The 53,183-nt window shown below is 67.7% G+C and carries 60 protein-coding genes, 1 other RNA gene and 1 pseudogene (1 of these 62 running past the window's edge); 28 read left to right on the plus strand and 34 right to left on the minus strand.

Annotation, left to right across the window (positions count from 1 at the left end; all coding sequences use genetic code 11):
- Positions 1-437: 437 nt before the first annotated feature.
- Positions 438-1,181, minus strand: coding sequence for a tRNA1(Val) (adenine(37)-N6)-methyltransferase (locus AC1RRR_RS24825; protein ID WP_492817156.1), 744 nt, complete (start codon positions 1,179-1,181; stop codon positions 438-440).
- A 98-nt stretch (positions 1,182-1,279) separates the two neighbouring features.
- On the opposite strand from AC1RRR_RS24825, the gene AC1RRR_RS24830 reads away from it, so the two are divergent.
- The 3 genes from AC1RRR_RS24830 to AC1RRR_RS24840 all read left to right on the plus strand — a co-directional run bounded on the left by AC1RRR_RS24830 (position 1,280) and on the right by AC1RRR_RS24840 (position 3,353).
- Entirely contained in the window at positions 1,280-2,290 is a 1,011-nt protein-coding gene (locus AC1RRR_RS24830) for a polyprenyl synthetase family protein (RefSeq protein WP_492817158.1), read from the plus strand.
- A complete protein-coding gene (locus tag AC1RRR_RS24835; RefSeq protein WP_492817160.1) occupies positions 2,291-2,881 on the plus strand; it encodes a hypothetical protein in 591 nt (196 codons plus the stop codon). It begins immediately after the preceding gene.
- A gap of 85 nt (positions 2,882-2,966) precedes the next feature.
- Positions 2,967-3,353 carry a YccF domain-containing protein gene (locus tag AC1RRR_RS24840; RefSeq protein WP_492817162.1) on the plus strand — a complete coding sequence of 129 codons (387 nt, stop codon included), beginning with the start codon at positions 2,967-2,969 and terminating at the stop codon, positions 3,351-3,353.
- On the opposite strand, the gene AC1RRR_RS24845 is transcribed toward AC1RRR_RS24840, so the two are convergent.
- Genes AC1RRR_RS24845 through fumC form a run of 3 tightly spaced genes read right to left on the minus strand, consistent with a single transcriptional unit; the run spans position 3,350 to position 5,593 of the window.
- Positions 3,350-3,754 carry a DoxX family protein gene (locus AC1RRR_RS24845; protein WP_492817164.1) on the minus strand — a complete coding sequence of 135 codons (405 nt, stop codon included), beginning with the start codon at positions 3,752-3,754 and terminating at the stop codon, positions 3,350-3,352. The two genes, AC1RRR_RS24840 and AC1RRR_RS24845, sit on opposite strands and share 4 nt — an antisense overlap.
- Positions 3,738-4,202, minus strand: a complete 465-nt coding sequence (locus tag AC1RRR_RS24850) for a GNAT family N-acetyltransferase (RefSeq protein ID WP_492817166.1) — start codon at positions 4,200-4,202, stop codon at positions 3,738-3,740. The genes AC1RRR_RS24845 and AC1RRR_RS24850 overlap by 17 nt, the downstream gene beginning before the upstream one ends.
- Positions 4,202-5,593, minus strand: a complete 1,392-nt coding sequence (gene fumC, locus AC1RRR_RS24855; protein ID WP_492817168.1) for a class II fumarate hydratase — start codon at positions 5,591-5,593, stop codon at positions 4,202-4,204. The genes AC1RRR_RS24850 and fumC overlap by 1 nt, the downstream gene beginning before the upstream one ends.
- A 95-nt stretch (positions 5,594-5,688) precedes the next feature.
- On the opposite strand from fumC, the gene AC1RRR_RS24860 reads away from it, so the two are divergent.
- The 4 genes from AC1RRR_RS24860 to AC1RRR_RS24875 are packed head-to-tail and all read left to right on the plus strand — an operon-like array spanning position 5,689 to position 8,142.
- Positions 5,689-6,009 (plus strand): YbjQ family protein, encoded by a 321-nt coding sequence (locus AC1RRR_RS24860; RefSeq protein WP_492817170.1) that lies wholly within the window; start codon positions 5,689-5,691, stop codon positions 6,007-6,009.
- The gene (locus AC1RRR_RS24865; protein ID WP_492817172.1) at positions 6,010-6,549 is read left to right on the plus strand and encodes a DUF1697 domain-containing protein; all 540 of its coding nucleotides are present in this window, start codon (positions 6,010-6,012) and stop codon (positions 6,547-6,549) included. It abuts the gene before it with no gap.
- A gap of 20 nt (positions 6,550-6,569) precedes the next feature.
- Positions 6,570-7,751: an acyltransferase family protein gene (locus AC1RRR_RS24870; RefSeq protein WP_492817174.1), complete on the plus strand. Its 1,182-nt coding sequence runs from the start codon at positions 6,570-6,572 to the stop codon at positions 7,749-7,751.
- Between the two features lies 1 nt (position 7,752).
- Positions 7,753-8,142, plus strand: a complete 390-nt coding sequence (locus AC1RRR_RS24875; RefSeq protein ID WP_492817176.1) for a RusA family crossover junction endodeoxyribonuclease — start codon at positions 7,753-7,755, stop codon at positions 8,140-8,142.
- Here AC1RRR_RS24875 and AC1RRR_RS24880 read toward each other — a convergent pair.
- From AC1RRR_RS24880 to AC1RRR_RS24915, 8 genes are all read right to left on the minus strand, one after another.
- Positions 8,110-8,496, minus strand: coding sequence for a hypothetical protein (locus AC1RRR_RS24880; protein WP_291870179.1), 387 nt, complete (start codon positions 8,494-8,496; stop codon positions 8,110-8,112). The genes AC1RRR_RS24875 and AC1RRR_RS24880 overlap by 33 nt on opposite strands.
- Positions 8,497-8,589: 93 nt before the next feature.
- A complete protein-coding gene (locus tag AC1RRR_RS24885; RefSeq protein WP_492817179.1) occupies positions 8,590-10,758 on the minus strand; it encodes a serine hydrolase domain-containing protein in 2,169 nt (722 codons plus the stop codon).
- Between the two features lie 79 nt (positions 10,759-10,837).
- Entirely contained in the window at positions 10,838-11,611 is a 774-nt protein-coding gene (locus AC1RRR_RS24890; protein ID WP_492817181.1) for a C13 family peptidase, read from the minus strand.
- A 12-nt stretch (positions 11,612-11,623) separates the two neighbouring features.
- Positions 11,624-12,097 (minus strand): PaaI family thioesterase, encoded by a 474-nt coding sequence (locus AC1RRR_RS24895; protein WP_492817183.1) that lies wholly within the window; start codon positions 12,095-12,097, stop codon positions 11,624-11,626.
- A 13-nt stretch (positions 12,098-12,110) separates the two neighbouring features.
- Positions 12,111-12,590, minus strand: a complete 480-nt coding sequence (locus tag AC1RRR_RS24900) for an SspB family protein (RefSeq protein ID WP_454715019.1) — start codon at positions 12,588-12,590, stop codon at positions 12,111-12,113.
- Between the two features lie 199 nt (positions 12,591-12,789).
- Positions 12,790-13,154: a transfer-messenger RNA gene (gene ssrA / locus AC1RRR_RS24905) on the minus strand.
- A 5-nt stretch (positions 13,155-13,159) separates the two neighbouring features.
- Entirely contained in the window at positions 13,160-13,402 is a 243-nt protein-coding gene (locus AC1RRR_RS24910) for an Atu4866 domain-containing protein (RefSeq protein ID WP_492817186.1), read from the minus strand.
- The gene (locus AC1RRR_RS24915) at positions 13,399-13,551 is read right to left on the minus strand and encodes a hypothetical protein (protein ID WP_492817188.1); all 153 of its coding nucleotides are present in this window, start codon (positions 13,549-13,551) and stop codon (positions 13,399-13,401) included. Before AC1RRR_RS24915 ends, AC1RRR_RS24910 begins: the two co-directional genes overlap by 4 nt.
- A gap of 187 nt (positions 13,552-13,738) precedes the next feature.
- Here AC1RRR_RS24915 and AC1RRR_RS24920 point away from each other — a divergent pair, with 187 nt between their 5' ends.
- Complete coding sequence (locus tag AC1RRR_RS24920) at positions 13,739-14,647, plus strand: AraC family transcriptional regulator (RefSeq protein WP_492817190.1); 909 nt, start codon at positions 13,739-13,741, stop codon at positions 14,645-14,647.
- A gap of 3 nt (positions 14,648-14,650) precedes the next feature.
- Here AC1RRR_RS24920 and AC1RRR_RS24925 read toward each other — a convergent pair whose 3' ends face one another.
- From AC1RRR_RS24925 to AC1RRR_RS24950, 6 genes are all read right to left on the minus strand, one after another.
- A complete protein-coding gene (locus AC1RRR_RS24925; RefSeq protein WP_492817192.1) occupies positions 14,651-15,400 on the minus strand; it encodes a hypothetical protein in 750 nt (249 codons plus the stop codon).
- A 77-nt stretch (positions 15,401-15,477) separates the two neighbouring features.
- A complete protein-coding gene (locus tag AC1RRR_RS24930) occupies positions 15,478-16,317 on the minus strand; it encodes a hypothetical protein (RefSeq protein WP_492817194.1) in 840 nt (279 codons plus the stop codon).
- A 3-nt stretch (positions 16,318-16,320) separates the two neighbouring features.
- Positions 16,321-16,878, minus strand: a complete 558-nt coding sequence (gene ilvN, locus AC1RRR_RS24935) for an acetolactate synthase small subunit (RefSeq protein ID WP_454759230.1) — start codon at positions 16,876-16,878, stop codon at positions 16,321-16,323.
- Positions 16,875-17,219: a GIY-YIG nuclease family protein gene (locus AC1RRR_RS24940; protein WP_492817197.1), complete on the minus strand. Its 345-nt coding sequence runs from the start codon at positions 17,217-17,219 to the stop codon at positions 16,875-16,877. Before AC1RRR_RS24940 ends, ilvN begins: the two co-directional genes overlap by 4 nt.
- Positions 17,220-17,365: 146 nt before the next feature.
- Complete coding sequence (locus AC1RRR_RS24945; protein ID WP_492817199.1) at positions 17,366-19,171, minus strand: acetolactate synthase 3 large subunit; 1,806 nt, start codon at positions 19,169-19,171, stop codon at positions 17,366-17,368.
- A 113-nt stretch (positions 19,172-19,284) separates the two neighbouring features.
- Entirely contained in the window at positions 19,285-19,332 is a 48-nt protein-coding gene (locus AC1RRR_RS24950) for a hypothetical protein (protein ID WP_024265762.1), read from the minus strand.
- 173 nt (positions 19,333-19,505) lie between these two features.
- On the opposite strand from AC1RRR_RS24950, the gene AC1RRR_RS24955 reads away from it, so the two are divergent.
- Complete coding sequence (locus AC1RRR_RS24955; RefSeq protein ID WP_492817201.1) at positions 19,506-20,573, plus strand: serine hydrolase domain-containing protein; 1,068 nt, start codon at positions 19,506-19,508, stop codon at positions 20,571-20,573.
- Here the strand turns inward: AC1RRR_RS24955 and AC1RRR_RS24960 are convergent.
- Complete coding sequence (locus AC1RRR_RS24960; RefSeq protein ID WP_492817203.1) at positions 20,570-21,070, minus strand: CinA family protein; 501 nt, start codon at positions 21,068-21,070, stop codon at positions 20,570-20,572. The genes AC1RRR_RS24955 and AC1RRR_RS24960 overlap by 4 nt on opposite strands.
- Positions 21,071-21,187: 117 nt before the next feature.
- Here AC1RRR_RS24960 and AC1RRR_RS24965 point away from each other — a divergent pair, with 117 nt between their 5' ends.
- Positions 21,188-21,709 carry a hypothetical protein gene (locus AC1RRR_RS24965; protein ID WP_492817205.1) on the plus strand — a complete coding sequence of 174 codons (522 nt, stop codon included), beginning with the start codon at positions 21,188-21,190 and terminating at the stop codon, positions 21,707-21,709.
- Here AC1RRR_RS24965 and miaA read toward each other — a convergent pair.
- A complete protein-coding gene (miaA, locus tag AC1RRR_RS24970) occupies positions 21,696-22,589 on the minus strand; it encodes a tRNA (adenosine(37)-N6)-dimethylallyltransferase MiaA (RefSeq protein ID WP_492817207.1) in 894 nt (297 codons plus the stop codon). The genes AC1RRR_RS24965 and miaA overlap by 14 nt on opposite strands.
- Here miaA and serB point away from each other — a divergent pair.
- The 3 genes from serB to AC1RRR_RS24985 are packed head-to-tail and all read left to right on the plus strand — an operon-like array spanning position 22,570 to position 24,814.
- The gene (serB, locus tag AC1RRR_RS24975; protein WP_492817209.1) at positions 22,570-23,448 is read left to right on the plus strand and encodes a phosphoserine phosphatase SerB; all 879 of its coding nucleotides are present in this window, start codon (positions 22,570-22,572) and stop codon (positions 23,446-23,448) included. The genes miaA and serB overlap by 20 nt on opposite strands.
- Positions 23,445-24,110, plus strand: a complete 666-nt coding sequence (locus AC1RRR_RS24980; RefSeq protein WP_492817211.1) for an HAD family hydrolase — start codon at positions 23,445-23,447, stop codon at positions 24,108-24,110. The genes serB and AC1RRR_RS24980 overlap by 4 nt, the downstream gene beginning before the upstream one ends.
- Before the next feature lie 44 nt (positions 24,111-24,154).
- Positions 24,155-24,814 (plus strand): hypothetical protein, encoded by a 660-nt coding sequence (locus AC1RRR_RS24985; RefSeq protein ID WP_492817213.1) that lies wholly within the window; start codon positions 24,155-24,157, stop codon positions 24,812-24,814.
- Here AC1RRR_RS24985 and AC1RRR_RS24990 read toward each other — a convergent pair.
- Together AC1RRR_RS24990 and AC1RRR_RS24995 are read right to left on the minus strand one after the other, a co-directional pair.
- Positions 24,811-27,153 (minus strand): putative bifunctional diguanylate cyclase/phosphodiesterase, encoded by a 2,343-nt coding sequence (locus AC1RRR_RS24990; RefSeq protein WP_492817215.1) that lies wholly within the window; start codon positions 27,151-27,153, stop codon positions 24,811-24,813. The genes AC1RRR_RS24985 and AC1RRR_RS24990 overlap by 4 nt on opposite strands.
- Before the next feature lie 7 nt (positions 27,154-27,160).
- Positions 27,161-27,778 (minus strand): cupredoxin domain-containing protein, encoded by a 618-nt coding sequence (locus AC1RRR_RS24995; protein WP_492817217.1) that lies wholly within the window; start codon positions 27,776-27,778, stop codon positions 27,161-27,163.
- A 177-nt stretch (positions 27,779-27,955) separates the two neighbouring features.
- Between AC1RRR_RS24995 and AC1RRR_RS25000 the strand changes: the two genes are divergently transcribed.
- From AC1RRR_RS25000 to AC1RRR_RS25010, 3 genes are read left to right on the plus strand one after another with little or no spacing between them, the layout of a single operon-like run.
- The gene (locus tag AC1RRR_RS25000; protein ID WP_492817219.1) at positions 27,956-28,834 is read left to right on the plus strand and encodes a DUF3034 family protein; all 879 of its coding nucleotides are present in this window, start codon (positions 27,956-27,958) and stop codon (positions 28,832-28,834) included.
- Positions 28,835-28,847: 13 nt separating this feature from the next.
- Positions 28,848-29,348, plus strand: a complete 501-nt coding sequence (locus tag AC1RRR_RS25005) for a group I truncated hemoglobin (RefSeq protein ID WP_492817221.1) — start codon at positions 28,848-28,850, stop codon at positions 29,346-29,348.
- Positions 29,349-29,408: 60 nt separating this feature from the next.
- The gene (locus tag AC1RRR_RS25010) at positions 29,409-30,509 is read left to right on the plus strand and encodes an Mrp/NBP35 family ATP-binding protein (protein WP_492817223.1); all 1,101 of its coding nucleotides are present in this window, start codon (positions 29,409-29,411) and stop codon (positions 30,507-30,509) included.
- A gap of 58 nt (positions 30,510-30,567) precedes the next feature.
- On the opposite strand, the gene AC1RRR_RS25015 is transcribed toward AC1RRR_RS25010, so the two are convergent.
- The 6 genes from AC1RRR_RS25015 to AC1RRR_RS25040 all read right to left on the minus strand — a co-directional run bounded on the left by AC1RRR_RS25015 (position 30,568) and on the right by AC1RRR_RS25040 (position 37,538).
- Positions 30,568-31,866, minus strand: a complete 1,299-nt coding sequence (locus tag AC1RRR_RS25015) for an outer membrane protein transport protein (protein ID WP_492817225.1) — start codon at positions 31,864-31,866, stop codon at positions 30,568-30,570.
- 211 nt (positions 31,867-32,077) lie between these two features.
- Positions 32,078-32,983 carry an SDR family NAD(P)-dependent oxidoreductase gene (locus tag AC1RRR_RS25020; protein WP_295110298.1) on the minus strand — a complete coding sequence of 302 codons (906 nt, stop codon included), beginning with the start codon at positions 32,981-32,983 and terminating at the stop codon, positions 32,078-32,080.
- Positions 32,984-33,652: 669 nt separating this feature from the next.
- A complete protein-coding gene (locus AC1RRR_RS25025; RefSeq protein ID WP_492817227.1) occupies positions 33,653-34,330 on the minus strand; it encodes a hypothetical protein in 678 nt (225 codons plus the stop codon).
- A 233-nt stretch (positions 34,331-34,563) separates the two neighbouring features.
- Positions 34,564-35,571 (minus strand): HlyD family secretion protein, encoded by a 1,008-nt coding sequence (locus AC1RRR_RS25030; RefSeq protein ID WP_492817229.1) that lies wholly within the window; start codon positions 35,569-35,571, stop codon positions 34,564-34,566.
- A 21-nt stretch (positions 35,572-35,592) separates the two neighbouring features.
- A complete protein-coding gene (locus tag AC1RRR_RS25035) occupies positions 35,593-36,345 on the minus strand; it encodes an ABC transporter ATP-binding protein (protein ID WP_492817231.1) in 753 nt (250 codons plus the stop codon).
- Positions 36,342-37,538, minus strand: a complete 1,197-nt coding sequence (locus AC1RRR_RS25040; RefSeq protein WP_492817233.1) for an ABC transporter permease — start codon at positions 37,536-37,538, stop codon at positions 36,342-36,344. Before AC1RRR_RS25040 ends, AC1RRR_RS25035 begins: the two co-directional genes overlap by 4 nt.
- Before the next feature lie 159 nt (positions 37,539-37,697).
- Between AC1RRR_RS25040 and AC1RRR_RS25045 the strand changes: the two genes are divergently transcribed.
- The 5 genes and pseudogenes from AC1RRR_RS25045 to AC1RRR_RS25065 all read left to right on the plus strand — a co-directional run bounded on the left by AC1RRR_RS25045 (position 37,698) and on the right by AC1RRR_RS25065 (position 43,053).
- The gene (locus AC1RRR_RS25045) at positions 37,698-39,797 is read left to right on the plus strand and encodes a S46 family peptidase (RefSeq protein ID WP_492817235.1); all 2,100 of its coding nucleotides are present in this window, start codon (positions 37,698-37,700) and stop codon (positions 39,795-39,797) included.
- 99 nt (positions 39,798-39,896) lie between these two features.
- A complete protein-coding gene (locus AC1RRR_RS25050; protein ID WP_492817237.1) occupies positions 39,897-40,793 on the plus strand; it encodes an EF-hand domain-containing protein in 897 nt (298 codons plus the stop codon).
- Between the two features lie 37 nt (positions 40,794-40,830).
- Positions 40,831-40,917, plus strand: a pseudogene (locus AC1RRR_RS25055) (hypothetical protein); the annotation flags it as partial.
- Positions 40,918-41,084: 167 nt separating this feature from the next.
- A complete protein-coding gene (locus tag AC1RRR_RS25060) occupies positions 41,085-42,365 on the plus strand; it encodes a NupC/NupG family nucleoside CNT transporter (protein ID WP_492817239.1) in 1,281 nt (426 codons plus the stop codon).
- Between the two features lie 64 nt (positions 42,366-42,429).
- Positions 42,430-43,053, plus strand: coding sequence for a glutathione S-transferase family protein (locus AC1RRR_RS25065; protein WP_492817241.1), 624 nt, complete (start codon positions 42,430-42,432; stop codon positions 43,051-43,053).
- A gap of 111 nt (positions 43,054-43,164) precedes the next feature.
- Here the strand turns inward: AC1RRR_RS25065 and AC1RRR_RS25070 are convergent, their stop codons facing one another.
- On the minus strand, positions 43,165-43,617 hold the full coding sequence (locus AC1RRR_RS25070) for a PaaI family thioesterase (RefSeq protein WP_492817243.1): 453 nt from the start codon (positions 43,615-43,617) through the stop codon (positions 43,165-43,167).
- Positions 43,618-43,724: 107 nt separating this feature from the next.
- Here AC1RRR_RS25070 and AC1RRR_RS25075 point away from each other — a divergent pair, with 107 nt between their 5' ends.
- The 5 genes from AC1RRR_RS25075 (at position 43,725) to AC1RRR_RS25095 (ending at position 47,082) form a co-directional block, all read left to right on the plus strand.
- Positions 43,725-44,027: a DUF3253 domain-containing protein gene (locus AC1RRR_RS25075; RefSeq protein ID WP_492817245.1), complete on the plus strand. Its 303-nt coding sequence runs from the start codon at positions 43,725-43,727 to the stop codon at positions 44,025-44,027.
- A 41-nt stretch (positions 44,028-44,068) separates the two neighbouring features.
- Positions 44,069-44,653 carry a uracil-DNA glycosylase family protein gene (locus AC1RRR_RS25080; protein WP_492817247.1) on the plus strand — a complete coding sequence of 195 codons (585 nt, stop codon included), beginning with the start codon at positions 44,069-44,071 and terminating at the stop codon, positions 44,651-44,653.
- Positions 44,650-45,708, plus strand: coding sequence for an alpha/beta hydrolase (locus tag AC1RRR_RS25085; protein WP_492817249.1), 1,059 nt, complete (start codon positions 44,650-44,652; stop codon positions 45,706-45,708). The genes AC1RRR_RS25080 and AC1RRR_RS25085 overlap by 4 nt, the downstream gene beginning before the upstream one ends.
- 61 nt (positions 45,709-45,769) lie before the next feature.
- Entirely contained in the window at positions 45,770-46,831 is a 1,062-nt protein-coding gene (locus AC1RRR_RS25090) for a Leu/Phe/Val dehydrogenase (RefSeq protein WP_492817251.1), read from the plus strand.
- Between the two features lie 47 nt (positions 46,832-46,878).
- Complete coding sequence (locus AC1RRR_RS25095; protein WP_492817253.1) at positions 46,879-47,082, plus strand: UvrB/UvrC motif-containing protein; 204 nt, start codon at positions 46,879-46,881, stop codon at positions 47,080-47,082.
- Here the strand turns inward: AC1RRR_RS25095 and AC1RRR_RS25100 are convergent.
- Complete coding sequence (locus AC1RRR_RS25100; protein ID WP_492817255.1) at positions 47,054-48,466, minus strand: MFS transporter; 1,413 nt, start codon at positions 48,464-48,466, stop codon at positions 47,054-47,056. The genes AC1RRR_RS25095 and AC1RRR_RS25100 overlap by 29 nt on opposite strands.
- Before the next feature lie 97 nt (positions 48,467-48,563).
- Here AC1RRR_RS25100 and AC1RRR_RS25105 point away from each other — a divergent pair, with 97 nt between their 5' ends.
- On the plus strand, positions 48,564-49,718 hold the full coding sequence (locus tag AC1RRR_RS25105; RefSeq protein ID WP_492817257.1) for a hypothetical protein: 1,155 nt from the start codon (positions 48,564-48,566) through the stop codon (positions 49,716-49,718).
- A 146-nt stretch (positions 49,719-49,864) separates the two neighbouring features.
- Here AC1RRR_RS25105 and AC1RRR_RS25110 read toward each other — a convergent pair whose 3' ends face one another.
- The 4 genes from AC1RRR_RS25110 to AC1RRR_RS25125 all read right to left on the minus strand — a co-directional run bounded on the left by AC1RRR_RS25110 (position 49,865) and on the right by AC1RRR_RS25125 (position 52,596).
- A complete protein-coding gene (locus AC1RRR_RS25110; protein ID WP_492817259.1) occupies positions 49,865-50,722 on the minus strand; it encodes a hypothetical protein in 858 nt (285 codons plus the stop codon).
- A 115-nt stretch (positions 50,723-50,837) separates the two neighbouring features.
- Positions 50,838-50,984, minus strand: coding sequence for a hypothetical protein (locus AC1RRR_RS25115; protein WP_492817261.1), 147 nt, complete (start codon positions 50,982-50,984; stop codon positions 50,838-50,840).
- A 31-nt stretch (positions 50,985-51,015) separates the two neighbouring features.
- Complete coding sequence (locus AC1RRR_RS25120; RefSeq protein WP_492817263.1) at positions 51,016-51,891, minus strand: transglutaminase family protein; 876 nt, start codon at positions 51,889-51,891, stop codon at positions 51,016-51,018.
- A gap of 36 nt (positions 51,892-51,927) precedes the next feature.
- The gene (locus AC1RRR_RS25125) at positions 51,928-52,596 is read right to left on the minus strand and encodes a TetR/AcrR family transcriptional regulator (RefSeq protein ID WP_492817265.1); all 669 of its coding nucleotides are present in this window, start codon (positions 52,594-52,596) and stop codon (positions 51,928-51,930) included.
- Between the two features lie 132 nt (positions 52,597-52,728).
- Here AC1RRR_RS25125 and AC1RRR_RS25130 point away from each other — a divergent pair, with 132 nt between their 5' ends.
- Positions 52,729-53,183 carry the 5' portion of a surface-adhesin E family protein gene (locus AC1RRR_RS25130; protein ID WP_492817267.1) on the plus strand. It continues 49 nt past the right edge of the window, so only the first 455 of its 504 coding nucleotides appear in the window; the start codon lies at positions 52,729-52,731; its stop codon lies beyond the right edge, outside the window.

The following is a 53,183-nucleotide window of genomic DNA, read 5'->3' on the forward strand; positions in this document are numbered from 1 at the left end:
ATACTCTTCCTCACCCGATGGCGCGGAAGGGACGTCCGGCCGGCGATCGTGACGGCTGTCGGGGGTGGTCGAGCGGGAAGCGCTCGCCGGGCTTCTTTCGGGAAGTCCCTTCGTGACGGATCCAGGCGCAGGTTCCCTGAAACATCGGGACGAAGCCCTGGCGGCGAAGGTTCGGCGCGGCGCGGCAGGCATGGGCTGAAATCGCCCATGCGGTCCGGACGGGACAGCCAGTCCCTCCGCCCGTCGAAGGCGCGTTCGGGAGCGGGTTAAAACCCCGCGCCTCGGAGGCTTTCGGATAACGGCTACGCGGAGCGTTCTGGCTTCGTCGAAACGGTACTTCCAAACTCACACTCCGGGCGACGCCCGGCGCTCCGCAGTCCCTTTCATACCTTCAGCGGCCACGCCGCATGAAGCAGCGCCCACATGTCCGGCGTGCATTACCAGTCCAGCGCTGCTTCCCCGCGCAGAATCGCTTCGGCCGCCGCCGAATGCTTGCCGCCCTCGCGATCGTGCAGGACCAGCGGCGGCAGCAGGACGAGCGGCGCCTTGCCGGTCTTGATCGCCCGCACGATCACCCGCTTGGCCGGCGCGTCGGCGAACGGCGCCACGGGGCGGATGCGGAACGAGCCAGCCTTGGGCGAGAGCGCGGCCAGAATGTCGGCCAGGCGGTCGGCGCGGTGGATGATGGTGATCGTCCCGCCCTCGCGCACGGCCTTCAGGCAGAAGCCGGTCCAGGCGACCAGGCCGCCGTCGGCCATCCAGGCGCCGCTCTTGGCCGGGGCGGGCGCGCGCAGGGCCTGCGGATCGTCGAAGAACGGAGGATTGGTCATCACCGCATCGAACACCGGCAGGCCCAAGGCCCGGAAACCGGCTTCGATATCGCCCTCCACGGCGGCGACTCGGTCCTGGAGCCCGTTCAGCGTGGCGTTCTCGGCGGCCAGGCTCGCGGCCACGGAATCACGCTCCACGCCCTGGAAGATCGCCCCCGGCCGGCGAGTCGCGGCGGCCAGCAGGGCGCCGCCGACGCCGCAGCCGGCCTCGATCACACGCTGGCCGGGCAGGGCGTCGCAGGCCGCCGCCAGCAGGGCCGCGTCCATGCCGGCCCTGTAGCCGTCCAGCCTCTGGCGCAGCCGTACACGACCTCCCAGAACCCGATCCTCGGTAACGCCCGTATCGTCCAATGCTTTCTAGGCCTTGTGCTCGCCTTGACCGTGACCTATCCCGCCACCATTGTCCCTCGCAATGGTTCGTGGGGGGCCGACCGAAGGAGACGAAGGTTTTGGACGCAGCGACAGCGACCCTCCCCCGGAAGTCGGGCTCGGTGGATCGTCTCGTGCGCCTCGCCGAGGCCGACATGAAGGGCGTCAACGCCCTGATCACCGACCGCATGCAAAGCGACGTGCCGATCATCCCGGCCCTGGCCGAGCACCTGATCGCCGCCGGCGGCAAGCGCCTGCGTCCGCTGCTGACCGTGGCCGCCGCCCGCCTGGCCGGCTCGGACAACGACCACTGCCTGAAGCTGGCCTCGGCGGTCGAGTTCATCCACACCGCCACGCTGCTGCATGACGACGTGGTCGACGGCAGCCAGCTGCGCCGCGGCAAGGTCGCCGCGCACCTGATCTGGGGCGCGGCGCAAAGCGTGCTGGTCGGCGACTTCCTGTTTGCCCGCGCCTTTGAGCTGATGGTCGAGACCAACTCGATGAAGGCGCTGGAGATCCTGGCCCGCGCCAGCCGCGTCATCGCCGAGGGCGAGGTGCTGCAGCTGATGCGCAGCCACGACCTGAACCTGTCGCAGGCCGTCTATCTGGAGATCATCCAGGCCAAGACCGCCGAGCTGTTCGCCGCGGCCTCGGAGGCCGGCGCGGTCTCGGCCGGCGTTGACGCCGACAAGACCGAAGCGCTCAAGGCCTATGGCCTGAACCTGGGCCTGGCCTTCCAGCTGGTCGACGACGCCCTGGACTATGGCGGCACGACCGAGGCCCTCGGCAAGAACGCCGGCGACGACTTCCGCGAAGGCAAGGCCACCTTGCCGCTGCTGCTGGCCATCGCCCGTTCGGGTCCGCGCGAGGCCGAGTTCTGGGAGCGCGCGATCGGTCGCCGCGAACAGACCGAGGCCGACTTCCGCCGGGCCCGCGAGCTGATCGTCGGCTCGGGCGCCCTGGACGCCACGCTCGATCTGGCCGCCGACTATGCCGACAAGGCCAAGGCGGCGCTGAGCATCTTCCCGGCGGGCGACTGGCGCGAGGCGCTGGAAGACCTGGCCGACTTCGCCGTCAGCCGCAGGACCTAGATGTTCAAGCGGAAGTCTTCTCCCAAGGGGCTTCCCCCCGTCGCCCCAGGCGAGCGCCTGCCGCGGCTGCAGACGATCATCGCCACCTCGCCGGAGAACCCCGGCGGCGATCCCAACATCCGCCCGCACGAGGCTGGCGAAGCCGCCGGCAAGGTGATCGGCGGCGGCGTCGGCGTGCTGGTCGGCGGGCTGCTGGTCATCCTGATGCTGGGGCCGATCCTCTGGGCGCCGCTGTGGGCCGGCCTGCGGGCCGCGCGCTTCGTGCCCGGTCCTTGGTGGACGTGGGCGGCGGGCCTGGCGGCCGGGAGCGCGGCGGCCCTCGCCCAGACCGTGCTGCTGGTCCAGCGTAGCCCGATCCTGCGGTATCCGGTCGTGGCCTTGTTCGCCCTGATCTGGGTCGGCGGCCTGTGGCTGGAGTTCACCTCGCCCCGCCACGACTGGATCACCACGGCGCCGGCGCTGCACATGCCGGGCCCCTGGTCCTGGACCCTGATCGGCCTGGGCACGGTGATCTATGCCGGGATCTATCTCCTGGCCTTGGCGCCGATCGGCAAGAGCCGCTGGGCCAAGCGGTGGCAGCTGATCAAGTAGATCGGTGAATTCGACGTAACGTCCTTCACAACGCGGGAGGGCGGGGCCACGTCTAGGGTCTGATATTCTTGGGGCTTAGGGACATATGATCCGCTTTATCCTGAACGTTCTGTGGTTCATCTGCGGCGGCCTGCCTCTGGCCATCGGCTGGTTCATTGCGGGCCTGCTGCTGGCGATCACCGTCGTCGGCCTGCCCTATACGGGCGCGGCCTGGCGCATCGCCGGCTTCGCGCTCTGGCCGTTCGGCAAGGAGATCGTCCGCCGCGAGACCGGCCTCGCCTCGGGTCCGCTGGGCGCGGTGCTGAACGTGATCTGGTTCATCCTGGCCGGCTGGTGGCTGGCCCTGGGCCACCTGATCGTCGCCGTCGGCGAAGCCATCAGCATCATCGGCATCCCGTTCGCCATCAAGGACCTGCAACTGGCCCAGATCGCCCTGGCCCCGATCGGCCGCGACGTGCGGCGGGTCGACTAGGTCGCTCTTCGCGATAAAGGCCAGTCGATCACCCCCGCTGCCCACAGCGGCGCCCAGATGAACAGCGGTTGCAGGAGCAGCAGACGCGGGCCGTGGTACCACCACGAATTGGGCAGGGGCGGGACGGCGACGCCGCTGAAGGCGTGCCAGATGTTCGCGGGCCAGACGCAGACGGCGTAGAGCGCCAGCATGATCCCAGCCAGCCGACGGGTTTGTGGGATCAGCAATCCGATCGCGCCGGCGATCTCGCAGAGCCCGGTGAAGATCACCACCTCGCGCGGGAACGGCACGCCCGGCGGCATGATCGCCAGGAAGCCGTGCGGCGCCGCCACGTGCACCACGCCAAACGGCGCGTAGATCACGGCAAGCAGCAAACGGGCGAGGCTACGAGGGTTCGGCATCGCCGGAGCCAACGTTCCGGCGCATCACATGGGTCCACGGCCCGCTGGTATCCGCCACGAACCCCTGTGTCTCCCAGAACGGCGAGGCAGCCTCGGAGGCCCTGGCATTGACCGTGATCAGCCCCACGCTGTCGAAGCCCTCATGGATCAGGGCTGAGGCCAACGCTGTGGCCACACCGCGGCGGCGCATGCTGGGGCGAACATAGAAGCGGCGCAGGCGGCGCGCGGGCTCGGACGCGGCGGGCTCGACGCTCATGGCGCCGATCCCCGCCAACTCTCCGACCAGGAACGCGGCGAGGATCGCCTCGCCGTCGTCCTGGAAGCGTGCGCCCTTCGCCCAGTCCTCGGCGAGGAGGGCCATGTTGCGCACGCCTTCGCCGGAGGCCTCGGCGACCAGGTCGTCGAAGCCGTCCGGCAGTTCGTCGAACAGACGAACCAGTTGGAGCATCAGCCCGGCGAGACCATCTTTTCCGGGCGGACGTACTGGTCGAACTCTTCGTTCGTCAGATAGCCGCCGCCGACGGTTTCCTCGCGCAGCGTGGTGCCGTTCTTGTGGGCCGTCTTGGCGATCTTGGCGCAGATGTCGTAGCCGAGGCGGCCGTTCAGGGCCGTGACCAGCATCAGGCTGTTCTCGACGCCCTTGCGGATGTTGTCGATGCGCGGCTCGATGCCGACCACGCAGTTGTCGGTGAAGCTGATCGCCGCATCGGCCAGCAGGCGGACCGACTGCAGGAAGTTATAGGCCATCACCGGGTTGAAGACGTTCAGCTCGAAGTGGCCTTGGCTGCCGGCGAAGGTCAGGGCGGCGTGGTTGCCGAACACCTGGACGCAGACCTGGGTGAGGGCCTCGCACTGGGTCGGGTTGACCTTGCCCGGCATGATCGACGAGCCGGGCTCGTTCTCCGGCAGCGCCAGTTCGCCGAGGCCCGCGCGGGGGCCCGAGCCCAGGAAGCGGATGTCGTTGGCGATCTTGAACAAGGACGCGGCGACCGTGTTGATGGCGCCGTGCGAGAAGACCATGGCGTCGTGAGCGGCCAGGGCCTCGAACTTGTTCGGGGCGGTGGTGAACTCCAGGCCGGTGATCGCGGCGATGGCCTCGGCCACGCCTTCGGCGAAGCCGATGGGGGCGTTCAGGCCGGTGCCGACGGCGGTGCCGCCCTGGGCCAGCTGCATCAGCTTGGGCAGGGTGCTTTCGATGCGCTCGATGCCGTTGGCGACTTGTTGCGTGTAGCCGCCGAACTCCTGACCGAGGGTCAGGGGCGTGGCGTCCTGGGTATGGGTGCGGCCGATCTTGATGATGTCGGCCCAGGCCGCCGTCTTGGCTTCCAGGGCGGCGTGCAGGTGCTTGAGGGCCGGCAGCAGGTCGTGGACGATCTGTTCCGCGCAAGCCACGTGCATGGCCGTCGGATAGGTGTCGTTCGACGACTGGGACATGTTGACGTGGTCGTTCGGGTGGACGGGCTTCTTCGTGCCCATCTCGCCGCCCAGGATTTCGATCGCGCGGTTCGAGATCACCTCGTTGGCGTTCATGTTCGACTGGGTGCCCGAGCCGGTCTGCCAGACGACCAGCGGGAAGTGCTCGTTCAGCTTGCCGTCGATGACTTCGTTAGCGGCCTGGACGATGGCGTCCTTCAGGCCCGCGTCCAGCTTGCCCAGCTTGAAGTTGGTCTCGGCGGCGGCGCGCTTGACGATGCCCAGGGCGCGGACGACCGGCAGGGGCTGCTTCTCCCAGCCGATCTTGAAGTTGCCCAGGCTGCGCTGGGCTTGCGCGCCCCAGTAGCGGTCGGCGGCGACTTCGATGGGGCCGAAAGTATCGGTCTCGGTGCGCGTGGCGGTCATGCGGCGGTCTCCGGAAAAACGGTCGAGCGCGGTCTAGACCTTGGGGGCGCGAAGGGCAATGTTCGCAAGCGCGAAGACGCGCGAGGAGACGCCCCATGATCGTGACGACGACCAACGACCTGACCGGTTATCGCATCGTCCAGCACCTGGGGATGGTGCGGGGTGTCACAGTCCGCTCGCGCAGCGTGATCGGCAATATCGGCGGCGCGGTGCAGTCGATCTTCGGCGGCAACATCACGATCTACACTAAGCTGGCCGAGACGGCCCGGCAGGAGGCCTATGACCTCTTGGTGCAGCACGCCCAGGAGGTCGGCGCCAACGCCATCCTGGCCATGCGCTACGACGCCAACGAGATCATGGAAGGCATCACCGAGGTGCTGGCCTACGGCACGGCCGTGCGGGTCGAGGCGGCGTAGGTGGCGGCTTTCGTCGCGCTGCCGCGCTCGATCAACACCGGCAAGCGCAAGGTTCTCAAGGACGACCTGCTGGGCATCGCCGCGGACCTGCGTTTCAAGACGGCCAAGACCTATCTGGCCAGCGGCAACCTGCTGCTGTGGGGCGACCACAAGGGCGGCGAGGCGCTGGAGGCGCAGCTCGAGGACGCGCTCGAAAAGCGCATAGGGCTGCGCACCGACTTCATGGTCCGCTCGCCAGCGGACCTGCGGCGGATCGTCGACGGCAATCCGTTCAAGGCCGAAGCGCAGGACCATCCCAGCCACGTGATCGTCAACTTCCTGAAGCGCCCGCTGCCCGACGGCGACGAGGAGATCCTGCGGGCGGCCAACACCGGGCCGGAGCGCTTCGTGGTCGCGGCGCGCGAGCTCTATCTGGATTTTCCGATCAGCATGGCCGACTCGCTGTTGGATCGGGACTGGAAGAAGACGAAGCGCAATCCGGTCGGCACCACGCGCAACTGGAGCACCGTGCTGAAGCTTGCCGAGATGCTGGAAGCCTGAGGACCCTCGGGGGAGGAACGATGTCGAACACTAAGTCCACGGGCGGCCAGCGCATCGTGTCGCTGGATCTGCTTCGCGGCCTGGCCGTGGCCGGCATGATCCTGGTCGACAGCCCCGGCTCGTGGTCCAAGGTCTATCCGCCGCTGGAGCACGCCGCGTGGCACGGCTTCACGGCCGCCGACCTGGTGTTCCCGACCTTCCTGTTCTGCGCCGGCATGGCCGTGGGGCTGATGGTCCCGCGCATGACGATCGAGGATCGCGGCGGCTCGGCCTTCTGGCTGAAGGTCGCCAAACGGACCGGGCTGCTGATCCTGCTGGGCCTGGCGATCAACCTGCTAGGCGGACACTTCGACCTGCCGAACCTGCGCCTTCCGGGCATCCTGCAGCGGATCGGCGTCTGCTATGCGCTGGGCACGGCGATCTGCGTGCTGGCGGCCAAGCGCGGGGAGGGCGGCAAGCTGGTCTTCAACATGGCCGCCACGTTTGGCGCAAGCGTCGTTCTGCTGGCGATCTATTGGCTGCTGGTGGCGTTCGTGCGGGTTCCGGGCTTCGGCGCCGGTCACCTGGATTCCTACAAGTCTCTGCCGGCCTTCCTGGATCGGTTGGTGTTCACGATCCCGCACCTGTGGCGGGGCGCGACGACCGAGGGCCTGGGCGTCACCTACGACCCCGAGGGCTTGCTCTCAACCCTGCCGGCCGTCGTCAACGTGCTGATGGGCGCTGTGGCGGCGCGGGTGATGATGCGCGGCTTGGCGCAGGGCCAGCGCGGCCTCATGCCGGTGCTGATCCTGGGCGTCGCCCTGGTCGTCATCGGCCTGGCGCTGAACCCGGTCATGCCGATCAACAAGAAGATCTGGACGCCCAGCTTCGCGATCTTCACCAGCGGCCTCTCAACCGTGATCCTGGCCGGCTTCGAGATGGTGGCGCGGTCGCGAAGCCGTCTGGGCTTTGACTTCGTGCTGAAGGTGCTGGGCGGCAACGCGATCCTGGCCTTCATCCTGTGCCAGCTGCTGGGCATCTTCAGCGACCTGAAGATCGTGCCGGGCGCCAACCCCTCGCCGCAGGGCTTCGGCAACGCCCTGGCGCTGAGCGTGCTGTCCGATCCTTATCAGGCTTCCCTTGCCTGCGCGGTTCTGGTTCTTGCCTTCATCACCGCGATCCTGATCCCGCTGCACAAGCGCGGGATCCACCTGAGGCTCTGATTTGCTCGAAGGCGACTGGACCCACCACGGCAAGGTCCGCGCCCGCGAGGCCGGGGGCGAGCTGACCATCGTGGTCGACGGCCTGACCACCCAGGGCAAGTACTACAAGCCGCTGATCTACGAGTTCTTCCGCAAGTCGTGGCGCGGCTCGCGCCCGGCCTGGGGAGAGTTCAGCGTCGAGATCGGCATGGAATATGTCGGCGAGCCGCCCTGGATGGACCTGGACAACCTGGCCAAGGCCCTGCTGGACGCCATCAAGGGTTATGCCTTCCACGACGACGCCCAGGTCGCCCGGCTGCTGGTCGAGCGACGGCCGGGCGAGCGCGAGCGGATCGTCATCCAGGTGCGGAAGCTGACCTCAAACCTTATGCGGCGCACGCTCGAAGAGTGAGGCGGCGACGGCCACGTAGGTCACCGCCAGGAACGCGCCGTAGCGGCCGATGCTGGCCGGATCGCTGGTGGGCATGATCTCGGCGTAGCGCGCGATCAGCAACGCGCCGGCGACCAGGCCGGGCGTCGAGAACAGCAGCATCGGGAACAACCGGCGGCGGCGCGGCGTGTGCGTCAGCCGCGCCACTGCCTGGAAGGCGAACGTGACCGTTGCAGCGGCCGCGAACGCGTTGAGTGCGTAAAACCAGAAGGCGCTCTCCAGGAGGCCCCCTCCGAAAGCGGCGTAAAACAGGGTGGCCGCCGACCAGGCCGCCAGTCCCGTTCCCCCAAACGCCAAACCGTCCAGTTTTGACACGTCGCGTCTCCCTCGCTCGTCTCCCAGAACGGAGTTCTGCAAGGCGGGCGCCGCGAACGGAGACTAGCGATGGATCGTGACGGGACGCGTCTCTTAGCGGCCCCAGGGCACCAAATAGCCCCAGGCGCCCAGCAGCACGCCCAGCAGCACGAACAGCAGGGCGGTGAAGGTGAAGGCCACCTTGCGGCCGCTGCTCCAGCTGTCGACGCGACGGCCGCCGCGCCAGACCATCGGCAGGACGCCCAGGGTCAGCAGGCTGAGCACCGAGGCCACCAGGGCGCAGGCCGAGCCGCTGAGCAGCCAGCCCGAGGGCCAGCCGAAGAAGACATTGGTCTGGTCGGCGGCCTTGACCGAGAACACGCCCATGCAGCCGGCCGAGATCAGCCACAGCACCGCCTGCATGGTCTGCATCTGGCTGGCGCGCGCCTGCACCGGGGTCTGGCGGGCCTCGCGGCGGTTGCGGAACGTCACGCCCAGGATTGTTGCGATGGAGGCGAAGCCGGCGATCACGGCGGTCCAGCCCAGCAGGCCGGCCGAGCGGAAGAAGCCGACCCGCTCATAGGTCGACCAGCCGCGTGCGGCGTAGAAGCGCGAGGGGCGGTCGCCATTGGCGTCGAACACCAGGGTCAAGGCGCTGTCGACGGCCTTGAACACGCCGGGCTTGTCGGTGCCGTTGAACAGGGTGCTGACGCCGCCGTCGGTGATGGCCAGGCGGCCCTCGGGCGTGGCGCGGACGCTGGCGCGGCCGACGATGCGGTTGGTGAAGCCCTCCAGCCCGCCATAGGCGCGGCGGGTGGTCAGGTAGTCACCCTCATAGGCGCGGGCCTGGTCGTAACTGATGGCGCTGTCCGCCGGCACGGCCGGGGCGGGGGCGTAGAAGTGCTCGATGATGGTCGAGGGCAGGCTGGCGGGCAGGTTCACGCCGCTGTCGGTGTTGACCGAGACGAAGATGCCCAGGCCCAGGTCGGGCACGATCACCAGGTTCGAGTGGAAATACAGCGTCGCGCCAGCGTGGCCGTAGCCGCGACGATTACCTGGCAGAGCCATGTCCTGGAAGCCGGCGTTCCAGCCGGCCGCTTCCGGCGCGGGGCGGTACATCGGCGTGCGGAAGGCCAGGGCCGTCTTGGGCGAGAACACGGTCTTGCCGTCGATCGTCCCGCCGTTCAGCAGCAGGGTCATGTAGCGCGCCATGTCGCCGGCGGTGCTGGAGGCCGAGGCGGCCGGGGCGACCTGGCCCATGAACTCGCGGGGCTGAGTCTTCCAGCCCATCTGGGTCCACGAGAAGCCGTCCGACAACTCGGCCGCCAGGGCCTCGTTCATCGGGGCGGGCAGGCGGTCGTTCCACGGGCGGGCCTCGCGGAAGGTCGTGTGGCTCATGCCGGCCGGCAGGATGATCTCTTCGCTGACCAGCTGCTCGAAGGGCTTGCCGGTCACGTTGACCAGGGCGGCGCCAGCCAGGGCCGCGCCATAGTTGGAATAGCTGGGCAGCAGGCCCGGCTCGCGCACCCGGTTCGGACGCTCCTGGCGAAGATAGTCGTTCAGCGGGCGCACCCGGTTGGGATCACGCTCGAACAGCTGGCCCAGCGAGCGGTCTTCGAAGCCCGCCGTATGGGTCATCAGGTCCTTCAGGCGCACGGGCGTCTTCTTGCCCTGGTCCTTCACCTGCAGCGGTTGGGGCAGGTAGACATTGACCGGGCCGTCCAGGCGCATGCGGCCGGCCTCGATCTCGTTCATCAGGGCGATCCAAGTGAACGTCTTCGAGATCGAGGCGACGCGGAACAGGGTCTTGTCCGGATCAACCGCGCGGCGCTGGCCGAGGTTGGCGAAGCCGTAGCCCTTCTTCAGCACCACCTGGCCGTTCTGGACCACCGAGATGGTCGCGCCGGCGATGTGGTCGCGACTCATGGCGCGGCGGACGACGCCGTCGACGAAGGCTTCCAGTTCGGGGCCGGGCAGGGGGGCGTGAGCCGTTTGGACCGGCGGCGGGACGGCGGCCGGCGTAGCCGCCGGCGCTGCCGGAGCAGCGGCGGGACGCGCGGCGGTGACAGCAGCGGCGGTGGCAGCTGCGGCCGCCACGGGACGCGGGCGCACGCGGCGCGGACGCAGGCTGTTATAGGGGCGCGGCGCGGCATTCAGGACGGGTTCGGACGGCGCGGCAGGCGGCGGCGAAGCGTCCTGCGCCAGCGCCTCCGATCCGGACAAGGACCAAAGGGCAATGAAGGCCGCCGAAAAGGCGGCCGCGAGCGAAACGCGCGACGTCAACGATGTCCCCTAGGTCGAAGCAGAAACTTCCAAGACTTGGTGTAACGCGCTGATCGCTGGGGTCAAACCCGATCACCGGTCACGGTGTCTTCGATTTGCTTCGGTTGAAGGCGTAGAGCGGCAGCATCGGGCGCAGGGCGGGACCGATCCACATCTGAGGCTCGGAGGCGGGCTCGGCGCCGGTCTCCTTCTCGCGGCGGGCGACGCAGGCCTGCACGCCCGCGCCCAGGGCCGCGAAGTCGCGGGCGCCGGGGGCGCTGGCGAGGAAACAGTCGTCGAAGTATGGGTACTTGTCGTCCTCGCCGCAGCCGAATGAGGCGCGGTCGGGGCGGGCGGCGGTCAGGATCAGCCGGTCGCCCTTCTGCAGCGGCGGGATGAACACGCCCGAAAAACAGGCGGAGATCACCACCACACTGGGACGTCCGGGGCAGGCGTCGTCCAGCATGGCCGCCAGCAGATGCGGGCGCAGCATCTGCTCGCCCAGAATCACGCCCTCGGGACTGCCGTGCGTGCTGATGTAGAACAGGCACCCAGCCTTGGCGGTCTCGGCCTTGAACCGCAGGGCGTCGTAGATCGTCCGCGCGTCCGACTTGCCTGGCGAGTCGGCGGGGTAACGTTGCGGGCGCACCGAGAACTGCTGGACGGCGTCCTTCTCGAAACCCAGCTCGACCAGGGCCTTGGAGACGTCGCGGCGGGCGTTGTCGAAGGCCTCGGTCGGGCCGCCGGAATGGGCGTGGAAATCGCCGGCCACCACCACGGCCGTCCAGTTCGAGAACGGGCCCGCGGCCCGTGCGGGCTGCATCGGCGCGAAGAGCAAAGCCAGAAGTCCGATGACCGCCGCCGCTCTCCGCATGAGCCCGCCCCCTTACTTCTTCTTGAAGTTGGCGAAGGGCGTCGGAATCGCCGTGCCGGTCGACTTGGCCAACAGCCGGCCCTCGGCGTCGTAGAGCTCGCCCTCCATGAAGCAGACCGTGCGGCCCCACTTCACCACGCGGCCGACGCCGCGCAGGGCGCCGGGCATGGCCGGGCGCAGGAAGCTGGTCTTCATCTCGAGGGTTGGCACGACATGGGTCATGCCTGAGGTGATCATGCCGGCCACCGACATGCACTCGTCCAGCATGGCGCAGACGAAACCGCCCTGGATCTGCCCCATCGGGTTGCACAAGAGATCGGCGCGCGCCGTGAAACCGACCTCGACCTCACGATCGGCCTGGCGCACGGCCAGGAGCTCGAAGCCCAGGGTCTGGGATCCGGTCGGCTGGCTCTTGGATGCGCGGAAGCGCGCGAGGATCGCCTCGTCCGTCAGGGTCTGCGGAGCGTCCGAGGCGACATCGCTCATGGCTTACGGGCGCTCACTTCTTCCGGAACTGGTCCAGGGAGACGATCTTGGGGCCCTCTTCGCCGGTCGGGACGGGCGCTTCGGCCTCGGGTTCCGGCTCGGGCTCGTCCTCGATGACCTCGGGGGCGGTGAACTGCAGGGCGAATTGCACCGACGGGTCATAGAAGCGCGTCAGGGCCGCATAGGGCACCGACAGGCGCTTGGGCTGGCCGCCGAACTTCAGCGTGACCGAGAAGAAGGTCTCGCCGGGCGCCAGGTCCCAATACTGGTGCTGCAGGACGATGGTCATCTCGTCCGGGTACTTGCCCAGCAGGTCCTGCGGACCCGAGACGCCGGCCGCCTTGGTCTTGAAGGTGATGTACAGATGGTGCGGCTCGGGCAGGCCGCCGGGGGCGGCGGCCTTCTTCAGGGCCGCCTTGACCACGCCGCGCAGGGCGTCCTGGGCCATGGCCTCGTACTGCATGAGGTCTTCGGGCGGTTCGGTCTGGGACATGCGCTGGGTGGTACTTCGAACTGGAAACGAGATTCCGAACGTAACCTGTCGGCGGCCTCGCGCAAAGCGGGTGGCTATCGATTCCGGCGGAGCGCAATCGATGTCATTCACAGCGATGTGAGGAAAGTGGAGGGATTCTGTTGGCAGGCTCCCGCATCCCCTCTTGAAGAAAGAGGAGGGAGCCTCGGCAATGCAGTGAAGTGGAGGGATTCTGTTGGCAGGCTCCCTCCGGGCCCCGCCTAGGGATCTGAACCCCTAGGACTTAAGAGGCGAATTCACCTGCACCGCATTACGCGGCGACGGCGAACTCTTCAGCGAAGTTATCGTTCGCATTTAGAAAAATGACCCGGAACGGTGGATCAAGCCGAGAGAAAGCATACACCTTTACACGTCTGTCGATGCTGATCGGCCCCATGCAGTCCCATGATAACTTGGGAGAGATTGGTGGAGCCGCCGGGAATCGCACCCGGGTCCAGTCCGCTTATTACGTGCGCGTTTATCCCCATAGTCCGACCGAGGTCGGACAGTTCCAATATAGGGGGTTCGTCCCCCCAAGGGAAGGGCGCGGCCTAAGCTGTCCCCAGGCTTAGGCGGCCATCCACCAGCGTGCCGCTTATGACGGCGCCGCGATCCTCGAACAGTTTCAGGGTCTCGCCGACCAGGACATAGACCCCGGTGAAGACGTCGGCGAAGTCGTCGCGGGTCTCGATGAAGCGGCCGTCGGCGCGCAGCTCCAGCGAGATGTGGCCGTCGGGCGAGGTCCAGACGCCGGCGACCGGGATGTGGGGAACGATGGCGGACATCATGGTCATGGGGCGATCCTCCAGGCGGTGGCGGCAGGGGCGGGCGTAGCAGTGGGGAGCGCGGCGGTGGCGGCCGTCAGCGCGGCCGTCCCACCCAGCAGGGCGGCGACGAACCAGCGCGGAGCCGTCACGCCGCGTCGGGGCGTGTAGCGTCTCATCGCAGAGCTCTGATTTTGGGGTTGGCCGCATCGGGAAGCGGAACGAGGCCAATATGCAGCACGGGTCCGTCCAGTCGGTAGACCGATGCTCCGGCATGATTGCACATTTCTCCGGAAGCGAACGGCGTCGCGTGACGGAGGATCGTGCAAGGCTTACAAATAGCCTCGTTCCAACAAGAGAAAAGCCATGAGCACCCGCGAGGCGCTGGCCGCCCTGATTGAACGATTCGCGCCGGACGAAGGCCCGGTCGAAACCTGCTGCCCCAGGGTCAACCTGTACCGGCTGCACGCGCCCAGCGAGCCGTCGCACGCCCTGCATGACCCGTCCTTCTGCGTGCTGGCCCAGGGCCGCAAGCAGGTGCTGGTCGGCGATGTCGCCCACGAATATGACGAGCGGAACTTCTTCCTGTCGTCGATCGACGTACCGGTGACCGGCCGGGTGATCGAGGCCTCGCCAGAGCAGCCCTATCTCAGCTTCCGCATCGTGCTGGACGCCAACCTGATCAGCGAGATGATCATGGAGGCGGGCCTGGCCGCACGGCTGGACGCCGCCGCGCCGCTGGTCGGCGGCATGTCGGCGGGGGCGATGACGCCGCAGCTGTTCGACGCCGTCTGCCGGATGGTGCGCCTGCTGGACACGCCCGACGACGTGGCGATCATGGCCCCGCTGATCGAGCGCGAGATCCTCTATCGCCTGCTGACCGGCCCGCAGGGCCCGCGCCTGGCCCAGATCGCCCGCCGCGACGGCCGCCTGCGTCAGGTCAATCGCGCCATCGGCTGGATCAAGCGCAACTTCGACCAGCCGTTCAGCATCGACGCCGTGGCCGACGAGGCCCGGATGAGCGCCTCGGCCCTGCACCAGCACTTCAAGGCGGTGACCTCGCTGTCGCCGCTGCAGTATCAGAAGCAGATCCGCCTGCAGGAGGCGCGGCGGCTGATCCTGATCCAGCGCCTGGATGCGGCCACCGCCGGCCATACGGTTGGCTATGACAGTCCCTCGCAGTTCAGCCGCGAATACGCCCGGCTGTTCGGCGCGCCGCCGTTGCGAGACGTGGCGCGCCTGCGTGAACAGCCCGAGCAGATGGCCGGGGCCTGAGGCCTAGGGCAGATCCGCCCAGGGCATGTTGAGCTTCTTATTGTATTGGCCCCACACGCCGATCGTCCTGGCCTTGGTGTCGACGTCGATCTTGTAGACGTAGCGATCGCCGGAAAGGATGGTGCTCTTCAGAACATGGGCTTTCCCGTCATAGGTGACGACGCCATAGGCGTTGCGGTTGTCCAGGAAGCTGAACACCCAAGTCTGGTAGCCGTGATAGTTGATGACCGGGCAGGTCGTGCTGTCGGGACCGCCAGCGCTTTTGGTGCAAGTGACCTTCATGCCTTCCGGCGGCTTTGGCGCGAAGTGGACCGGCACGCTTTCGATCCACGGCTGCGGCGTTTCCGGCAGGTCGGACCAGGCGATGTCGATCCGCCTGTCGTATTGGCCCCATACGCCGACCGTCTTGGCGTTGCGATCGACTTCCATCTTGTAGACGTAGCGGTCACCGTTGCGCGTGACGTTCTTCACCACCTTGCCGGAAGCGTCATAGGTGACGAAGCCATAGGCCTCGCGGTTGTCCAGGAAGCTGAAGGCCCACGTGGTGAAGCCTTCATACTTGATCACCGGACAGGTCGTGGTTTCGGGGCCGCCGCCTCTTCCGCAAGTGACCTTCAGACCCTCCGGCACGGCCGGCGGTTTATTGGCCGGCACGAGGGCGATTTGTGGTGTCGCCTGGGCCAGGGCGGCCGTGGTCGCTCCGAGGGCGGCGATCAAGGCGATCGTGAACACGTAAGCGGTGCGAGTTGTCATGGCGTCCCTCCCAGGATCGTTGTGGGGAGAAGCGATAACAGAGTTATCGAAATAAAGCTGTGAGTTGTGTCACATCGCTATTCTAGCGATGGCTGTTCCGCTCCGGTGTCCGGCGCGATCGGCACGGCGGGCGGCTGCGGACGATTGGACTCGCCAGCCTTCAGGACACCGCCGGCGGCGATCAGGTCGTCATAGGCGCGTTGTTGCCGCGAGAAGTCCGCGCCTCGGGGCAGGACGGCGTCGAAGCGCGGGTCGCGGCCTGCGGCGGCGCCCAGGGCGGCGGATAGGATCGCGGCGATCGAGCCGACCTCGGCGTCGTCGCAGGCGCGGCGCAGATGGCGGGCCTGGCCGGGGACCAGCAAGGTGACGTCCCACGAGACACCGTCGACGCACAGGGCCGACACCGCCCCGCCGCCATAGTCGACGATGACCGAGCGCGGCTGGCCCCAGGCCGGATCGCCGGGCAGGGCCTTCAGCGGCGCGATCTGGGGTTCGGCGAGCTCGGCGTTGACGTCGACGCGGCGGCCGATCTCGGGCGTGCAGCAGCCCAGGCCCGCGCGAGCCTGGACGAAGGCGCGGCCGTCGCGGCGCAGGGTGACGCGGACCACGGCCTGGCGCACGCCGCGCGCGGGCCGGGCCCAGACCTCCAGGATCAGCTCGCCGCGCTTGAGCACCTGGCTCTGCAACGGTGGCAGGCCCCACAGGCGGTAGAGCAGGGGCTCAACGCCATTGTCGATCGGGATGGGGCGCTCGTCGCGGCCGAGACGGCGGTTGTAGAGCGGCTCGAGCTCGGACGGCGGACGCGGAACCTCCGGCGACCACCAGGCCGCCGGATCGGGGAAAGGTGCGGGCGGCGGCGCGGCCTGCTGGACGGTGGCGAGGGCCAGCCCCGCGATCAGTCCTGCCAAGCCGCTCATCGCCTACATCCCTTCGACGCCCCGCTCGATGGAAAGGACGCCGGTGCGGGAAAGTTCCACCAGGCCCAGCGGGCGCATCAGGTCCAGGAACTTGTCGATCTTGGACGGCGCGCCCGAGATCTCGAACACGAAGCTTTCCAGCGTGGTGTCGACCGGCTTGGCGCGGAAGATCTCGGCGATGCGCAGGGCCTCGACGCGGTCCGGACCCGAGCCGCGCACCTTGACCAGGGCCAGCTCACGCTCGACGCCGTTCGGATCGCGGGTCACATCGTGCACGCGGCGGACGTTGACCACCTTGTTCAGCTGGGCCTCGATCTGCTCCAGCACCTGGCGTGTGCCGCGGGTCACCACGGTGATGCGGCTGGTGTGGGCCTTGCGATCGGTCTCGGCGACCGTGAGGCTCTCGATATTGTAGCCCCGCGCGGCGAACAGGCCGACGACGCGGTGCAGGACGCCGGGCTCGTTATCGACGAGCAGCGCGAACGTGGCGGTCTGCTCGACCTGGCCCGTGGGGCTAAGGTCGTAGGCCGAGGCGGGAGCGGGTTGGACGTTGGCGGTCATGTCTGAGCTCTGACTTCTGGTTCGTTTTCTGGCTTGGGCTTACCGCCCCGACGGCGTGACAGCGAGGGGAGCTTGTCCCATTCGCCGCATATCATCGCTTCCTTCTTGGCGCGGGACCAACCCTTGATGCGGCGTTCGGCGGCGATAGCATCGGTGATGAACTGAAAGGCTTCGCACCAAACCAGTTCTACCGGAAGGCGGGCGGCAGTGTAGTCGCTGCCCAAGCCTTGCTGATGCATCGACACCCTGGCCGCTACGTCTGGTCCGCGATGGGAGCCGATGTAGTAGGAGCCATCTCGGCACCGCAGCATGTAAACCCATGCGCTTTGAACGTCGTACATCGGTCCTGCGTCCTTCGAGGCCCGCTGCGCGGGCGCCTCAGGATGAGGGAGTTGGTGGATGACAAAAGCGGAAAAACCGAGCCTTCACCCACATTCCTCATCCTGAGGCGCCCTCCGCAGGAGGGCCTCGAAGGACGCACGGCGGATCAGACCAGACCCGCGCCATCCTCCCCGATCACGTTCCCGATGTCCTCGACCTCGCCCATGATCATCTCGTTGTGGGCCTTGCCCGAGGGGATCATCGGCAGGCAGTTCTCGTGCTTCTCGACGCGGCAGTCGAAGATCACAGGCTTGTCGCTGTTGATCATCTCCAGGATCTTGCCGTCCAGCTCGGCCGGGTCCGAGCAGCGGATGCCGTGGGCGCCATAGGCCTCGGCCAGCTTCACGAAGTCGGGCAGGCTGTCCGAATACGAGTGGCTGTAGCGCTCGCCGTGCAGCAGTTGCTGCCACTGGCGGACCATGCCCATCCATTCGTTGTTCAGGATGAAGATCTTGACCGGCAGGTCGAACTGGATCGCGGTCGACAGCTCCTGGATGCACATCTGGATCGAGGCTTCGCCGGCGATGTCGACGACCAGCGAACCAGGATGGGCCAGCTGCACGCCCAGGGCGGCGGGCAGGCCGTAGCCCATGGTGCCCAGGCCGCCTGAGGTCATCCAGCGGTTCGGCTCCTCGAAGCGGAAGAACTGCGCGGCCCACATCTGGTGCTGGCCGACTTCGGTCGTGATGTAGACGTCCTTGTCCTTGGTCAGCTCATACAGGCGCTCGATGGCGTACTGCGGCTTGATGACCGTCTCCGAGCGCCGGTAGTTCAGGCACTGGCGGGCGCGCCACTGGTCGATCTGGGCCCACCAGTCGGTCAGGGCGGCCTTGTTCGGCTGATGGCCGCCGGCCTTCCAGGCGGCGATTAGGTCTTCCAGAACCGAGCCAGCGTCGCCGACGATCGGCAGGTCGACGCGGACGTTCTTGTTGATCGACGAGGCGTCGATATCGATGTGGATCTTCTTGCTGCCCGGCGAGAAGGCGTCCAGGCGGCCGGTGACGCGGTCGTCGAAGCGGGCCCCGACGCAGATCATCACGTCGCAGTCGTGCATGGCGTTGTTGGCCTCGAACGTGCCGTGCATGCCCAGCATGCCCAGCCACGCCGGATCGGCCGCCGGGAAGGCGCCCAGGCCCATCAGGGTCGAGGTCACCGGCGCGCCGGTCAGGGCCTGGAACTCGCGCAGCGCTTCGCTGGCCTTGGGACCCGCGTTGATGACGCCGCCGCCGGTGTAGAAGATCGGGCGGCGGGCGCCGGCAATCAGCTTGGCCGCGTCGGCGATGCGGTTGGCGTCGCCCTTGGTCTTGGGCGCATAGGCGTGGGTCGAGGCGACCTCGGTGGGGCCGTAGTACTCGCCCTTGGCGAACTGGACGTCCTTGGGGATGTCGATCAGCACCGGGCCAGGACGACCGGTGGTGGCGATCTTGAAGGCCTCGTGGATGATCTGCGGCAGGTCGCGGACGTCTTTGACCAGGTAGTTGTGCTTGGTGCACGAGCGGGTCATGCCGACCGTATCTGCTTCCTGGAAGGCGTCTGTGCCGATCAGGTGCGTGGGGACCTGGCCGGTGATGACGACCATCGGGATCGAGTCCATCAGGGCGTCCATGATGCCGGTGATGGCGTTGGTCGCGCCCGGGCCCGAGGTGACCAGGACGACACCAGGCTTGCCCGAGCTGCGGGCGTAGCCTTCGGCGGCGTGGGTCGCGCCCTGCTCGTGGCGCACCAGGATGTGCTGCAGGCGCGGCTCGTGGAACAGCGCGTCATAGATCGGCAGGACCGCGCCGCCCGGATAGCCGAACAGGACTTCAACGCCCTGGTCCACGAGGCCGCGAACCACGATCTCGGCGCCGGTCATGGCGCGATCTGCGGTGTCTGCGGGAGCCTTGCTCTCGATGGTCTGGTGGGCGGTCATGGGAGGGGTCCGGTGAGGGAGGGGGCGGAAAGCTGGACTGGTGGTAGGCGGAAAAGAAAAAAGGTCCCGAAGGACCTTTGCGCGCGCGACCGAGCTACGACGTGACTTCTAGGTCACCCCGCGAACGGCCGCTCCATAAGTACGATCATGGTTTTGCGCACGAGTCTTGCTCCAAAGCTACGAAAGGGGTCATGACATGCGCCAGTCGGAGCGTCAAGGCGCGGTTTGCCGCAAGGTTGTGCCTTTCCCGGGCGGTGGGTCTTACCGAAACTTCACGTGACAGGGGCAGGTTTTCCCCGCCACGGTCGCGCTCCTGAAATCGAGGAGCGTTTGAGTGTTCGGACGGCGTGAATTCTTGGCCGGAGCGGCTGCTCTGGGTCTGGTCGAAAACGCATCGGCGACGGTGCTGTCAGGGGGCGCGGCGGACAAGGCGGTCGACGCTTTCCTCCGTATCCAGCCGTTCCAGGGCGTGGTGCTGATCGGCAAGGCCGGCAAGCCGATCTACTCGCGGACCATCGGCTTCGCCGACATTGAGGCCAAGAAGCCCGCCGCGCTGGGCACGCCCTATGCGATCGCCTCGATCTCCAAATGGCTGACCTCGACGGCGCTGCTGAAGCTGGTCGAGGCGGGGAAGCTGGACCTGGACGCGCCGATCTCGACCTATTTGCCCGACTACCGCGCCGACACGGGCGCCAAGGTCAAGGTGCGCCACCTGCTGACCAACATCAGCGGTATCCCAAACGGCTTTGCGACCTGGACCAAGGCCAACCCCGATCCGGACCTATTCAAGAAGAGCTTCACGACGGCCCAGGCCGTGAAGCTGTGGTGCTCGGGCGACCTGGCCTTCGAGCCGGGGACCAAGTTCGACTACGTCCTGACCAACTGGGTCCTGATCACCGCGATCGTCGAGGCGGTGACCGGCAAGGCCTATGCGCAGGCGATGGCCGAGCTGCTGACCGGGCCGTTGGGCCTGACCCACACCATGCCGGTCGATCCGGCGGACGTCGCCATCTCATACCGGACGCTGGAGCCGCTGGTCCGCCAGGCCAACGACCGCTTCCCGTTCTTCGCGGCCAGCGGCGGTTATGTCAGCACGGCGGGCGACCTGCTGAAGGCTGCTCACGCGGTCTTCGACGGCCCGTTCCTGTCGCCGACCAGCAAGAAGGCGCTGTTGAGCGTGGGCTGGCCCGATCAGGACTACGCCCTGGGCGGTCGGGTGAAGAGCCTGTTCGCCGATGGCTTCCCGCGCGTCTTCGCCTGGGAGACCGGACGGACGGCCGGCTATCGCTCGGTGCTGGCCCATCGCTTCGACGACCAGACCACCGTCGTGCTGCTGAACAATACCAGCATCACCCAGAAGGCGATGGACGAGTTCGCCTACAGCCTGTTCGCCGTGGCCTAGGCCTCCAGCGTCCCTTTCTCGAGGGTTTGGGCCAGCTGCTCCAGCGCGAAAGCGGCGAAGGCCTGCATGTTGGCAGGGCGCTGGTCGCTGCCGGTCTCCAGCGTGGCGCTGACCGAGACCTCCTCGCCGACCACGGCCGAGCAGCAGTGGCCAGGCGCGTCGCCATAGCGGTTGCCGTCGGGACCGGCCGCGCCGGTCTCCGACAGGGCCCAGTTGGCCTTCAGGTTCTTGCGGGCCACGCGGGCCAGCATCACGGCATAGGGCTCGCTGGCCGACCGCAGGCCGTCCATGGCCTTCTGCGGGATGTCCATCAGCGTCAGCCGCGCCCGGGCCGTATAGACGACCGCGCCGCCGACATAGAACTTCGACGCGCCCGGCACGGCCAGCAGCGCCGCCGAGATCAGGCCGCCGGCCGAGGATTCGGCGATGGCGACGGTCTCGCCGCGAGCGATCAGGGCGGCGGCGACGCGTTCGGCGAGGGCGTTGAGGTCGGACATCGGGCTTCCTTGGTGTTGACCTCTCCATAGGCGCAAGTCGCGGGCCTGCAAACAGCGGCTATCGCCAAGATTGAGCGGGCGTGCTCATCATGGCCAAGCTCAACCTTGGAGACCTTCGTGCTGCTGCAAAACGTCCCGCCGCCGCCGGCCGCGACCGCCCCCGCCGCGCCCCTGCCTCCGCAGCTGCAACGGCTGGCCCCGGTGGCGCAGAAGGCCAAGCCGCTGACTTTGGCCAAGGGCAGTCGGACCGAGAACGTGGTGGTGCGCTACCAGATCTTCCTGCGCACCATCGCCAAGCCCGGCGCGATTCCGGCGACTCCGGAGAGCGTCACCGTATCGGCTATTCCGTGCGCCTGGGTCATCGAGTCTTACCTGCAGCGCGACCTGTGCTTCTATTCGATCTCGGGCTTCCTCGGCTGCGAGGAGGGCGCGACCAAGCCGCTGCAGGCGATCGAGAACGGCCAGGCCGACCTGCCCGCCGGCACGGCCTGCGAGGTGTTCGCCAAGCCGGTGACGGCCGCCGAGGATCGGGTGATCGCGACCCTGGATCGGATCAAGGACCAGATGTTTGACGAAGACTACCAGCTGGCCATCAAGCCGCGACTGCTCCGCACCGGCGTGACGATCACGGAACGCTGACCTTCTCCCAGTCCGGCGTCTGGTTGCGGAACCAGGTCAACTGGCGCTTGGCGTAGCGGCGGGTCTCCTGCCGGGCGGCGTCCAGGGCCTGCTCCAGCGTGGTCTCGCCGCGCAGATGGGCGGCGAACTCGCGATAGCCGACGGCCTTGAGGGCGGGCAGGGACGGGTCCAGGCCGCGCGCCTCCATGGCCGCCACCTCGTCCAGGGCGCCGTGCTCGACCATCACCGACAGGCGCGCATCGCAGCGGGCGTAGAGGTCGGCGCGGGGCGGATCCAGCACCACGCCCTTCCAGTCACCCGGCGCGATGGCCGGCTTGGTGTCGGTCTGCCACGAGGTCAGCGACTTGCCGGTGGCGATGGCCACGGCGTGGGCGCGGACGAGGCGCTGGCGGTCGCCGCTCTCGATGCGGGCCTCGGCCTCGGGGTCGAGGGGTTTCAGGATCTCGCGGAATTCTTCCTCGCCTCGGGCGGCGTAGAGCAGGCCGGAGATCTCGCGCTGGGTTTCGGACACCGGCGGCACGTCGGCCAGGCCGTGGGTCAGGGCGCGGAAATAGAGGCCGGTGCCGCCGACGATGATGGCCGGATTGCCGCGCGACTCGATCTCGGCCAGCACCTTGATGGCGGCCTCCTGCCAGCGGCCGACCGACCAGCCGACGGCGGCGTCGACCACTTCGAACAGGTGATGCGGGGCGCGTGCGGTCTCTTCCGGCGAGGGGCCGGCGGTCAACACGCGTAGGCCCGCATAGATCTGCATGGAGTCGGCATTGACGATCTCGCCGCCGATCCGCTGCGCCAAATCCAGCGCATAGGCCGACTTGCCGCTTGCGGTCGGCCCCGCGATCAGCCAGATGCGGGGCGCGATGTCCGAACTCAACACCATTCCGACCGTCCTCACCATCGTTGGGGCGAACCCCGACGCATACGCACAAGCCGTGTCGCGCGTCGAAGCCAGGCTGTCCAGCCGTCGTGAAGCGTTGGGGCCCCTGGCCGCCGACTTCTTCATCGACGGCGGCGACCTGGAGACGCTGAAGTCTGAGCTGGCGGACCTGCCGGTCGACTTCGCGATCCAACCTGTCGAAAACCGCAAGAAGCGCCTGCTGATCGCCGACATGGACTCGACGATCATCAACGTCGAGTGCCTGGACGAACTGGCCGACTTCGCCGGCGTCAAGGAGCAGGTCTCCGAGATCACCGAGCGCGCCATGCGCGGCGAGCTGGCCTTCGAAGGCGCCCTGCGCGAGCGGGTCGGCATGCTGAAGGGCCTGGGCGTCGAGGCGCTGCAGAGCTGCTACGACCAGCGCGTCCGGCTGAACCCCGGCGCCGAGACCCTGGTCCGCACCATGGCCAAGCACGGCGCACGCTGCGCGCTGGTCTCGGGCGGCTTCACGTTCTTCACCAGCCGGGTGGCGCAGGCGGCGGGGTTCCACCTGAACCGCGCCAACACCCTGATCGAGCTGGACGGCGCGCTGACCGGCCAGGTCGGCGATCCGATCCTGGGCAAGGAAGCCAAGCTGGCCGCCCTCAACGAAGAGACCGCGGACCTGGGCGTGACCCCGGCGGACGCCGTGGCCGTGGGCGACGGCGCCAACGACCTGGCGATGATCGAGGCCGCGGGCCTGGGCGTCGCCTACCGCGCCAAGCCGATCGTGGCCGCCCAGGCGGATGCGAAAGTCGACCACACCGACCTGACCACGCTGCTCTACTTCCAGGGCTACAAGACCGAGGACTTCCACAAGTGAGCTTTCCCCGCCGGGTAGACGCCGTCGTGTTCGACATGGACGGCCTGCTGCTGGACACCGAGATCGTCTATCGCGCCGCCATGATCGAGGCGGGCCAGGTGTTCGGGGTCCAATTCACCGGCGAGACCTACGCCTCGATGGTGGGCAAGACGACGCCCGAATGTGGGGTCATGCTGCGCGAGCTGTACGGCGAGGAGTTCCCGGTCCAGGCCTATTTCGAGCGGGTCTGGGCCGACGTCGAGGACCTGCTGGAGGCCGAGACCAAGCTGAAGGCCGGGGTCATCGAGATCCTGGACTATCTGGACGACCTGGGCATTCCGCGCGGCATCGCCACCTCGAACGGCATGGTCGCGGTCGAGAAGTATCTGGGGCGCTTTGACCTGCTGAGCCGCTTCAACGCGGTGGTCGCCCACCAGGACGTGACCAAGCACAAGCCGAACCCGGATCCCTATCTGCTGGCCGCCGAGCGCCTGGGCGTCGACCCGGCCCATTGCCTGGCGCTGGAAGACAGCCACCCCGGCGTCCGCGCCGCCCACGCGGCCGGCATGATGACGGTGATGGTCCCCGACATCCTCGATCCCAACGAGGAGATGCACGACAAGTGCGTCCACATCGCCGACAGCCTGCACCACGTGCTGGATCTGCTGAAGGCGTCGGTCTAGACTCCTCCACGGGTTGAGCAGCTCGCTGACAGGGTGAGTTCGCGATGGGGGATGGCGTGCGCTTCAGGGTCCTGGTTCTCGCGCTGGCTCTGATCCCCGCGTCCGCGCTGGCCCAGAGACAGGATCTGTCGCGCGGCGCTTTCGAGCAAGGTCACGCGAAGGCGGAGTCCTGGCATCTGCAACGCCTGGGGGCTTCGGGTCTACAGCCTCTCAAGCGGGCGCTGCTGGCGGGCGGTGAGCGACGCCAGATCGCCTACGAAAACGCCTACGGATTTGTCGGCCCGGTCGGCATGGAGTTCATGCGCCTGGCTGACGGGCGTGTGGAGATGACCGTCGCCGTGAAAGGCGCGGTGGTCGCGACGGGCCAGCTTCCGAGCACCGCGTGGAGCGACCTCATGGCCCAGGAGCAAGCGGCCGAGGACGCGTTTCCCAAGTACGAGACCTGGGTCGCGGACATGAAGCGATACGCCAAGGCGCCGCCGGCTCCGCCGCCCATCTGCCACGGCGGCGGCATGGTTGTCGGGACGTTCGACGCCAAGGGTTCCCGCTATGCGCTTGCCGGCTGCGGCAGTCCGGAACCGCCTTGGCGCTACGCGACCGCCTATGCGCGCATCGCGCTGTCAGTCCGGCCGCAGTGCCCGTCCGGCGGCTCCGACATCTTCTTCGATGTGGAAAGGTGCTACGCGCCGCCGAAGTCGAACTAGGCGCGGCGCTTCTCGGCGTCCGAGATTTCGGCCGGCAGTTCGATCGACCACTCGCCCAGGAAGTCGACCAGCTTGTCCAGGCCCATCGGCTTGGCGATGTGGTAGCCCTGGGCCAGGTCGCAGCCCATCAGTTGCAGGACGGCCAGGCCCTCGCGGGTTTCGACGCCCTCGGCGGTGACCTTCATGCCCAGGCTGTGGGCCAGGTCGACCGTGGACTTGACCAGCAGGGCGTCCTTGCCGCCGGCCTCCAGGGTCATGACGAAGGCCTTGTCGATCTTCAGTTCGTCGGCGCGGATCTGCTTCAGATAGGCCAGGGACGATAGGCCCGAGCCATAGTCGTCGATCGACACCGGGATGCCGGCCTCGGCCAGGCGGTCCAGCACCGACAAGGCGACGTCGGGATTGCCGATCACGGCCGTCTCGGTGATCTCGAAGCACAGGCGGGCGCCCGAGGCGGCGACCTGGGCGATGGCGTGCTCGGCGAAGGCGTGGTCGTCGATCAGGCGGCCTGAGACGTTGACCGACATCAGGACGTCGTGGCCGGCGCTGCGCAGGCGGGCCTGGTCCTCGATGGCCTGGCCCAGGACATAGTCGGTCAGGGCGCGGATATGGCCGGTCTCCTCGGCCATGCCGACGAACAGGTCGGGGCGGATGAAGCCGCGGGTCGGGTGGTTCCAGCGGGCCAGAGCCTCGACGCCGGTGATCCGGCCGTTGCGCAGGTCCAGCTTGGGCTGGTGGTTCAGATAGAGCTCGCCTTTGCGGACGGCCTCCAGCATCTCGCTCATCAGAGACAGGTTCGCGGCCGGATCGCCATAGGCGACGGGGTCGAACACCATCAGCTTCTTGTGGGCGGCGCGGGCCTGGTCCAGGGCGATCAGGGCGCGTTCGATCAGGCGGCCGGCGTCCGCGCCATCGGCCTGCGTGGCCGCGAGGCCGTGGGTGATGTGGACGTCGACCGGTTCGCCGCCGATCAGGATCGGAGCCTCCAGGCCGGCCAGCAGGCCGTCCGCGCGGCTCAGCACGCCATCCAGGTCCTTGGTGGCCGAGACGGTGCAGAGGATCGAGGTCGTCAGGCGGCCGACCATCACGCCAGGAACGGTCTCGGTGACGCGGCGGCCCAGCTTGGCGACCAGCTTGGTGGCCAGCTCGTAACCGATGGCGGCGCGCACCTGCGGGAAGCGGTCGAAACCGATGGCGCTGATCACCACCTGTTCGCCGGGCTCGAGGTCGGCCAGGCGCATCTGGATGGCGCGCTCCAGGGCGCGGCGGTTGGGCAGGCCGGTCTCGCCGTCGTGCAGCGCCTGGCGGATCATCTCCGCTTCGCGCTCGCGGATCTCGGAGGCCATCTGGTTGAAGCTTTGGGCCAGGCGGCCGATCTCGTCCTGGGTGGTGACCTCGACGCTGACGTCCTGGCCGTCGCGCAGGCGGCTGGCGGCGACGTCCAGGGCGGTGATGGGCTTGGCCAGGCCCCGCGACAGCGCCCAGCTGGCGGCGGCGACCAGGGCCGCGCCGATCAGGCCTACGGCGAGCACCGCGGCCATCAGCGGCTGGTAGGGCGCCATGGCCTGGGCGACGGGATAACGCAGCACGAGGGCCGCGCCGGAGGTCTTGTCCAGGGTGCGGATCGGCTTGACCAGCACCAGGCTGTCGGCGCCGCCGCGCAGCAGGGCCGGGGCGCGCAGCTTGTCATGCATGGCCTTGGCCACGAAGGCGGCCAGCGGCTTGTTGGCGGGGCCGGTGTCGGCCGAGACCCACTGGTCGCCGCGCTGGTCGAAGACTTGGGCGTCCAGGCCGATGGCCGACAGCGTCTCCAGAGCCTGCATCTCCGGCTCGTCCAGCTTGGCGGCGAAGACGATCCAGCCGGTCAGGGTGGGCGACAGGATGGGGGCCGAGATCAGCTGGTAGGGCTTGCCGTCGATGGCGAAGACGCCTTGCGCGCCGTCCTCGGCGTCCAGGGCGCTCCACAGCTTCTCGATGTTCAGGCGGGCCGGATCCACGCCGACCACCTCGCCGTCGACGCCGACGGTGAAGGCCAGGTCCAGGCCCAGGCGCTGGCGCAGGTTGGCGACGGCCGACTCCACGGTCGGACGGTCATGGGTGGCGACGGCGGCGCGGAAGCCGAAGTCGCGCGACAAGAGTTCGGCGCCGTCGTGCAGGCGCTGGGTGCGCAGGGCCCAGATGCGGTCGAACACCGTGCCCGACGCGGCCATCTCTTCGCGCACCGCCCGCTGGGCGTTCTTGGCGATCGCCACATAGACCGTCACGGCCACCAGGCTCAGCGCCAGGGCGAACAGCCCGGCGTAGAGGACGGTGAGCTTGGTCTGCAGGCGCTTGAACATCGGCGGTTCAGCGCCCCGCCGGGGCGCGCAGCTCGACCGAGACCTGCTCGCGGGCCGCGCCGGCGCCGACGCTGGCGGTCGAGAGGGTCTTTTCGTTCTTCATGGCCCGCATGTACGGGTGCCAGACGCTGGCCTTGATGGCGCCGGCCGGGACGTCCTGGATCGTCACCACGCCGTTGGCGTCGGTCTTGCCGGCGTACTGGGTGTCGACCACGCGGATGAAGCCGACCATCTGGTCGTGGATGTTGCAGCCGATGGCGGCGACGCCGACCGTGCTCATCTTGGCGGTGCGGTTCTCTTCGTGGCCGTACAGCTTGATCTCGAACTTGTTGCCCGCCGAGAACGAGTAGACGTGGTGGCGGACCTTATCGAGGTTGGGGAACGCCACGTCCGCGCCGACTGGGACCACCAGCATGAACGGCGTGAACTGGATGTTCTGCTGCGCCACGCGGTAGGGCCAGGGGAACTTGATCGGACCCTTGGTCGGCTGGCCGTTCGGATAGACCATGACCACGGCGTCGGGCACGGGCTTGCCGTCGACGCCGCGCACCGTGACGGTGAAATCACCCGCCATGGCTGGCGCCGCCCAAAGCATGGCCATCAGAAGTAGAGCGAGACGTTTCATGGCCCCTTTTCTAGCTGTGGCGGGGTGAAATGCGCGTTAACGGGTGCGACACGGGGTGCGACACTGTTTCGGGTATCCGGCATTTACTTGGAAACCCTCTGTAAAAGCTTCGCGGTCACGGTCCCGCTCGTCGGCGCTCGAGTGGGGCTTGTCGCCGGCTCTCTTTAGGAGGGGGCTATGAAGCGACTTTCGAGCGCGGCGCTTGCCGCGACCCTGCTGGGCGTCTGCGCGTCCGGCGCGCAGGCCGGCGAGATCGAGACCGGTGGCAAGCTGTTGCTGACCCACGGTGTCAGCACCGTCGAGGGCAGCGCGGGCGGGGGTCTTTCGACCTGGGCCGTGATCGCCGGGGGCGAGACCAATCACGGCGTCGGCGGCGAGGTCCACGGGACCTATGTCGACGTCAAGGACTACAGCCTGCGCACCTACGGCGCCGCCGTCGGCTGGCACGACCGCGTCGAGCTGTCGGCCGCGCGCCAGGAATTCGACACCGGCGCGACGGGCGCCAAGCTCGGCCTGGGCAAGGGTTTCACCTTCAAGCAGACGGTGCTGGGCGCCAAGGTCCGGGTGCTGGGCGACGCCGTCTACACCCAGGACAGCTGGATCCCGCAGGTCAGCGTCGGGGCGCAGTACAAGGACAATAGCCAGGACGCCATCGTCCGCGCCGTCGGCGCTAAGAAGGACAGCGGCGTCGATTTCTATGTCGCGGCGACCAAGCTGCTGCTCGACAAGTCGCTGGTGCTGAACGGCACGGTGCGCCTGACCAAGGCCAACCAGTCGGGCCTGCTGGGCTTCGGCGGCGACAAGGGCGACAGTTACAAGCCGCAGTTCGAAGGCTCAGCGGGCTACCTGCTCAGCAAACGCCTGGTGGTCGGGGCCGAGTACCGCACCAAGCCCAGCAACCTGGGTTTCGCCAAGGAAGACGACTGGAAGGACCTGTTCGTCGCCTATGCCGTGAACAAGCATCTGTCGGTGACCGGGGCCTATGTGGACCTGGGCGACATCGCCACTTTCAAGAACCAGCGCGGGTTCTACCTGTCGCTGCAAGCCGGCTTCTAAGAGGACCGCGCCGATGAAAAAGATCTTCGTGCTCGCCACCGTCGCGGCCCTGGCCATCACCGGCTCGGCCTTCGCCCAGGACGCCACGCCGCCCGGCGAGAAGCCGGTCGACGCCTACAAGCAGTCGAACGCCAATGCCGGCGCCACGCCGATGACGGACGCCAAGGTGTTCGAGGCCTTCCACGGCAAGGCGGGCATCGACCGCATCGTCGAGACCTTCGTCGAGCGAAACTTCGCCGATCCCCGGATCAAGGACTTCTTCGCCGCCGCCGACAAGGTGCGCCTGAAGCGGACCCTGAAGGAGCAGTTCTGCTACATCCTGGGTGGCGGCTGCGACTACACCGGCCGCGACATGAAAGAGTCCCACAAGGACCAGGGCACGACCAATCGCGACATGAACGCGCTGATCGAGAACCTGCAGTTCGCGATGGACAAGGAAGGCGTGCCGTTCGCGGCGCAGAACAAGCTGCTGGCCAAGCTGGCCCCGCAGCAGAAGGACATCGTCGAGCGCTAAGGCGCTTGAAATGACTGGCGGTCGCGCGGATATGAGGCCCTCCTGACTGGAGGCCTCCCCGTGACCGCTACCCTCGACGACGCCCGCGTGGCGCTGGACCGTATCGTCGACCCGGCGAGTGGGCAGGGGCTGGTCGCCGCCGGGCTGGTGCAGGGCCTCGTTGTCCGCAACGGCCGCGCCGGCTTCATGCTGGAAGTCCCGGCCAGCCAGGCCGCGTCCTACGCCCCGATCCGTGACGCCGCCGAGAAGGCCTTGGCTGCTCTGCCCGGCGTCGAGCAGGCCCAGGTCGTGCTGACCGCCCAGGCCGCCGAGGGCGCGACCCGGGTGCGCAAGGGCGCCAAGGTCACCGAGGACCCGCAGGCCCGCGTCGTCCCGCCGCCGGAAGCCGAAAAGCCCACCCACGTGAAGCACGTGATCGCCGTGGCCTCGGGCAAGGGCGGGGTGGGCAAGTCCACCGTCTCGACCAATCTGGCCGTCGCCTTCGCCAGGATGGGCCTGCGCGTCGGCCTGCTGGACGCCGACATCTACGGTCCGTCGGCTCCCAAGATGATGGGGGTCGATGGCGATCCGCTGTTCGAAGACAATAAGCTTCAGCCCCTCGAGGCCCATGGCGTCAAGCTGATGTCGATCGGCTTCATCGTCGACGAGGGCAAGGCGATGATCTGGCGCGGGCCGATGGCTTCATCGGCCGTGCGCCAGATGATCCATGACGTGGCCTGGGGTTCGGAAGCCCAGCCACTGGACGTGCTGGTCGTCGACCTGCCGCCCGGCACCGGCGACGTCCAGCTGACCCTGGTTCAGAAGCTGCGCATCGACGGCGTCGTGCTGGTCACCACGCCTCAGGAGATCGCCCTGATCGACGCCCGCCGCGCCGCGGCGATGTTCGAGAAGACCGCCACCCCGATCCTGGGCCTGATTGAGAACATGGCCTTCTTCGCCGATCCCTCGACCGGCGCCCCGATCCCGATCTTCGGCGAAGGCGGCGGCGTGGCCGAGGCCGAGCGCCTGAAGACCCCGCTGCTGGGCCGCGTGCCGATCGAGATCGCGGTCCGCGTCGGCGGCGACCAGGGCGTCCCGGCCGTGATCTCCGAGCCCAAGGGCCAGGCGGCGGAAGTGTTCGTCGCGGCGGCCAAGACGCTGTGGAAGAGCGTCAGCCACTAAGCAAAAAGCCCGCCCGGATCGCTCCGGGCGGGCTTCTCGTTTCAGCGGTGCGCCAGCCTTAGAAGCTGAAGCGCGAGCCCAGCGACATCACGACGGCCGAGCCCGTCACGTCGCCGCGCAGACGGACCGTCGAGCTGGTCGCCGTCAGGTCGTCGCGGGTGATCTTGGTGTCGTCGAAGCTGATGTAGCTGATTGCCGCGTCCAGCTTGATGTTGTCGGTCGCGGCCCAGGTGGCGCCGGCGGCGTACATCATGCGGTCGCCGTCCGGCACGCGAGCGGTGCGGCCGACGTCCGGCGTCGGGGTCGGGTCGAACTGGACGCCGGCCCGCAGGGTCAGGCGCGGCGAGGCCTGGTAGTCGACGCCGGCGGCGTAGGTGGTCACGTCCTTGTAGTTCTGGACGTTGGTCGTCGCCGAGCCCGGGAAGCTGACGCGGATGGCGTCGAACTCGCCCCAGCCCACGCGGCTGACCGACGCGTTCAGGGTCCATTGGTCGTTCACCGCCCAGCGGGCGCCCAGGTTGGCGATCCAGGGCAGGGTGATCTTGGCCTGGCCGTCGACGGTGAAGTTGTTGGCGGCCGGGATCGGGGCCAGCAGGCCGGCGACCTTCACGGTGCCGTCCAGCTTCTGGTCGATCTTGGAGCGATAGCTGGCGCCGATCGTGAAGGCCGACGACGGGTGGATCTGCGCGCCGACCGTGTAGCCATAGGCCCAGCCGTCACCCTTCAGCGACTGCGAACCGTCGGGCTGCAGCGGCGAGATGTTGGGCAGGGCGTTGGTCAGCTCGGCGTCGGCGTAGAGGGCGGTGACGCCCACGCCCAGGTCGATCAGGTCGTTGACCTTGTAGGCCACGACACCGTCGACATTGATCGTGCGCAGGTGCGACTTCAGCGCATCGTAGCGGGTCCAGCTGTCGGCGTTGTACTCGGTGGTGAAGTTGTACGGCGCGGCGACATTGATGCCCAGCGACAGCTTGTCGTTGATCTTGAAGGCGACGCCGCCGTTCGGCACGACGCCGTCATTGATCGGGTCGTAGGCGATGCCCGCGCCGCCGATCGGGGTGGTCACGCCGGCCGGGGGCACCGGGCGGGTGATCGTCGAGCCGTTGTTGGTGACCTTCGAATTCACCTGGATCATGTTCAGGCCGAAGACGGCTTCGCTCTTTTCGATGCCGGCGATGGCGGCGGGGTTCCACCACAGGCTGCCGACGCCCTTGTCGGCGACTTCGCCCGAATAGGCGCGACCGGTGCCGCGCACCGACTGTTCCTGCAGGTAGAAGGCCGAAGCGGAGGCCTGGGTAGCGGCGGCGAGCGCCAGCAGAGCGACGCCGGCGGCGAGGCTGTTACGCGAGAGAGACATTTTACAGCGACCTTCTTGGGGAGGAAGAGGCCCGCCGAACGTCAGGTGACGCTCGAGGAGCGCCGCCTTTAACGTACTCATTCAAATAGCGTTGCTATAAATTGTCCTGAACAGCAATTTTGTCGGTTTTGTTAAAGAAGCGGGGCCGCAAAGGCCCCGCATCAATCGTTGTTCTGTCAAAATGGGCCGAATTCTGACCCATTACCTAGGGTCAGCCACCCGCCATCTTGCGGAAGAACTTCTGGCCCTGCTCGCCGCCGTTGAAGTAGGCCTTCTGGCCGTCCTCGGCGGTGATCTTGTCCCAGCTGTCGCGGACTTCCTCGGCCGACAGACCGCCTTCGCCCAGATAGACGCCCTCGGTCTCGAAGATGCGCGACAGGGCGAAGGCGCCCGCGCCGGCGGTCAGGATCGCGCCGGTCGGGGCCTCTTCCGAAGCCAGGTACACGACGCCGGGCGTGACATATTCCGGAGCCAGCTTGGCCAGCACTTCCGGCGGCATCAGGCCTTCGGTCATGCGGGTGGCGGCGACCGGGCTGATGGCGTTGATCTTCACGTCGTTCTTGGCGCCCTCGAGCTTGAGGGTGTTCATCAGGCCCAGCACCGCCATCTTGGCCGCGCCGTAGTTGCTCTGGCCGAAGTTGCCGTACATGCCCGACGACGAGGTCGTCACGACGATGCGGCCGTAGTTCTGGGCCTTCATGATGTCCCAGACCGCCTTGATCGGCTTGAAGGTGCCGAACACGTGCACCTGCATGACCAGCTCGAAGTCGGCCAGCTCCATCTTGGTCAGGGTCTTGTCGCGCAGGATGCCGGCGTTGGCGATCAGGATGTCGATGCGGCCCCACTTGTCCATGGTCGTCTTGACCATGTCCGCGACACCAGCGTCGTCGGTCACCGAGGCGCCGTGGGCGATGGCCTCGCCGCCGAACGCCTCGATCTCGGCCACGACCTTCTGGGCCGCTTCGGACGAACCGCCCGAGCCGTCGACGCTGCCGCCCAGGTCGTTGACCACGACCTTGGCGCCCCGCCGGGCCAGCTCCAGGGCATGCTGCCGGCCCAGACCGCCACCGGCCCCCGTCACGATCGCCACCTTGCCGTCGAAGCGGATGTCCGTCATGCCCGTCGTCTCCTCAAACGCGTGTTTGGTTTGCGCCGTTTGTGCGGCGCGGGAGAGGGGAGGTCAAGGGGAGCCATCCTTCGCCGCGCGCACGATCGTTCGACTTCACGCGGCGGGCCGCTGAAGGCGTGGGAAAGGGACGCGGAGCGCCGGACAGCGTCCGGAGGTGTGAGTGTTGATTACCGTTTCGACGAAGCCAGACGCTCCGCGCGATCGTTATCCGCCAGCCTCCCGTCAGGTGGCCCTGTTCAGGCCTTACCGGGACCCGGGCTCATCCGTTTCCGGAAGATCCCAGCGGTCGAAGAAGGCGAGCCAAAAATGGCTAAGACACACCCCTTCACCTTCGACCACGCCGACGACGGGCGGGCCTGGCAGCGAAACCAGGTCCCCGGACCGTCCGAGTATCCCCCTCGGACCTCCACCGCTCGACCGCCCCCCGCCGCCACGTTCAGTCGCTGGCCAACGCGCCCTTTCCTCGCGACGAGGTGGAAGCATTGTGCGGGGGTTTTTAGGGCGGGGGATTGAGGGAGGTGTAAAAGTGAGAAGGGGTTGATTTTGCTGAGTTCGAGATCGCGAACGCCGAGGAGAGGCGCTCGCCAATCCCCTCTCTCTAATGAGGGAGTTATATACTTCCCAAAGCAACCTGAACCGACCGATGATGCGAGCGCATCAGATGGTTGGGTGATTTCTGCGCTGATCGAGAGCCCCTACGGTCGCTTCCTCAATCGCCGAGACGGCCTTGCTCACCTCACTGTGGGCCATGATGAGGTAACCGAAGGGGTCCTGCCCCTTGACTGCCGAGACTTCGCCAAACGCTACGTGAAGAAGGAGACCTATCTTGAGGTTGCCTTTCGCCGCGCGGGATATCCGAGCAATCTCATAGCGATTGTCTGGGCTAGCCCTTCTGGAAATCTTGATGGGGGCGTCGCCAAAGTCGACATCTTCGCCGCTCACCACGTCCATGACCCGAGCGGACGGAGCGGGGATGATCAATCGTCGATGGTCTTTGACGTTCCGCAGCTTGTTCAAACTCCAGAGGGCGCGATTCCCTGCCTCGTAAGGTTTGAGATCGAAAATGACCTTGAACACCTCAGGGGGGACATGGTCGGACCCAGCCATGAAGTCATGCTCGAATTGCGCTGCCGTGTCGCCAAAAGGAAACTTCGCTTTTCCGGGGTCAGCGCGCGAAGTTAGCGCCACAGTGGCAGCGTATACAGCATGGTCTAGGGCGGATCGAAGCTCTGTAACTACGTTAAATACCCTGGTAGCGGCGCGGATGGGCACGGGGGTTCCGAACTCGACCCGAACAACTGTCTCGCCGGTATCGGGATCACTCTCCTTGATCAACCGTGCCCAGTCGTCGTTGAATATGCCTTCGAGGATAGAGGCGATTTCCTCGATGTGACCCCTGCACTTTGCAATAGGTCGTGCGAGCTGGCGAAAATGTCTTCCATGGTCATCTGCGGATGATTAGCGCGACGAAGATAGATGACTTCAGCCATGCGCCGATCGTGGAGGAGCAAGCCGAGGCCCGTAGCGGGTCGAAAGCGGACGGTGTCGCCCGCTCTCTGCCCTTCAACCTAAACCTTCTTCTTCGTCATCCCGCCAGCCACCGGCTGCGCCGGCTTATCCCGCTTCACGCCAGCCTTCTGGCCAGGCTTCATGAACTTCACCAGCACCCGTTGACCCACCAGCAGCGGAGCGCCATCCGCGCTGACCACCACCTCGACGACGCGTTCGTCGCTGCGTTGGCTGGGGTCGTCGGAGGCCAGTTTGCGGGCGCCGAAGACGGCGGCGCGGCGCAGGACCTTGCCGGTGTAGGTCAGGTCCGGATTGCCTTCCGGCTGGATCTCGACCTCCTGGCCGATCTTCACGTTGGGGATGTCGGCCTCGACGATCTCGGCGCGGGCGATGCGCTGGGTGTTGGGCTCGAGGTCGAACATGGCCGTGACGTTCAAGGTCGAGGCGCCGGCGCCCGGATTGGCCTGGCGGCGGGCGATGCGGCCGTCGGCCGGGGCGCGGATGATCGTCAGTTCCTGATTGTACTGGGCCTGGGCGACCTGGGCCGAGGCCACGCCGATGGCGGCCTGCTGGGCGCCGATATTGGCCTGGGCCGAGGCGATCTGGTCGCGGGCGGCGTCCAGGCGCTGGCCGGCGACGAAGTTCGAGGCCGACAGGTTCTGCAGGCGGTTATATTCGCGCTGGGCCGTGCGCAGCTGCACCTGGAACAGCGTCAGCTGGGCGCGCGCCGAGGCCAGGGCGGCGGCGGCGGTCTGCGAGGCCAGGCGGACGTCGTCGTCCTCCTGCTTGGCCAGCGGCTGGCCCATCTTCACGATGTCGCCTTCCTGGACATAGACCTCGCGGACGATGCCCTGGCGGCGCGCGGCCACCTGGATCACGCCGCCCTCGACGTCGGCCTTGCCCTGGGCGATGGCGGCGTAGGGGGAGGGCTCCTCCTGGGCGGCGGCGGCTTCGAGCTTCTTCTTTTTCTCGGCCGCCTGGCCCTTCATGTAGAAGAAGCCGCCGCCGAGCACGAGCGCCACGACGAGGACGATGTAGAAGGCGGGTCGGCGCAGGAACGCGGGCATGGTCTTACTTCCCCCGGGAAATCAGTGGCTGAGCGGCGCGGGATTGGCGTCGGGCGTGCGGCGCACGTCGTCTAGGATCCGGCCGTCTTCGATGTGGATGACGCGGTCGGCATAGGCCTCGAGCCGCGGGTCGTGGGTCACGCAGATCACCGCCGCGCCGCGGACCGAGGCGGCCTCGCGCAGCAGGCGGATGACGATCTGGCCGTTCTCGCCGTCCAGGGCCGAGGTCGGCTCGTCGGCGAACAGCAGGTTGGGGTTCTTGGCCAGGGCGCGGGCGATGGCCACGCGCTGCTTCTCGCCGCCCGACAGTTCCGAGGGGCGCTGGTTGACGCGGTTCCCCAGGCCCACCGACTCCAGCGCCGCCTGGGCGCGGCGCGCGGCCTCACCCTTGCCGACGCCCTGGTACTTCAGCGCCGTCATCACCTGCTGCTTGGCCGACAGGGCCGGGAACAGGTTGAAGCCCTGGAAGATGAAGCCGCAGTGGTCGAGGCGGAACTTGTCGATCTTGCCGCGCGACAGCGACCACAGGTCGTCGGCCTCCAGAGCCGAGACGTGGCCCTCATCGGGCTTGAGCAGGCCCGACAGGGCGGCGACCAGGGTCGACTTGCCCGAGCCGGACGGGCCCATGACCATGGTCACGTCGCCGTGCTTGGCGTCGAAGTCCACGCCCTTGAGCACCTCGATGAAGGTGCGGCCGGTCTTGAACCGCTTGACGATGCCCTTGGCCTCGAGGGCGGTCTCGCCGCGCTTGTGGGCGTTGTTGGTCCCGCTCATCGCAGAAGATCCGCAGGTTGGCTGTTCTTGAGGATGCCCAGCGACAGGAAGCCCGACACCATGGCGATGATCACCAGGAAGACGGCGACGATGATGATCAGGGTCGGCGGGAAGTACATCGGTACGCCGCCGGCCACCGCGATCAGCGACACCAGCCAGGTCAGCAGGCCCGCCGCCACCACGCCGACGATGCCGACCCAGAAGGACAGCTCCATGACGATGTTGCGCAGGTCGCCCATCGACACGCCCAGAGCGCGCAGGCTGGCGAACTCCTTGATGTTGGCCATGATCGCGCCGCGCAGGGTCTGCCAGGTGATGATCACGCCGATCAGCAGGCCCAGGAACGCCGAGAAGCCCAGGATGATGCCGATGATCTGGTCGTCCAGCATGGCCCCGGAATTGGCGTCGGCCAGTTCCTGGCGGGTCCAGGCGCGGAACTTGCCGTCGGCCTTCTTGTTCAGCTGGGCCACGACGATCTCGGCGCGCGAGGGGTCCTGGATCTCGACCATCAGCGGGCCGACGCGCTGGCCGGTGTCGGCCTCGCCCAGCATCCGCAGGGTGTCGCGCGACATGACCAGGGTCGGCTGGATGATGTTGGGATAGCCCTTGGTGACGACGGCGACATAGACGGTCTTGCCGTTGTAGAGGGCCTTGTCGCCCTTCTTGACGCCCAGGCGCTTGAGGGCCGTCTCGTCGACCGCGATGGCGTAGGGGCGGCGCAGGGCCTCGATCATCGACTGGGTGTAGTCGGTGGGCACGGTCACGTAGCCGGGGATGGCGTCGATCACCGTGACGTTGACGAACTCGCTCTTGCGGGCCGAGCCGCCAGGCTTGCCCTTGCCCGCGCGCTTGGCGCGGGCTTCTTCCTTGGCCTGCTCCTCAGGGGAGAGAATGTTCTGGAAACGGCCGCCAGAGCCGTCCAGCGGGGCGACCTGGGTGACCTCGGGATGGCTGTAGACCAGCGGGATCATGCGGCGCGGCAGGCCAGAGGGGCCGCCGAACAGGGCCTTGGCGCCCGGGCCCAGCACCATGATGTCGGCGCGGGCGCGGTCGATCTGGGCGGTAAAGCCTTTGCCGATGCCGACGAAGATGCCGACCTGGGCCAAGATGAGCAGGCCCGAAAAGGCCAGGGCGACGACGGCCGCCATGTAACGTCGCCACTCGTAGAGAAGAGTGGCCAAGGCCAACGACATTCCGACTCTTGCTCCCCCAAACCGTTGGTTGCAGCAATGACCGTCGATCGCTGACCGGCCAAGTTAAATCGGGGTAAGGCGCATTTCCGGTGTGAAATATTCGCGCGGTGAGCGGAACGGGCTGGCTGGGCGCCGTTGTCGGGGCTAACGACATCTCCAGTGCAGAAAAACGATGCGCCCCTCACCGTCCTGGCTTTTGGCCTTCGCGCGGCTTCCGGCCTGGCGCTGGCGTTCGCCGCGACAGTATCCGCGCGGGCCGACGAGGGCATGTGGACCTTCGACAAGATCCCGGTCGAGCGCATCAAGACGGCCACCGGCGTGACCCTGGACCAGAGCTGGCTGGACGCCGCCCAGGCCTCGGCGGTGCGGCTGACCAATGGCTGCTCGGCGGGCCTAGTCAGCGGCCAGGGGCTGGCGATCACCAACAGCCACTGCGTCGCCGACTGCGCCCAGGTGCTGTCCGCCGGCGAGGGCGAGGACTACGCCAAGGACGGCTTCTTGACCGACGGCCGCGACGAGGCGCGCAAGTGCGCCGGCGTCCAGGCCGAGGTGCTGCTGACCATCCTCGACGTCACGGACCAGGTGCGGGCCGCCGTGGTCGGCAAGACCGGCCGCGACTTCGTGCGGACTCGCGAGGCGACGATGGCGGTGGCCGAGCTGGCGGCCTGCGGCATGGACCAGGCCCTGCGCTGCCAGGCGATCGGCTTCTTCCGGGGCGGGCAGTACAAGGTCTACAAGTACCGCCGCTACAACGACGTGCGGCTGGTCTTCGCGCCCGAGATCGCCGCGTCGGCGTTCGGCGGCGATCCCGACAATTTCAACTTCCCGCGCTACGCGTTCGATGTCGCCTTCGTGCGGCTCTATGTCGACGGCAAGCCGGCCGCGACGCGGGACCATCTGAGCTGGCGCGATGCGCCGCCGGTCGAGGGCGAGCCGACCTTCGTCGTCGGCAATCCGGGCTCGACGGAGCGGCAGCTCACCGTGGCCCAGCTGGAGACCCAGCGCGACCTCGTCCTGCCGCTCACCCAGCTGCAGCGGGCCGAGGTGCGCGGGCGCTTGATCCAGTTCGGCCGGCAAGGCTCCGACGGGGCCCGCATCGTCAGCCAGGCCCTGGCCTGGGTGCAGAACAGCTACAAGCTGGGTGTGGGCAAGCAATTGGCGCTGAACGACAAGGCCTTCATGGACGCCAAGCGCGCCGATGAGGACGTTCTACGCGCCAAGGTCGCCGCCGATCCCGCGCTGGCGGCCGAGACCGGCGGCGCCTGGAACGAGATCGCCGACGCCCAGCATGCGGCCGCCGAGCTGTTCACGCCGTGGCGGATGCTGGAGTACAACGCCGGCGTCGGTTCGGAACTGTACTATTACGCCCGCCTGCTGGTGCGCGGGGCCCTGGAACGCGAGAAGCCCGACGCCGAGCGCCTGCCCGAATATGTCGACGCGCGCCTGGCCCTGATCGAACGCAAGCTGGCCGACGCGCCGATGGGCGATCCGGCGCTGGAGCGGATCTATCTGGAGCACTGGCTGCTCAAGACCCGCGAGGCCCTGGGCGTAGACTCCGCGCCGGTGAAGGCGCTGCTGGGCCGCGAGAGCCCCGAGCAGATCGCCGAGGCCCTGGCCAAGACCGAGCTCTCCGACCCCGAGACGCGCATGGCCCTGTGGAAGGGCGGCCTGGCGGCGGTGCAGGCCTCGGAAGATCCGCTGGTCCGCTTCATCCTGCGCACCGATCCGATCGCCCGCGAGGCCCGCGCGGCCTACGAGACCCGGGTCTCGGGACCGGTCGACATCGCCGCCGAGAAGGTCGCCAAGGCCCGCTTCGCCGTGCTGGGCGACAGCGTCTATCCGGACGCGACGTTCTCGCTGCGCCTGTCCTACGGCCAGGTCGCGGGCTGGGAAGAGCGGGGCAGGGCGATCTCGGCCACGACGACCTTCGCCGGTTTCTACGACCGGGTGACCGGCGCCGAGCCCTTCGCCGCCGCGCCGCGCTGGCTGGAGGCCAAGGACAGGCTGAAGCTGGACACCGTCTTCAACTTCACCAGCACCAACGACATCGTCGGCGGCAATTCCGGCTCGCCGGTGCTGGACGCCAAGGGACGGCTGATCGGCGTGGCGTTCGACGGCAACCTGCCCTCGCTGGGCGGGGCCTACGGTTACGACGGGACCCGGAACCGAACCGTTTCGCTGTCAGGTCCGGCGATCCTCCAGGCGCTGGACAAGGTCTATGAGCGCGGCGATCTGGTCGCCGAGCTGACGGGGCGCTGAGCGCTTCGTTTCACGCCCGCAACACGCGGCAAGCTGGAACACTTCTAGCTCCTCTTCGGGGGCGTCGACCTTTCGGCGCTTCAACAAAGGGAGAGCGAGATGAGCGTCACCAGCGCCACTTCCTCTACAAACTGGGCGCAGCTGCGCCAGCTTCAGCAGGCGGAGGCCTTCAAGACCGCCGACGCCGACGGCGATGGGCAGCTGTCGCAGGCCGAGTTCCAGTCCATCGGGCAAAATGTGCAGGGCTCGGGCGAGCATCGTGGCCCGCCGCCCATGCGCGGCGGCGGCGGACCGAGCGGACATTTCGGCGGTGATACCTTGTCCTCGCTGCTGTCGACCCAGTCGGTCGACGACGTCGCCAGCTCGGTGATGTCGGCCGGCGACGCCGACGGCGACGGCCTGCTGACCGCCTCCGAGATCTCCACCGCCCTGGCCGCCAATGCGCCGGACGAGGCGAAGGGGCTGGGGCTGGAGGACAAGATGGCCGCCGACATCGTCTCGGCCCTCGACAGCGATGGCGACGGCAGCCTGTCGACCGAGGAGATCTCGAGCGCGATCTCCAATGCGGCCGCCAATCAGTCGACCCAGGCCACGCGCGGTCCGCCGCCGGGACCACCGCCGAGTGGTGGGACGCAGAGCGCCAGTGGTTCGTCAGGCTCCAGCGGCGTGTTCGAGAGCCTGGACACCAACGAGGACGGCATCGTCTCCGCCGAGGAACTGGCCGCAGCCGGTAGCAGCGACAGCACGGATGCGACCAGCGCCGCTTCGGATCTGGTCAAGGCCGCCGATCAGGACGGCGATGGCGCGCTGAGCGGGACTGAGTTCCAGGCTATGCTCGACCAGGGCAAGGAGACCAGCGCGGAGACATCGCTGACCAGCCTGCTCTCGGGCTCCACGGCGGCGGCGGATCTGATGCAGAAGCTGCTGGCGCAGCTGGATACGGCGCTGACGTCGTCGTCTTCCAGCACGAGCAGTGGGACGAGTGTCACGGCATAAACCTACACCGTCATCCCGCGACTTGTTCGCGGGACCCATGGTTCAGCTTTCACGTGAGAGCTTGATCCTGCTCCGCACTTGCGGCGGACAGATGGGTCCCGCGCATGAAGCGCGGGATGACGGCTATAGGGGGCGGTTGCGTTGGTAAGCAGGCTCTGACTTAGGCATCTGGTCACGTCCTTAACCATTTCCTAAGCAAGGCGCTTGCGTGCGACCGCTGACTTGGTGTCATTCTTCGCCCTTGGCCGGCGTCGCGGGGGCGCGCGCCACTTTAGTAAGGTCTTCGTCTTGATGTTCCGTCCTGAGAACGTTCAGGCCCTGGCGGGTCTGGCGCTCACCCTGGGCCTCTGCTGGCTCGTTTCCGAGAATCGCAAGCGATTCCCGTGGGTTCTGGCGATCGCCGCCCTCGTCGTTCAAGTGCTGCTGGTGGTGGTGCTGTTCGGCCTGCCCCAGGCGCGCCAACTGCTGCAGGGCGTCAACGGCGCCGTCGAGGGCCTGGCCAGCTCGACTCAGGCCGGCACCGCCTTCGTGTTCGGCTTCCTGGCCGGCGGCGACCAGCCCTACACGATCAGCAACCCGAACGCGGGCTTCATCTTCGCCTTCCGGGTCATGCCGGTGATCCTGGTGGTCTGCGCCCTGTCGGCGCTGCTGTGGCACTGGAAGATCCTCAAGTGGGCCGCTCAGGGCTTCGGCTTCATCTTCCAGAAGACGCTGGGCCTGCGCGGTCCGCCGGCCCTGGCCACCGCCGCCACCATCTTCATGGGCCAGATCGAAGGCCCGATCTTCATCCGCGCCTATCTCGACAAGCTGTCGCGCTCGGAACTGTTCATGCTGATCACGGTCGGCATGGCCTGCGTCTCGGGCTCGACCATGGTCGCCTACGCCACCATCCTGGCCGGCGTGCTGCCCAACGCCGCCGCCCATGTGCTGACCGCTTCGATCATCTCGGCCCCGGCCGGCGTGCTGCTGGCCCGCATCATCGTGCCGTCCGACCCGATGGAGAAGGGCGGAGACCTCGATCTCGCCGCCGAGGACAAGACCTATGGCAGCGCGATCGACGCCGTCATGAAGGGCACCACCGACGGCCTGCAGATCGCGCTGAACGTCGGCGCGACCCTGATCGTCTTCGTGGCCCTGGCCACCATGGTCGACAAGATCCTGGGCGCCATGCCGATGGTCGGCGGCCAGCCGCTGAGCATCGCGCGCGGCCTGGGCGTGGTCTTCTCGCCCCTGGCCTGGTCGATGGGCGTGCCCTGGAAGGAAGCCGGCACCGCCGGCGGCCTGTTGGGCGTCAAGCTGATCCTCACCGAGTTCACCGCCTTCATCCAGCTGGCCAAGGTCGGCGGCGTGGCGCTGGACGAACGCACCCGCATGATCATGACCTACGCCCTGTGCGGCTTCGCCAACATCGGCTCGGTCGGCATGAACGTCGCCGGCTTCTCGGTCCTGGTCCCCCAGCGCCGCGCCGAGGTGCTGAGCCTGGTCTGGAAAGCCATGATGGCCGGCTTCCTCGCCACCTGCCTGACCGGCTCGCTGATCGGCCTGATGCCCCGCGGGCTGTTCGGGCTGTAAGGCTCTTCCGTTCCGCTAGGGAAAACGATCATCCTCCCGGTCAAAAGCCGGGAGGATTTTTCGTATGAAACTCTATGACTGCCTCCGCGCGCCCAATCCCCGGCGTGTCCGCTGGTTCATGGCGGAGAAGGGGATCGACGATGTCGAGATCGTCACGCTGTCGATCATGGGCGGCGAGCACAAGTCGCCGGAGTACCGGGCCAAGGCCGGGATCGCCCACATGCCGGCGCTGGAGCTGGACGACGGGACGGTGATCACCGAGTCCGTCGCCATCTGCCGCTATTTGGAAAGCGTCTATCCCGAGCCGAACCTGTTCGGTCGCGATCCGAAGGAGACGGCGATCATCGAGATGTGGCTGCGGCGCACCGAGATGATGGTCGCCACGCCGATCATGCAGGGCGTGCGCCACAGCCATCCGGGCATGGCGGCGCTGGAGCCGCAGATCCCCGAGGTGGCGGCCTATAACCTCGACGGCGCCAAGCGCAGCCTGAAGATGCTGGACCGCCGCCTGGCCGAGAGCGCCTTCATCGCCACCGATCGCGTGACCATCGCCGACGTGGTGGCCGTGGCCAGCATCGACTTCGGCCGCATGATCAAGTGGCGGCCGGATCCGGAGCTGGCCCACGTGAACCGCTGGTTCGACGCGATGCTGGAGCGCCCGGCCGCCAAGGCCGGTATGGCGGCTTAGTCAGCGGAGCCGTCCTCGCCCTTCGACAGGCTCAGGGTGAGGACTACTTTTGACGCCGGTTCAGTAGAAAACCTCATCCTGAGCTTGTCGAAGGACGAGGTTTTCGGTCCCTCAACGGCTGCGGATCTTCTTCACCACGCCCGAGAAGTTCAGCATCGGCCCGCTGCCGGTCGAGATCAGGCCGCGGATGAACAGCAGCGAACCGCCGGCCTTGATCACCTCGCCGGTCGCGGTAACGAGGTCGCCGGGCTTCGCCGGGCCGATGAATTCGCCATTGAGGCTGACGGTCACGGCGCGGCTGTCGGCCAGGGCCTTCCAGCCGATCGCGAACAGCGAGTAGTCGGCGAAGGTCATCATGCAGCCGCCGTGCATGAAGCCGCCGCCGTTCATGTGGTGGGCCTCGGCGCGGAAGGCGGCGGTGATGGCGCCGTCGTCCTCTTCCTTGAAGTAGAAGGGGCCGGCGCGGTCCTCGAACGGGTCCATGCCGGTCCAGGTGCGCCAGCCGGCCCATTCGCCGTCTTCCACCAGGCGCGGGCCGCTCCAGATGTCGTTTCCGCCGTCCATGGCCATCCCCTCCGCTTGTTCTTATCGTTGTTCAGTTAGAAGGGCGTATGGCCGCGCGCAAGCGGTCGGTCTCGCCTCCGCTGACAATCCGTGGCAGGAGAGCGCGCATGACCTCCCCGATCCAAGACACGATCCTGTCCATGCTGGCGCCGCTGGCCGAGGGCAAGTCGATCGACCCGATGAACGTCGCCAAGGCGGTCCAGCCCGAGCGCTGGCAGCAGATCCTGGGCCACGTGCGCACCAACGCCATCGAGCTGGCCCGCGAGGGCAAGGTGGTTATCCTGCGCCACAACAAGCCGGTGAACCCCGAGAAATTCCGCGGCGTCTACCGCATCCGCACGCGCCTGGAAGGCGATCCGACCTCGTTCGAAGAGGCGCCGGAAGCCGAGATCGACGGCGACGAAGACTAGTCACGCTTGGCATCGCGCGAAGGACGCCTAAATCCCCGCCGATGCCTCTCGACGAGATCCTCTCCGACATCGCCGCCTGCCGGGCGTGCGCGCCGTATTTGCCGCATGTGCCCCGGCCGGTGACGCGGGTGCGGGAAGAGACCCGCATCCTGATCGCCGGCCAGGCGCCGGGGCGGTTGGTCCACGAGACGGGACTGCCGTTCAACGATCCGTCCGGCAATCGCCTGCGCCAGTGGATGGGGATCGACCGCGAGACCTTCTACGGCCGGCCCGAGATCGGCGTGGCGGCCATGGCCTTCTGCTTTCCGGGCACCAATCCCAAGGGCGGCGACTATCCGCCGCCGCCGCGTTGCGCGGCGATGTGGCGGCCGCAGTTGCTCGCCGAGCTGCCCAACGTCGAGCTGACCCTGCTGGTCGGCAGCTACGCTCAGGACTGGGCGCTGCCGGGCCGGACCAGCAAGACCATGACCGAGACCATCGCCCGCTGGCGCGAGTTCGGGCCCAACGTCCTGCCGATGCCGCATCCGTCGTGGCGCAACACCGGCTGGCTGAAGCGCAATCCGTGGTTCGAGGACGAGGTCGTGCCCTTCCTTCGCCAACGTGTCGCGGACATTCTGGACCGATGAACCGCCGCGCCCTGATCCTGACCGCCTCGGCCGCCGTCCTCGCCGGCTGCGCGCCGCTCCGGCAGAGGCCGGATCTGGCGGCGCTAGGTTTTCGCGGGCCTCGGATCACCGACGATGGTTTCGTCAGTTTCGATGGGGCGAAGCTCGGCCTGATGCACTGGCTGCCGGCCGGCGAGCCGGACTGGGTCATCGTCGGCCTGCACGGCATGAACGACTATGCCAACGCCTATCACCTGGCGGCCGACTGGTGGGCGGGCAGGGGGATCGCGACCTACGCCCTGGATGTCCGGGGCTTTGGCCGCTCGCCCGAGCGCGGGGTCTGGGCGCCGGCCAACCTCGTGCTGGACGATGTGCGGACCCTGATCACGGCCGTTCGTGAGAAGCACCCAAACGCCAAGGTCGCCCTGGCCGGGATCAGCATGGGCGGTGGTCTGGCCATCAGCGCCATGGCCTCGGACAATCCGCCGCCGGTCGACAAGCTGATGCTGTTCGCGCCCGCCGTCTGGGGCTGGTCGAACCAGCCGCTGCCCAACCGCCTCAGCCTTTGGCTCACCGCCCACGCCACGGGAAGCTGGGTGGTCAAGCCGCCGGACTGGCTGGTCAAGGACATCATGGCGTCCGACAATATCGACGAGTTGCGCCGCATGGGCCGCGACCCGCTGCTGATCTGGGGCGCGCGGTCCGACACCATCTACGGCCTCGTGGGCCTGATGGAGCGGGCCTGGCGCTCGACGGACGACATCAAAGTCCCGACGGCCTGGTTCTACGGCGCCAACGACAAGGTCATCCCGCGCGAGCCGACGGTCGAGGCCGTGGGGCGGCTGCGCCCCGGCGCGAAGACGGCCTACTATGCCAAGGGCTACCACCTGCTGTTGGTCGACAAGCAGGCGGTCAATGTCTGGGGCGACGCCGAGGCTTTCCTGCGCGACGCCCCCGGACCCTGGCCGCCGTCGGGCGCGCCGCCTATTCCGGCGAGCGTCGCGGCCATGACAGCGTTGGACCCACCGAAACCGAAGAAACACAAGTCGTCGCAGCGTCAGCGTTCGGGCTTGTGAGCTGAGGCGAGGGGGCGTACACCGCCGCCACGTTCATTCTAGCTGACGCGAGACCGACGGCATGACCTTGTTCGATTCCCCCGATTTCGAGGGACACGAAGGCGTCCACGCTTTCTTCGATGAAAAAACTGGTCTGAAGTCGATTATCGCGATCCACTCGACCGCGCGCGGCCCGGCCGCCGGCGGTTGCCGGATGTGGGACTACTCCAGCAGCGACGCGGCCGTGACCGACGCCCTGCGCCTGTCGCGCGGCATGTCCTACAAGAACGCCATGGCCGAGCTCGACCTTGGCGGCGGCAAGGCCGTGATCATCGGCGACAGCCGCAGCCAGAAGACGCCGGAACTGTTCGAGGCCTTCGGCCGCGCGGTCGACAGCCTGGGCGGCCAGTACTGGACCGCCGAGGACGTCGGCGTCTCGCCGTCGGACCTGGAAAACACCCGCAAGACCACCCGCTTCGTCGCCGGCCTGGAAGGCCACGCGGCCGCCTCGGGGGATCCGTCGCCGGTCACCGCCGAGGGCGTGTTCCGCGGCGTGCGCCTGTGCGTCGAGCGCGCCCTGAAGCGTGACCTGAAGGGCGTCCGTGTCGCCATCCAGGGCGTGGGCCATGTCGGCGCCTATCTGGCCGAGAAGCTGCACGCCGCCGGCGCGGTCCTGACCATCGCCGACGTCAACCAGCAAGCCCTGAACGAGGTCGCCGCCAAGACCGGCGCGACGATCGTCCCGGCCGACGCCATCTTCGACGTCGAGGCCGACGTCTTCGCCCCCTGCGCCCTGGGCGGCGCGATCTCGGCGACGACCCTGCCGCGCCTGAAGGTCAAGGTCATCGCCGGCGGCGCCAACAACCAGCTGGCCGACGCCATGATCGGCCAGACCGTGTTCGACCGCGGCATCCTCTACGCCCCCGACTACGTCATCAACGGCGGCGGCATCATCAACGTGGCCGCCGAGATCCGCGCCCTGGAAGCCGGCGCCGCCTTCGACGGTGAGTGGGTGGCCGGCAAGCTGGACCGCCTGGCCCAGACCCTGGCCGAGGTCATCGACCAGTCGATCAGCGAGAAGCGTCCGGCCAATCTGGTCGCCGACGAGATCGCCCGCGCCCGCATCGCCGCCGCGCGGGGCTAAACCACGACTTCAGGCGTTCTCCAGGGGCAAGTCCCCTGGAGGCGTCCATGTCGCATCTCGACGAACTGAAAGAGCAGCTGGGCGAGGCGGTCGCCGCCCAGGACTTCGACACGGCCGTGCGGCTGCGGGCCGAGATCGACTCCATCCGCCACAGCGCCAAGATACGGGGTATCGAGGACGCGCCTCAGGCCTCGTACTACCAGCGGCGGGAAGAGGACGAGCTCAAGCCGCCGCCCGGGTCCGGCCACTGATCGCCGAGCCAGCGTCCTTGTCCAGCGCCAAATAGACCGGCAAGGCCAGCAGGGTCACCACGCCGATCGCCACGAACGGCATCGTGAAACGGTCGGGCGTCAGCGCGCCGTCCGCGCCGCGCGCCCAGTGCAGCATCATGCCGCCGAAACTGACGCCCAAAGCCAGCCCGACCTGCTGGGAGACCGCCGCCAAGGTCGAGGCCGCCGCCGTCGAGGTTTCCGGCACGTCGGCATAGGCGATGGTGTTGGCGGCGATGAACTGGTTCGAGCGGCAGAACCCGCCCAGGGTCAGGGCGGCCATCATCAGCCACATGGGTGTCGCAGGGCCGAAGAAGCCGGGCGCGGCCGTGAACAGCGCCGTCAGGCTGACGAACACCATCAGCGAGGTGCGGAAGCCGAACCGCTTCAGCCCCGCCGCCGCGAAGGGGCGGGCGACTAGCACCCCGACGCCGGTGGCCAGGGTGACGAAGCTGGCCTTCAGCGGGCTCCAGCCCAGGGCGACCTGCAAGAGCAGCGGCATCAGAAACGGGCTGGCGCCGATGCCCAGCCGCACCAGCGTCCCGCCCAGCAGGCTGGCGCGATAGGTGGGATAGCGCAGCAGGGTCAGGTCCAGGATCGGCCGGCCGGTGCGCTTGGCGATGCGCAGATAGATGACGCCGCAAGCCACCGAGAGCGCCAGCAGGCCGGCTTGGGTCCAGGGCGAGAGCAGGTTGATGCCCGCCGTCTCGGCCACGACCACCAGGCCGCTGATCGCCAGGGCCGACAGGATGAAGCCGGGGGTGTCGAAGCGTCCCAGATCCTTGCGCGGCTCGCTCTTGGGCACGAAACGCATGACCGCGACCATGCCCAGCAGGCCGACAGGCAGGTTGATGTAGAAGATCCACGGCCAGTCGGCGACGCTGAGCACCAGCCCCGCGATCGGTGGACCGATCAGCGGGCCGATCAGGGCGGGCATGGTGAACCAGCCCATGGCGGTCAGCAGCTTGTCCTTGGGTGTGGCGCTGACCACGATCAGCCGCGCCACCGGCGTCATCATCGCCCCGCCGATCCCCTGGAGGATCCGCGAGCCGACCAGCGCCTCAAGGCTGCGGGACAGGCCGCAAAGCGCCGAGCCCAGCAGGAAGACGACCATGGCGCTTAGGAACACCCGCCGCGCTCCAAATCTTTCGGCCGCCCAGCCGCTGGCGGGCGTGAACACCGCCAGGGCCAGGATGTAGGAGGTCAAGGCCAGCTTTAGGTGGATCGGGTCCACGGCGAAGGCTCGCGACAGCGTCGGCAGGGCGGTCGATAGCGCCGTGGAGTCGATGAACTCCATCAGCAACGCGCTGGCCACCGCGATGGAGATCAGGCGGGTGGCGAGCGGGGAGGGAGGCTGATCGGACACAGGGGGCGCTTTACGCCCATGGGGCGGCAGGGTCCAGACGCCCGACGGTCACATCCTTTCAAGACCGAAACAGCGGGGCGCGGTGAAGGTCCGCGCCATGAACCGACGCCAGCTTTTCCTCACCGCCGCCGCGCTTTCCTTGAGTGGTTTGGCGGCTGTTTCCGCCACGCCTGCTTTCGCCGCGATCCGCACCCAGTGGACAGTCAGCCTGTCTGAAGGCTTCGACGCCCTGTGCTTTCTGGGGCCGCTGTCGGGCAAGGACTTCTATGCCCGCTACTACAAGGACGAGCTGGCCGAGATCCTGCCGCGCATGCCCAAGCCCGCCATGGAGGCCATGGCCAGCCTGCAGGCCGAGGCCGACAAGGAAAACCAGCTGCTGGGACCGGGCCTGTGCACTCTGATGTCGGGCGCGTGGCTCGACACGCTGGATGCGGTGATCGCCGCCCTGGACGCGGCCGAGACCGCGATCCTGCCGTCCTACAAGGCCAGCGCCTATTGGGACCAGAAGGACTGGGACCAGTTCATCGCCCGCCGGCCGCGCATCCGACTGGTTCTGGACGGTCTACGTCAAGCGGGCTTCGTCGCGCTGCGCCGCAAGGCGATGGGGCCGACCGCCGACACCCGCCTGCCCGCCCTGCGCCAGAAGTTGGCCGGCTATGACGTGATCGCCGAGCAGGAGCGCCTGCTGGGCCGGCCGCTGGACGCCTCGCTGGAGATCGTCCTGCTGTGGTTCAACAAGCCGCACGGCATCCGCGTGCAGGGCCAGCGCTTCATCACCGGCATCGCCTGGCCCGACGAGATCGTGCTGCGCAACGCCGCCCACGAGGTGCTGCACCCGCCGTTCCCGATGGACTGCCCCGCCGCCAAGGCCGCCCTGGCGATGCTGGAGCAGGACACGCTGCTGAAGAAGATCGTCGCCGAGCACGATCCTTCGTTTGGCTACAACAGCCTGGAGGGCCTGCTGAACGAGGACATGGTCGAGGCGCTGGAGCAGATCGTCAGCGAACGCCTGGGTTTCGCGGTCGAACCGCACCTGCGTTGGGAGAAGGCCGACGACGGCATGCACGTGCTGGCGGCCGGGCTGTACGGCCTGCTGAAGGCTGACGGCTATGACCGGACGGGCGGCAATCTGGAGGCCTGGACGATCGCGGCGGCCAAGGGTGGGAAGCTCGCGCCGGCGAGTTTGCATGCGAAGGCGGCTGAGGTGTTGCGGCGGCCGGTCGATGCGCTGTGGCCGGTGAAGAAGGGCTGAGTATAAGCTTTCCCCCATCACCGATCATCCCCGCGAAAGCGGGGACCCAAGCTGGCTTTCAGGATGGGGGGAGGCCGAGCGATGATCCTCTGACTCGGCTTGGATCCCCGCTTTCGCGGGGAAAGTCGGGTTTGGGGAGGTAGGCCCTACTTCCCGCGCACCGAAACCGTCACCCCAACCACCGTGTCCTTATCGGAATAGTCGATGGAGTTCAGCTTGCGCCGCGTCGCCGTCAGCGACACCTGGCGGTTGTCCTTGCGCCAGCCCAGGCCGATCTGGCGGCTGCCGAAGCGGGCGACCTTGTCCTCGCTGTAGCCGGCGTTACGCCAGCCGCCGAGGGTGTCGCGGATCAGGTTCAGACCATAGGCCTTGCCCGAGCTGGCGGCGAACAGCATCCAGCGGCCGCGCTTCAGGTCCTCGGCCGAGGCGCGGGTCCTGGACACGATGTTCGAGGCGGTCAGGGTGATGCGCTTCACCGCGCTGGACTGCATGCCCAGCGGCGTGAAGGGCAGGGGCTGGTCGTTGACCTCGACCTTCAGGACCTTGCCGTAGGGGCGGATCTCGTGGACGCGGGTCAGGGCCAGCACCGGCGCGCGACGCGGGGCGGGCGCTTCAGCCAGGATGCGGGCGGCCGGACGGACCGACTCGGCCTTGGCGGGGACGGGCTTGGGCGCGGTCTGCTCGGCGACGACGATCGGCTCCGGAGCCGCGACAGGCGCGCCGGCCAAAGCGACTTCCGCCGGACCGCCAGCCAAAGCCACCGTGGCCGCCGCCGACGGGGCATAGGCCTCGACCGACGGAGTGCGCGAGCGCTCGCCGCCATATCGGGCGGTGGCGATCGGGGCGTCCGGATCGTCGATATAGGCCGGCCGGGCCTCGGGGCCGCCGGCCAGGGTCAGGGTCTGGTTGAATTCTTCAGGGGCGCGAGTCGACAGCGCCGTCGCCGATCCCACGATCGCGACGCCGGCCGTCGTCAGCAGACATACGAGCGTGACGCGTCGCATGCTCGAGCAGCTCCCCATATCCCCTAACGTAAATTAACGTCCTGGGGCGCACATGTATAGACGGCTCGCCTGACAACCGAACCGCGAGTGACTGCAAGGGGTTACGCGTGCCGAGCTAGTGGCCTGGCTTGGGCTCGAAGGTCCGTTTTTCCTTCAACTTCACGCAGGCCTGATCCGGCTTCTGGCCGTGTTGAGGCTTGGGTTCGGCCTTGGGGAAGCAGACGTTCTGCATCGGGTCCTGATTTTGGAAGCCTCTGGTCATGGGCTTTTCCTCCCGTACGCCACTGAACTTATCACACCGCATGGTTGATTTCCTCGACCAACCGTACGTCCACGGAAACTTGAAGGCGCGCCGCGCCGGGGTCGCCGATGATGGCGCCCGAGACGGGTAACGCTTGAGCCGGGGTTCGGGTGGCGGCGACGCGGATCAGGTCCGGCGATTCCGCCAGGCCGTTGGTCGGGTCGAACTCCAGCCAGCCCAGATCCGGCAGGAAGACCTCGCACCAAGCATGGGTCGCGCCCGCGCCGCGGATCCCGGTTCCGGGAGAATGGATATAGCCCGTGGCGAACAGGGCGGCGTAGCCCAGGCGGCGCAGGCCCTCGACCATCAGCCAGGCCAGGTCGCGGCAGGCGCCGCTGCGTTTCTGCAGGGTCTCGACGGGCGTCTGCACGCCTTCCTCGAGACGGGTGCAATAGCTGAACTGGCTGTGGATCAGCTCGTTGATCCGCAGCAGGAAGGCCAGGGCCGGCTCGTCCTTGTGGGCTTGCACGCCGCGCAGCCAGCGCAGCAGCACCGCATCCGGATCGTCGGTGACCGGGGCGATGAACGGCTCCAGCGTGGTGCGATCCTCGCGGGAATAGACGATAGGCATCAGGGTGTCGGGGTTCTCGACCCGCTGCGGGACCAGCGGTGCGGGATAGCGGTCGATGACCAGCTCGCTGGCCACCCGCATGGCGTCCGACTTGCCAGTCGGCTCGAAGATGCAAACGCAGTTGCCGTTGGCGTCGTAGCTCCAGCGCGTGGCGCCGGGCGGGTAAAGGCGCAGGCTGGCCTCGACGATGCGCAGGGCGTGGCTGTCGCGCGGACGGATCAGCAGCCGCTGCGGTCCAAACCGCACCGGCCGTTCATAATAGTACCGGGTCTCGTGAAGGATCCGCAGCCGTCCCATGCCGGAGCGACAACGCGCCCGGCATGGTTGAGGTTCCTAGCACTTGAACCCGGCTTCCGCGAAGGCCAGCATGCGTTCGAGCAGAGCCACGACGTCGGACTCGCTGGTCTGGCCTTCCGACAGCACGTTCAGGCGGTCGAACTCGGCGAAGCGGTTGTTGTGCAGCATGCCCAGGGTGAAGTGCAGCCGCCAGTAGACGTCTTCCGGCGACAGGTCGGGGCGGGCGCGCAGCAGGGCGTCGGAGAAGCGGCGCAGGTGCGAGACGTCGGTCTTCAGCACGGTGCGGATCTCGTCGGTGCCTTCGCTGCGGGCGCGGATCAGGAACTGCAGCGAGATGCGGCGCTCGTGGTCCGGGGCCAGCCAGCGCAGGGGCGGGGTCAGCAGGGCGGCCAGGATCTCGCGGACCGGCGGCGAACCGGCGTTCCGGTCGTTGGCCTCGTGCAGCATCTTGGCGCGCTCGCGATTGAGCTCGGCCGTGCGACGCCGGAAGATCTCGAACAGCAACGCGTCCTTGGACCCGAAGTGGTAGTTCACCGAGGCCAGGTTCACGCCGGCGGCGGCGGTGATGTCGCGCACCGAGACGTTCTGGAAACCGTGCAGGGCGAACAGGCGCTCGGCGGCGACGAAGACCAGGTTCTTGGTGGCGGCTTCGGTTTCGGCGGCCTCGACCTCGGTTGAGGTGGCGGCGTCGGTGGTCGGACTCACTACATATTCCCCTTTACCCGTAGGGAAGTCTTACGGGCGTTCGAATTTGGCGCAAGCGTCAATAGAGCCTGCTGTAGCGCGTAACGGCGTTCACGTTTAGGCTTTTCCCGCTTAACGCGCGGAGTGCGACCAATGATCGGCATGCTGACGGCCTTTCTGCTGCTGGGCGGGCAGGCGGCGACGCCGGTTCAGGCTCAGGACGACCAGGCCAAGGTCGATTCCGTAACGATCACGGCCCAGGACCAGAAGACCAAGGCGGCGCCGCGATGGTCGGAACGCATCGAGGGGATCGGCTGGCCGTTCCTGGGCGTGGGCGAGGACAAGGGCATCATCACCTTCGCCAAGACCGGCAAGACGCCGGCGGGCCAGCCATGGCAGCGGGTCTGGGTGCGCCACGAGTTCCGCGCCCCGCAGAGCGAGGCGGGCCTGACCTTCCGCTCCGAACGCATGGCCCAGGACGTTGACTGCCAGGCCCGCAGCTTCCGCAGCCTGGCGGTCTATCGCTATCCCGAGAACAATCTGAAGGGCGCCGAGACGGCCTACGCCTTCGAGGACCGCGCCTGGACCAAGCCCGAGCCTGGCGCCTT

This window comes from Caulobacter sp. GW821-FHT12D05, assembly GCF_058807295.1.

Excerpts from the sequence above, each read along its gene's own strand:
- AC1RRR_RS24995 (WP_492817217.1), bottom strand. The coding sequence starts at position 27,778 with ATGAAACGTCTCGCTCTACTTCTGATGGCCATGCTTTGGGCGGCGCCA.
- AC1RRR_RS24930 (WP_492817194.1), bottom strand. The coding sequence starts at position 16,317 with ATGAGCGGCTTGGCAGGACTGATCGCGGGGCTGGCCCTCGCCACCGTC.
- AC1RRR_RS25105 (WP_492817257.1), top strand. The coding sequence starts at position 48,564 with ATGAACCGACGCCAGCTTTTCCTCACCGCCGCCGCGCTTTCCTTGAGT.
- AC1RRR_RS25040 (WP_492817233.1), bottom strand. The coding sequence starts at position 37,538 with ATGTCGTTGGCCTTGGCCACTCTTCTCTACGAGTGGCGACGTTACATG.
- AC1RRR_RS25080 (WP_492817247.1), top strand. The coding sequence starts at position 44,069 with ATGCCTCTCGACGAGATCCTCTCCGACATCGCCGCCTGCCGGGCGTGC.
- AC1RRR_RS25030 (WP_492817229.1), bottom strand. The coding sequence starts at position 35,571 with ATGCCCGCGTTCCTGCGCCGACCCGCCTTCTACATCGTCCTCGTCGTG.
- AC1RRR_RS24890 (WP_492817181.1), bottom strand. The coding sequence starts at position 11,611 with ATGCGGAGAGCGGCGGCGGTCATCGGACTTCTGGCTTTGCTCTTCGCG.
- AC1RRR_RS25060 (WP_492817239.1), top strand. The coding sequence starts at position 41,085 with ATGTTCCGTCCTGAGAACGTTCAGGCCCTGGCGGGTCTGGCGCTCACC.
- AC1RRR_RS25050 (WP_492817237.1), top strand. The coding sequence starts at position 39,897 with ATGAGCGTCACCAGCGCCACTTCCTCTACAAACTGGGCGCAGCTGCGC.
- AC1RRR_RS25000 (WP_492817219.1), top strand. The coding sequence starts at position 27,956 with ATGAAGCGACTTTCGAGCGCGGCGCTTGCCGCGACCCTGCTGGGCGTC.
- AC1RRR_RS25005 (WP_492817221.1), top strand. The coding sequence starts at position 28,848 with ATGAAAAAGATCTTCGTGCTCGCCACCGTCGCGGCCCTGGCCATCACC.
- fumC (WP_492817168.1), bottom strand. The coding sequence starts at position 5,593 with ATGACCGCCACGCGCACCGAGACCGATACTTTCGGCCCCATCGAAGTC.
- AC1RRR_RS25110 (WP_492817259.1), bottom strand. The coding sequence starts at position 50,722 with ATGCGACGCGTCACGCTCGTATGTCTGCTGACGACGGCCGGCGTCGCG.
- AC1RRR_RS24945 (WP_492817199.1), bottom strand. The coding sequence starts at position 19,171 with ATGACCGCCCACCAGACCATCGAGAGCAAGGCTCCCGCAGACACCGCA.
- serB (WP_492817209.1), top strand. The coding sequence starts at position 22,570 with ATGTCCGAACTCAACACCATTCCGACCGTCCTCACCATCGTTGGGGCG.
- AC1RRR_RS24960 (WP_492817203.1), bottom strand. The coding sequence starts at position 21,070 with ATGTCCGACCTCAACGCCCTCGCCGAACGCGTCGCCGCCGCCCTGATC.
- AC1RRR_RS24915 (WP_492817188.1), bottom strand. The coding sequence starts at position 13,551 with ATGAGACGCTACACGCCCCGACGCGGCGTGACGGCTCCGCGCTGGTTC.
- AC1RRR_RS24860 (WP_492817170.1), top strand. The coding sequence starts at position 5,689 with ATGATCGTGACGACGACCAACGACCTGACCGGTTATCGCATCGTCCAG.
- AC1RRR_RS25075 (WP_492817245.1), top strand. The coding sequence starts at position 43,725 with ATGACCTCCCCGATCCAAGACACGATCCTGTCCATGCTGGCGCCGCTG.
- AC1RRR_RS25020 (WP_295110298.1), bottom strand. The coding sequence starts at position 32,983 with ATGACGGACATCCGCTTCGACGGCAAGGTGGCGATCGTGACGGGGGCC.
- AC1RRR_RS25065 (WP_492817241.1), top strand. The coding sequence starts at position 42,430 with ATGAAACTCTATGACTGCCTCCGCGCGCCCAATCCCCGGCGTGTCCGC.
- AC1RRR_RS24845 (WP_492817164.1), bottom strand. The coding sequence starts at position 3,754 with ATGCCGAACCCTCGTAGCCTCGCCCGTTTGCTGCTTGCCGTGATCTAC.
- AC1RRR_RS24870 (WP_492817174.1), top strand. The coding sequence starts at position 6,570 with ATGTCGAACACTAAGTCCACGGGCGGCCAGCGCATCGTGTCGCTGGAT.
- AC1RRR_RS24910 (WP_492817186.1), bottom strand. The coding sequence starts at position 13,402 with ATGACCATGATGTCCGCCATCGTTCCCCACATCCCGGTCGCCGGCGTC.
- AC1RRR_RS25085 (WP_492817249.1), top strand. The coding sequence starts at position 44,650 with ATGAACCGCCGCGCCCTGATCCTGACCGCCTCGGCCGCCGTCCTCGCC.
- AC1RRR_RS25090 (WP_492817251.1), top strand. The coding sequence starts at position 45,770 with ATGACCTTGTTCGATTCCCCCGATTTCGAGGGACACGAAGGCGTCCAC.
- ilvN (WP_454759230.1), bottom strand. The coding sequence starts at position 16,878 with ATGACCGCCAACGTCCAACCCGCTCCCGCCTCGGCCTACGACCTTAGC.
- AC1RRR_RS24990 (WP_492817215.1), bottom strand. The coding sequence starts at position 27,153 with ATGTTCAAGCGCCTGCAGACCAAGCTCACCGTCCTCTACGCCGGGCTG.
- AC1RRR_RS25115 (WP_492817261.1), bottom strand. The coding sequence starts at position 50,984 with ATGACCAGAGGCTTCCAAAATCAGGACCCGATGCAGAACGTCTGCTTC.
- AC1RRR_RS25015 (WP_492817225.1), bottom strand. The coding sequence starts at position 31,866 with ATGTCTCTCTCGCGTAACAGCCTCGCCGCCGGCGTCGCTCTGCTGGCG.
- AC1RRR_RS25035 (WP_492817231.1), bottom strand. The coding sequence starts at position 36,345 with ATGAGCGGGACCAACAACGCCCACAAGCGCGGCGAGACCGCCCTCGAG.
- AC1RRR_RS25120 (WP_492817263.1), bottom strand. The coding sequence starts at position 51,891 with ATGGGACGGCTGCGGATCCTTCACGAGACCCGGTACTATTATGAACGG.
- AC1RRR_RS25070 (WP_492817243.1), bottom strand. The coding sequence starts at position 43,617 with ATGGACGGCGGAAACGACATCTGGAGCGGCCCGCGCCTGGTGGAAGAC.
- AC1RRR_RS24900 (WP_454715019.1), bottom strand. The coding sequence starts at position 12,590 with ATGTCCCAGACCGAACCGCCCGAAGACCTCATGCAGTACGAGGCCATG.
- AC1RRR_RS24940 (WP_492817197.1), bottom strand. The coding sequence starts at position 17,219 with ATGTACGACGTTCAAAGCGCATGGGTTTACATGCTGCGGTGCCGAGAT.
- AC1RRR_RS24985 (WP_492817213.1), top strand. The coding sequence starts at position 24,155 with ATGGGGGATGGCGTGCGCTTCAGGGTCCTGGTTCTCGCGCTGGCTCTG.
- AC1RRR_RS25095 (WP_492817253.1), top strand. The coding sequence starts at position 46,879 with ATGTCGCATCTCGACGAACTGAAAGAGCAGCTGGGCGAGGCGGTCGCC.
- AC1RRR_RS24895 (WP_492817183.1), bottom strand. The coding sequence starts at position 12,097 with ATGAGCGATGTCGCCTCGGACGCTCCGCAGACCCTGACGGACGAGGCG.
- AC1RRR_RS24840 (WP_492817162.1), top strand. The coding sequence starts at position 2,967 with ATGATCCGCTTTATCCTGAACGTTCTGTGGTTCATCTGCGGCGGCCTG.
- AC1RRR_RS24920 (WP_492817190.1), top strand. The coding sequence starts at position 13,739 with ATGAGCACCCGCGAGGCGCTGGCCGCCCTGATTGAACGATTCGCGCCG.
- AC1RRR_RS24850 (WP_492817166.1), bottom strand. The coding sequence starts at position 4,202 with ATGCTCCAACTGGTTCGTCTGTTCGACGAACTGCCGGACGGCTTCGAC.
- miaA (WP_492817207.1), bottom strand. The coding sequence starts at position 22,589 with ATGGTGTTGAGTTCGGACATCGCGCCCCGCATCTGGCTGATCGCGGGG.
- AC1RRR_RS24835 (WP_492817160.1), top strand. The coding sequence starts at position 2,291 with ATGTTCAAGCGGAAGTCTTCTCCCAAGGGGCTTCCCCCCGTCGCCCCA.
- AC1RRR_RS24925 (WP_492817192.1), bottom strand. The coding sequence starts at position 15,400 with ATGACAACTCGCACCGCTTACGTGTTCACGATCGCCTTGATCGCCGCC.